Annotated in this window: 56 protein-coding genes and 1 pseudogene (2 of these 57 only partly in view); 18 read left to right on the top strand and 39 right to left on the bottom strand. The window is 72.9% G+C overall.

The window, feature by feature from the left end:
- Both GA0070608_RS25310 and GA0070608_RS25315 read left to right on the top strand, forming a co-directional pair.
- Positions 1-2: a 2-nt sliver of a DUF4158 domain-containing protein gene (locus GA0070608_RS25310; RefSeq protein WP_176733834.1), read on the top strand. Its footprint begins 460 nt before the window's first position; just 2 of its 462 coding nucleotides fall inside the window; the start codon falls outside the window, past its left edge; the stop codon is cut by the window's left edge — 2 of its three bases fall inside, at positions 1-2.
- Between the two features lie 17 nt (positions 3-19).
- On the top strand, positions 20-685 hold the full coding sequence (locus GA0070608_RS25315; protein ID WP_218107581.1) for a Tn3 family transposase: 666 nt from the start codon (positions 20-22) through the stop codon (positions 683-685).
- 92 nt (positions 686-777) lie between these two features.
- Here GA0070608_RS25315 and GA0070608_RS25320 read toward each other — a convergent pair whose 3' ends face one another.
- A complete protein-coding gene (locus GA0070608_RS25320; protein WP_091630967.1) occupies positions 778-1179 on the bottom strand; it encodes a MerR family transcriptional regulator in 402 nt (133 codons plus the stop codon).
- Positions 1180-1238: 59 nt separating this feature from the next.
- Here GA0070608_RS25320 and GA0070608_RS25325 point away from each other — a divergent pair, with 59 nt between their 5' ends.
- Complete coding sequence (locus tag GA0070608_RS25325; RefSeq protein ID WP_091630968.1) at positions 1239-2147, top strand: NAD(P)-dependent oxidoreductase; 909 nt, start codon at positions 1239-1241, stop codon at positions 2145-2147.
- A 352-nt stretch (positions 2148-2499) separates the two neighbouring features.
- On the opposite strand, the gene GA0070608_RS25335 is transcribed toward GA0070608_RS25325, so the two are convergent.
- On the bottom strand, positions 2500-2946 hold the full coding sequence (locus tag GA0070608_RS25335; protein ID WP_245715943.1) for an MFS transporter: 447 nt from the start codon (positions 2944-2946) through the stop codon (positions 2500-2502).
- Positions 2947-3156: 210 nt separating this feature from the next.
- Here GA0070608_RS25335 and GA0070608_RS25340 point away from each other — a divergent pair, with 210 nt between their 5' ends.
- The gene (locus tag GA0070608_RS25340; protein ID WP_091636146.1) at positions 3157-3498 is read left to right on the top strand and encodes an RNA polymerase-binding protein RbpA; all 342 of its coding nucleotides are present in this window, start codon (positions 3157-3159) and stop codon (positions 3496-3498) included.
- Positions 3499-3568: 70 nt separating this feature from the next.
- On the opposite strand, the gene GA0070608_RS25345 is transcribed toward GA0070608_RS25340, so the two are convergent.
- From GA0070608_RS25345 to kdd, 9 genes and pseudogenes are all read right to left on the bottom strand, one after another.
- Positions 3569-4093 carry an FxsA family protein gene (locus GA0070608_RS25345; RefSeq protein ID WP_091630969.1) on the bottom strand — a complete coding sequence of 175 codons (525 nt, stop codon included), beginning with the start codon at positions 4091-4093 and terminating at the stop codon, positions 3569-3571.
- 85 nt (positions 4094-4178) lie between these two features.
- Positions 4179-4985: a polyprenol monophosphomannose synthase gene (locus GA0070608_RS25350; protein WP_091630970.1), complete on the bottom strand. Its 807-nt coding sequence runs from the start codon at positions 4983-4985 to the stop codon at positions 4179-4181.
- 8 nt (positions 4986-4993) lie between these two features.
- Positions 4994-6684, bottom strand: a pseudogene (lnt, locus tag GA0070608_RS25355) (apolipoprotein N-acyltransferase); the annotation flags it as partial.
- Between the two features lie 577 nt (positions 6685-7261).
- Complete coding sequence (locus GA0070608_RS25360) at positions 7262-8599, bottom strand: glutamate mutase L (protein ID WP_091630972.1); 1338 nt, start codon at positions 8597-8599, stop codon at positions 7262-7264.
- The gene (gene kal / locus GA0070608_RS25365; RefSeq protein ID WP_091630973.1) at positions 8596-8988 is read right to left on the bottom strand and encodes a 3-aminobutyryl-CoA ammonia lyase; all 393 of its coding nucleotides are present in this window, start codon (positions 8986-8988) and stop codon (positions 8596-8598) included. Before kal ends, GA0070608_RS25360 begins: the two co-directional genes overlap by 4 nt.
- Positions 8985-9761 (bottom strand): lysine 5,6-aminomutase subunit beta, encoded by a 777-nt coding sequence (gene kamE / locus GA0070608_RS25370; protein ID WP_091630974.1) that lies wholly within the window; start codon positions 9759-9761, stop codon positions 8985-8987. Before kamE ends, kal begins: the two co-directional genes overlap by 4 nt.
- On the bottom strand, positions 9758-11344 hold the full coding sequence (gene kamD, locus GA0070608_RS25375) for a lysine 5,6-aminomutase subunit alpha (protein WP_091630975.1): 1587 nt from the start codon (positions 11342-11344) through the stop codon (positions 9758-9760). Before kamD ends, kamE begins: the two co-directional genes overlap by 4 nt.
- A gap of 67 nt (positions 11345-11411) precedes the next feature.
- Positions 11412-12980 (bottom strand): amidohydrolase, encoded by a 1569-nt coding sequence (locus GA0070608_RS25380; RefSeq protein ID WP_091636150.1) that lies wholly within the window; start codon positions 12978-12980, stop codon positions 11412-11414.
- Between the two features lie 5 nt (positions 12981-12985).
- A complete protein-coding gene (gene kdd, locus GA0070608_RS25385; RefSeq protein WP_091630976.1) occupies positions 12986-14047 on the bottom strand; it encodes an L-erythro-3,5-diaminohexanoate dehydrogenase in 1062 nt (353 codons plus the stop codon).
- Positions 14048-14190: 143 nt separating this feature from the next.
- Between kdd and GA0070608_RS25390 the strand changes: the two genes are divergently transcribed.
- Positions 14191-15597 (top strand): KamA family radical SAM protein, encoded by a 1407-nt coding sequence (locus GA0070608_RS25390; protein ID WP_091630977.1) that lies wholly within the window; start codon positions 14191-14193, stop codon positions 15595-15597.
- A gap of 124 nt (positions 15598-15721) precedes the next feature.
- Here GA0070608_RS25390 and GA0070608_RS25395 read toward each other — a convergent pair whose 3' ends face one another.
- Positions 15722-15916, bottom strand: a complete 195-nt coding sequence (locus tag GA0070608_RS25395; protein WP_091630978.1) for a CsbD family protein — start codon at positions 15914-15916, stop codon at positions 15722-15724.
- A 168-nt stretch (positions 15917-16084) separates the two neighbouring features.
- Here GA0070608_RS25395 and GA0070608_RS25400 point away from each other — a divergent pair, with 168 nt between their 5' ends.
- Positions 16085-16696, top strand: a complete 612-nt coding sequence (locus tag GA0070608_RS25400; RefSeq protein ID WP_091630979.1) for a histidine phosphatase family protein — start codon at positions 16085-16087, stop codon at positions 16694-16696.
- Here the strand turns inward: GA0070608_RS25400 and GA0070608_RS25405 are convergent.
- The 4 genes from GA0070608_RS25405 to GA0070608_RS25420 all read right to left on the bottom strand — a co-directional run bounded on the left by GA0070608_RS25405 (position 16626) and on the right by GA0070608_RS25420 (position 20673).
- Positions 16626-17132, bottom strand: a complete 507-nt coding sequence (locus tag GA0070608_RS25405; RefSeq protein WP_091630980.1) for an Lrp/AsnC family transcriptional regulator — start codon at positions 17130-17132, stop codon at positions 16626-16628. The genes GA0070608_RS25400 and GA0070608_RS25405 overlap by 71 nt on opposite strands.
- 94 nt (positions 17133-17226) lie before the next feature.
- Positions 17227-18369: an acyl-CoA dehydrogenase family protein gene (locus tag GA0070608_RS25410; RefSeq protein ID WP_091630981.1), complete on the bottom strand. Its 1143-nt coding sequence runs from the start codon at positions 18367-18369 to the stop codon at positions 17227-17229.
- Entirely contained in the window at positions 18366-19481 is a 1116-nt protein-coding gene (locus GA0070608_RS25415) for a M24 family metallopeptidase (RefSeq protein ID WP_091630982.1), read from the bottom strand. Before GA0070608_RS25415 ends, GA0070608_RS25410 begins: the two co-directional genes overlap by 4 nt.
- 103 nt (positions 19482-19584) lie before the next feature.
- Positions 19585-20673, bottom strand: a complete 1089-nt coding sequence (locus GA0070608_RS25420) for a DUF4037 domain-containing protein (protein WP_091630983.1) — start codon at positions 20671-20673, stop codon at positions 19585-19587.
- Positions 20674-20787: 114 nt separating this feature from the next.
- Between GA0070608_RS25420 and GA0070608_RS25425 the strand changes: the two genes are divergently transcribed.
- Positions 20788-21015, top strand: a complete 228-nt coding sequence (locus GA0070608_RS25425) for a hypothetical protein (protein ID WP_091630984.1) — start codon at positions 20788-20790, stop codon at positions 21013-21015.
- 71 nt (positions 21016-21086) lie between these two features.
- Positions 21087-21986: a 5'-3' exonuclease gene (locus tag GA0070608_RS25430; protein ID WP_176734004.1), complete on the top strand. Its 900-nt coding sequence runs from the start codon at positions 21087-21089 to the stop codon at positions 21984-21986.
- Between the two features lie 177 nt (positions 21987-22163).
- Here the strand turns inward: GA0070608_RS25430 and GA0070608_RS25435 are convergent, their stop codons facing one another.
- Positions 22164-23048: an MHYT domain-containing protein gene (locus GA0070608_RS25435; RefSeq protein ID WP_091630986.1), complete on the bottom strand. Its 885-nt coding sequence runs from the start codon at positions 23046-23048 to the stop codon at positions 22164-22166.
- 164 nt (positions 23049-23212) lie between these two features.
- On the bottom strand, positions 23213-26026 hold the full coding sequence (locus tag GA0070608_RS25440; RefSeq protein ID WP_091630987.1) for a DEAD/DEAH box helicase: 2814 nt from the start codon (positions 26024-26026) through the stop codon (positions 23213-23215).
- Between the two features lie 86 nt (positions 26027-26112).
- Between GA0070608_RS25440 and GA0070608_RS25445 the strand changes: the two genes are divergently transcribed.
- Both GA0070608_RS25445 and GA0070608_RS25450 read left to right on the top strand, forming a co-directional pair.
- Complete coding sequence (locus tag GA0070608_RS25445; RefSeq protein WP_091636154.1) at positions 26113-26886, top strand: HAD family hydrolase; 774 nt, start codon at positions 26113-26115, stop codon at positions 26884-26886.
- Positions 26887-26946: 60 nt separating this feature from the next.
- Positions 26947-27657 carry a TetR/AcrR family transcriptional regulator gene (locus GA0070608_RS25450; RefSeq protein ID WP_091630988.1) on the top strand — a complete coding sequence of 237 codons (711 nt, stop codon included), beginning with the start codon at positions 26947-26949 and terminating at the stop codon, positions 27655-27657.
- Between the two features lie 26 nt (positions 27658-27683).
- On the opposite strand, the gene GA0070608_RS25455 is transcribed toward GA0070608_RS25450, so the two are convergent.
- Positions 27684-28619 (bottom strand): diacylglycerol kinase, encoded by a 936-nt coding sequence (locus GA0070608_RS25455; RefSeq protein WP_245716146.1) that lies wholly within the window; start codon positions 28617-28619, stop codon positions 27684-27686.
- A gap of 224 nt (positions 28620-28843) precedes the next feature.
- Between GA0070608_RS25455 and lanKC the strand changes: the two genes are divergently transcribed.
- From lanKC to GA0070608_RS25480, 5 genes are all read left to right on the top strand, one after another.
- The gene (gene lanKC / locus GA0070608_RS25460; protein WP_245715944.1) at positions 28844-31432 is read left to right on the top strand and encodes a class III lanthionine synthetase LanKC; all 2589 of its coding nucleotides are present in this window, start codon (positions 28844-28846) and stop codon (positions 31430-31432) included.
- 6 nt (positions 31433-31438) lie between these two features.
- Positions 31439-31558, top strand: a complete 120-nt coding sequence (locus GA0070608_RS25465; RefSeq protein ID WP_089003486.1) for a SapB/AmfS family lanthipeptide — start codon at positions 31439-31441, stop codon at positions 31556-31558.
- Between the two features lie 38 nt (positions 31559-31596).
- Positions 31597-31716 carry a SapB/AmfS family lanthipeptide gene (locus GA0070608_RS25470; protein ID WP_089003486.1) on the top strand — a complete coding sequence of 40 codons (120 nt, stop codon included), beginning with the start codon at positions 31597-31599 and terminating at the stop codon, positions 31714-31716.
- 71 nt (positions 31717-31787) lie between these two features.
- Entirely contained in the window at positions 31788-33518 is a 1731-nt protein-coding gene (locus GA0070608_RS25475) for an ABC transporter ATP-binding protein (protein ID WP_091630991.1), read from the top strand.
- Positions 33515-35332, top strand: a complete 1818-nt coding sequence (locus GA0070608_RS25480; protein WP_091630992.1) for an ATP-binding cassette domain-containing protein — start codon at positions 33515-33517, stop codon at positions 35330-35332. Before GA0070608_RS25475 ends, GA0070608_RS25480 begins: the two co-directional genes overlap by 4 nt.
- Before the next feature lie 24 nt (positions 35333-35356).
- Here GA0070608_RS25480 and GA0070608_RS25485 read toward each other — a convergent pair whose 3' ends face one another.
- From GA0070608_RS25485 to GA0070608_RS25520, 8 genes are all read right to left on the bottom strand, one after another.
- A complete protein-coding gene (locus GA0070608_RS25485) occupies positions 35357-35935 on the bottom strand; it encodes a response regulator transcription factor (RefSeq protein ID WP_091630993.1) in 579 nt (192 codons plus the stop codon).
- 180 nt (positions 35936-36115) lie between these two features.
- Positions 36116-36721 (bottom strand): response regulator transcription factor, encoded by a 606-nt coding sequence (locus GA0070608_RS25490; protein ID WP_245715945.1) that lies wholly within the window; start codon positions 36719-36721, stop codon positions 36116-36118.
- A gap of 195 nt (positions 36722-36916) precedes the next feature.
- The gene (locus tag GA0070608_RS25495; RefSeq protein WP_141719544.1) at positions 36917-38035 is read right to left on the bottom strand and encodes a hypothetical protein; all 1119 of its coding nucleotides are present in this window, start codon (positions 38033-38035) and stop codon (positions 36917-36919) included.
- A gap of 354 nt (positions 38036-38389) precedes the next feature.
- The gene (gene tatC, locus GA0070608_RS25500) at positions 38390-39340 is read right to left on the bottom strand and encodes a twin-arginine translocase subunit TatC (RefSeq protein ID WP_091630996.1); all 951 of its coding nucleotides are present in this window, start codon (positions 39338-39340) and stop codon (positions 38390-38392) included.
- A gap of 18 nt (positions 39341-39358) precedes the next feature.
- Positions 39359-39685, bottom strand: a complete 327-nt coding sequence (tatA, locus tag GA0070608_RS25505) for a Sec-independent protein translocase subunit TatA (RefSeq protein ID WP_091630997.1) — start codon at positions 39683-39685, stop codon at positions 39359-39361.
- 208 nt (positions 39686-39893) lie between these two features.
- A complete protein-coding gene (locus tag GA0070608_RS25510; RefSeq protein WP_091630998.1) occupies positions 39894-40142 on the bottom strand; it encodes a hypothetical protein in 249 nt (82 codons plus the stop codon).
- Positions 40143-40152: 10 nt separating this feature from the next.
- On the bottom strand, positions 40153-41217 hold the full coding sequence (locus GA0070608_RS25515) for a helix-turn-helix transcriptional regulator (protein ID WP_091630999.1): 1065 nt from the start codon (positions 41215-41217) through the stop codon (positions 40153-40155).
- Positions 41214-42212, bottom strand: coding sequence for a helix-turn-helix transcriptional regulator (locus GA0070608_RS25520; RefSeq protein ID WP_091636158.1), 999 nt, complete (start codon positions 42210-42212; stop codon positions 41214-41216). The genes GA0070608_RS25515 and GA0070608_RS25520 overlap by 4 nt, the downstream gene beginning before the upstream one ends.
- A 126-nt stretch (positions 42213-42338) precedes the next feature.
- Between GA0070608_RS25520 and GA0070608_RS25525 the strand changes: the two genes are divergently transcribed.
- The gene (locus tag GA0070608_RS25525) at positions 42339-43316 is read left to right on the top strand and encodes a cation diffusion facilitator family transporter (RefSeq protein WP_091636162.1); all 978 of its coding nucleotides are present in this window, start codon (positions 42339-42341) and stop codon (positions 43314-43316) included.
- 63 nt (positions 43317-43379) lie between these two features.
- Entirely contained in the window at positions 43380-44465 is a 1086-nt protein-coding gene (locus GA0070608_RS25530; RefSeq protein WP_091631000.1) for a DUF3866 family protein, read from the top strand.
- 85 nt (positions 44466-44550) lie between these two features.
- Here the strand turns inward: GA0070608_RS25530 and GA0070608_RS25535 are convergent, their stop codons facing one another.
- The 9 genes from GA0070608_RS25535 to arc all read right to left on the bottom strand — a co-directional run bounded on the left by GA0070608_RS25535 (position 44551) and on the right by arc (position 53405).
- Positions 44551-45099 (bottom strand): carboxymuconolactone decarboxylase family protein, encoded by a 549-nt coding sequence (locus GA0070608_RS25535; protein WP_091631001.1) that lies wholly within the window; start codon positions 45097-45099, stop codon positions 44551-44553.
- Between the two features lie 189 nt (positions 45100-45288).
- Positions 45289-45474 (bottom strand): hypothetical protein, encoded by a 186-nt coding sequence (locus GA0070608_RS25540; protein WP_091631002.1) that lies wholly within the window; start codon positions 45472-45474, stop codon positions 45289-45291.
- Between the two features lie 69 nt (positions 45475-45543).
- Positions 45544-46902 (bottom strand): Pup--protein ligase, encoded by a 1359-nt coding sequence (pafA, locus tag GA0070608_RS25545; protein ID WP_091631003.1) that lies wholly within the window; start codon positions 46900-46902, stop codon positions 45544-45546.
- A 368-nt stretch (positions 46903-47270) separates the two neighbouring features.
- On the bottom strand, positions 47271-48092 hold the full coding sequence (gene prcA / locus GA0070608_RS25550; RefSeq protein ID WP_091631004.1) for a proteasome subunit alpha: 822 nt from the start codon (positions 48090-48092) through the stop codon (positions 47271-47273).
- Positions 48093-48153: 61 nt separating this feature from the next.
- Positions 48154-48993 (bottom strand): proteasome subunit beta, encoded by an 840-nt coding sequence (gene prcB / locus GA0070608_RS25555; RefSeq protein ID WP_176733835.1) that lies wholly within the window; start codon positions 48991-48993, stop codon positions 48154-48156.
- Positions 48912-49598 carry an endonuclease VII domain-containing protein gene (locus GA0070608_RS25560; protein ID WP_091631006.1) on the bottom strand — a complete coding sequence of 229 codons (687 nt, stop codon included), beginning with the start codon at positions 49596-49598 and terminating at the stop codon, positions 48912-48914. The genes prcB and GA0070608_RS25560 overlap by 82 nt, the downstream gene beginning before the upstream one ends.
- Before the next feature lie 21 nt (positions 49599-49619).
- On the bottom strand, positions 49620-49835 hold the full coding sequence (locus GA0070608_RS25565; RefSeq protein ID WP_091631007.1) for a ubiquitin-like protein Pup: 216 nt from the start codon (positions 49833-49835) through the stop codon (positions 49620-49622).
- Positions 49836-49940: 105 nt separating this feature from the next.
- The gene (gene dop, locus GA0070608_RS25570; RefSeq protein ID WP_091631008.1) at positions 49941-51458 is read right to left on the bottom strand and encodes a depupylase/deamidase Dop; all 1518 of its coding nucleotides are present in this window, start codon (positions 51456-51458) and stop codon (positions 49941-49943) included.
- A gap of 165 nt (positions 51459-51623) precedes the next feature.
- The gene (arc, locus tag GA0070608_RS25575; protein WP_091631009.1) at positions 51624-53405 is read right to left on the bottom strand and encodes a proteasome ATPase; all 1782 of its coding nucleotides are present in this window, start codon (positions 53403-53405) and stop codon (positions 51624-51626) included.
- 177 nt (positions 53406-53582) lie between these two features.
- Here arc and GA0070608_RS25580 point away from each other — a divergent pair, with 177 nt between their 5' ends.
- Positions 53583-53879, top strand: a complete 297-nt coding sequence (locus GA0070608_RS25580) for a ferredoxin (RefSeq protein ID WP_091631010.1) — start codon at positions 53583-53585, stop codon at positions 53877-53879.
- Positions 53880-54006: 127 nt separating this feature from the next.
- Here GA0070608_RS25580 and GA0070608_RS25585 read toward each other — a convergent pair whose 3' ends face one another.
- From GA0070608_RS25585 to GA0070608_RS25595, 3 genes are all read right to left on the bottom strand, one after another.
- Positions 54007-54579 carry a hypothetical protein gene (locus GA0070608_RS25585; protein ID WP_091631011.1) on the bottom strand — a complete coding sequence of 191 codons (573 nt, stop codon included), beginning with the start codon at positions 54577-54579 and terminating at the stop codon, positions 54007-54009.
- Positions 54580-54660: 81 nt separating this feature from the next.
- Positions 54661-55737: a tRNA (adenine-N1)-methyltransferase gene (locus GA0070608_RS25590; protein WP_411970735.1), complete on the bottom strand. Its 1077-nt coding sequence runs from the start codon at positions 55735-55737 to the stop codon at positions 54661-54663.
- Positions 55734-56765, bottom strand: the 3' portion of a protein-coding gene (locus GA0070608_RS25595; RefSeq protein WP_411970848.1) for a site-2 protease family protein. Its footprint extends 27 nt past the window's final position; the window shows 1032 of its 1059 coding nt (coding positions 28-1059); its start codon lies off the right edge, out of view — the gene reads right to left on this strand; its stop codon occupies positions 55734-55736. The genes GA0070608_RS25590 and GA0070608_RS25595 overlap by 4 nt, the downstream gene beginning before the upstream one ends.

Raw genomic sequence — 56765 nt, forward strand, 5'->3', positions numbered from 1 at the left:
GAGTGTTGGGCAGCGGGCGGTGCTGGACTCGCTCGCTACGCCTACGCCCCGCAGCTGGCCGACCTGCCCGACCAGAAGATGTGGCGGATCGACGCCCGCGCCGACTACGGCCCGTTCACCGACGCCGCCCGCGGGCCGCATCGACCCGGTCCGGATCGAACGGCACTGGGAGGACATCCTGCGGATCATCGGGTCGATCCACACCGGCGCGGTCCGCGCCTACGACGTGATCCGGATGCTGTCGCGCGACGGCCGCCCCACCCCGCTCGGCGATGCCATCGCCCACTGCGGCCGCATCGCCAAGACCCTGCACATCCTGCGGATGGCCGACGAGCCCGGCTACCGCCACCAGATCAAGGCCCAGGCCAACCTGCAGGAAGGCCGCCACGCGCTGGCCCGCAAGGTCTTCCACGGCAAGAACGGGCAGCTCTATCAGAACTACCACGAGGGCATGGAAGACCAGATCGGCGCGCTCGGCCTGGTGCTGAACGCGATCGTGCTGTTCAACACCCGCTACATGGACGCCGCCCTGACCCGGCTGCGCGCCGACGGCTTCGCCGTACGTGAGGAGGACGTGGCCCGGCTTTCGCCGTTCGTGCGGCACCACATCAACATGATGGGCCGCTACTCTTTCCAACTCCCCGAGCTGCCCGGCGGGCTGCGGCCGCTGAACCCCAAGCCGTGACGTTCGTTGACCGACGGCCTCACTGGCTGTGACGGGACCTTTCTTGCCGGGCTGCCTCGGTGCTACCGGGCGAGAAGACCCCCGAGACGCGCCTATCGGGGTGCGGTTACCGCCTCGCATTCCGACGGGTCGGCGGGATCGAGTTGTGAGGTGGTCTGGATGAGGAGGTCCAGCCGGTCGCGCGCGGCCAGGAGGTCGGCCGCGGCATTGCTGAGCCGATCCCGTTCGCGGTGCAGGTCGGGAAGCATCCCGGCGCAGGAGGGTGCCAGCGCCTGACCGTCATCGGTCATGCAGGGCAGCAGCTCGCTGATCGTGGCGGTGTTGAGGCCGGCGGCGAGCATGAGGCGGATGCCCCGCACTGTGGCCGCGTCCTGCTGCCGATACTCGCGGTAGCCGCTGGGGCGTCGTAGCGGCCGGAGCAGGCCCTGTTCCTCGTAGTAACGCAGCGAACGCACGCTGGCGCCGGTGAGCCGGGACAGTTCTCCGATCCGCATGGGACGACCGCCACTTCCAGTTGACTCTCACACCGACGTGAGGGTCCAACCTATCCGGCATGACAGATCAGCATTCATCCGCCCACGACACCTCGGTCACCGTCATCGGCCTGGGGCCGATGGGATCGGCGTTGGCACACACCCTTCTTGGCAAGGGCCGATCCCTGACGGTCTGGAACCGTACCCCCGGCAAGGCCGACGGCCTGGTAGCCGAGGGAGCGCACCGCGCGGCCACCGTCGCCGACGCCGTGGCCGCGAGCCCGGTCACGATCGTGTGCCTCAACGATTACGCGACCATGTACCAAGTCTTCGAATCCACTGGCGCGCTCAGCGGACACGCGCTGGTGAACCTCAACTCCGGAACCCCTGCGGAAGCCCGCACGGCCGCCGACTGGGCGGCCGAGCGCGACCTAGACTACCTCGATGGCGCGATCATGGTGCCGCCGTCCCTCATCGGGCACGACGGATCGGTCCTGCTGTACAGCGGAGCCCGCGACGTCCTGGACCGGCATCGGGAGACCCTGGCCGACCTGGGTGACCCCCGCCACCTCGGCGCCGACCCGGGCCTGGCGGTGCTGTTCAACACGGCACTGCTCGGCATGATGTACGCGACCCTCAACGGTTTCCTGCACGCCGCCGCCCTGGCCGGCTCGGCCAACGTGCCCGCGGCCGAGTTCGCCGAGATCGCGCTCGGCTGGTTCATGCCCGTGGTGTTGGACCCCGCCAGCCTCACCGAACAAGCACCGAACCTCGACAAGGGCGCCTACCCCGGCGACCAAGGGACCATGCAGATGAACTTGAACGCCCTGGAACACATCGCCCGCACCAGCGTCGAGCAGGGCGTCCACCCCGCCCAGCCGCAACTGATGAAGCAGCTCGCCGAACAAGCGATCGCCCAGGGGCACGGCACCGACAACTATTTCGCCCTGTTCGAGATTCTCAAGAACCCTCGCGCCGCGGCCTCCTGAGAGCCATGCAGCCGAACATCCGCAGCAGCTTGTAGGCCCTTACCTGATCGGTGACCAGGGAGCCACCACCCGCAGCATGTCCGGCCAGTGCATGAACCCTGACGCCGCACGCGGATCACGGTTCCCGCCGGTCTTCACCGGCGGTCGCCGGGCCCCAGCAAGCTGGTGAGCTCGGCGATCGCCTCCGGCGAAGGATGGAAGTATCGGCGCACGTTCTCGGTCTTCTTGTGCCGCGACTTGGCCATCAGCATCAGCAGGCTCGCACCACCCTCACCCAGGTGTATCAGTGCCGAATGCCGCATCTCGTGCAGGTCCCACCCTGTGCCAGGCCCGCCGAGGGCGGTGTGGGCGTTCAGCAGCGCGTGGGCCTGACCGTAGGACAGGCGAGCAAACCCGGTGTCAGGACAGACATCGCGCGCGGAGACCACGCCATGCCGGCGAACACGCTCCAGCGCACCGGGACCGCCATCACGTAGTGCCCGGCGGCGATGACGATCCCGCCCCACAGCACGCTGCGCCGCGCGCCGATGAGCCGGTCGGCGACCCAGCCACCGGGCAGCGCCATCAGGTACACCATGGCGTTGTAGGTGCCGTAGACCGCGCTGGCGCTGGACTCCCCCATCGCCTGCCCGCCGTCGGCCAGCGACGCGGTCAGATACAGCACCAGGATCGCCCGCATCCCGTAGAAGCTGAACCGCTCCCACATCTCGGTGAGAAAGAGCGTGGACAGGGCCCGCGGGTGGCCGAAGAACGTCCGCCCGGTGGGCGGCCGGGCACCGACCGGCGCGTCACTGGCCATCGCAACCTCCGCTGCACTGGGGCGGCTAACATCCCCGTTGGCAGCGGAAACACTCCACCCGTCCGGCCCGGCCCGGGGGCGACCCCACCGGCCGGCTGGCACGGCCGGCTACCCTGGTGCAGGCTCGTCCGGGTGCCGGGCGGGAATGGCCCGGCGGGAACGGACCGTTACACCAAGAAGACCAGCACCACGAACGAGGGGAAGTCGATCATGGGCGAGCGTATGCTGCGCGGAAGCCGTCTGGGCGCGGTCAGCTACGAATCCGACCGCAACACGGAGCTCGCGCCGCGTCAGACCCGCGAGTACCTCTGCGCCAAAGGCCACCAGTTCGAGGTTCCGTTCGCCGTCGACGCCGAGGTCCCCATGACCTGGGAGTGCAAGTTCGACGGCAGCGTGGCCCGACTGGTCGACGGCAACGAGCCGGAGCAGAAGAAGGCCAAGCCGCCGCGCACCCACTGGGACATGCTGCTGGAGCGGCGCTCCATCGCCGAGCTGGAGGACATCCTCGCCGAGCGGCTGCAGGAGGTCCGCACCCGCCGCGGCCGCGCCTGAGCCGCACCGGACGCCACGGCGCCCCCGGGAGCATCCGCTCCCGGGGGCGCCGTCGTGTCCGCCGGGTCAGTCAGTTCCGGCCGGGCTCGACGATCTCGCCCTCGATGGCCCGACCCCCGTCGACGACGGTCGGCTCGGCCACCGGCTGCGAATCCGCCGGCTGTGGCTCGCCCCGACGCACCCGCACCCGGCGGGGCCCGAACAGGTCACCGGCGACCATCGACGACACCCGCCGCTCCGCCGCCCGCTGCACCCCGTTACGGGCCAACCGGCGCACCGGCGGCACCAGCAGAAACAACCCCACCAGGCCGCTGAGCAGGCCCGGCGTCGCCAGCAGCAGCGCGCCGAACAGGCCGACGAGACCGTCGGTGACCTGCCGTCCCGGCGGCCGACCGGCCTGCGCCGAATCCCGGAAGCCCCGCCAGGCGCGCATCCCCTCCCGGCGCAGCAGCACCAGACCGAGCAGCGACACCGCGAACACCACCAGCAGCGTCGAGCCGAACCCGATCGCCCGCCCCACCGCGACGAACACCACCAGTTCCAGCAGCACCGCCGCCAACAGGGCCAACGGCACAAACCTCAGTCCTCGGCGCATCTCACCCCATTCGCCATCCGCGGCGCCTCCGGCGCGGTCACCCGCGCGGGCGCCAGCACCCCGTCCAGCATGACACGCCCCCCGCTCAGGGCCACCGCACCTGCCCGGTGGGGGTGCCGTGCAGGCCCCGCCGCACCGCCAGCCGCCGGTCCTGCACCCCCCACGTGGTGATCCGCCACAGCGCCTCCGCCACGATCAGCGGGCTCATCTTGCTGCTGCCCCGCTCCCGCTCGGCGAACGTGATCGGCACCTCCACGATGCGTGCCCCGGCCCGGTGCGCCAGCCGCGACAGCTCCACCTGGAACGAGTAGCCCTGCGACCGGACCGACGCCAGGTCGATCTCGTCCAGGGCCGACAGCCGGTACACCCGGTAGCCACCCGTGGCGTCGGACAGCGGCATCCCCAACGCCAGCCGCGCATACAGGTTGCCGCACCGCGACAGCAGCAGCCGCCGCAACGGCCAGTTCACCACCCGCGCGCCCCGGGTCCACCGGGAACCGATCACCACATCGGCGTCGCGGGCCGCCGACAGCAACGTGGGAAGGTCCTCCGGGGCGTGCGAGCCGTCAGCGTCCATCTCCACCACGGCGTCGAAGCCGCGCTCGCGCGCCCACGCGAACCCCGCCAGATATGCCGCGCCGAGGCCCTGCTTGCCCTCCCGGTGCAGCACGTGCACCCGCGGATCGGCACCGGCCAGCGCGTCGGCGACCGCGCCCGTGCCGTCCGGGCTGTTGTCGTCGGCCACGAGGATGTCCACCGCCGGCGCGGCACGACGCACCCGCGCCACGATCCGCGCCACATTGTCGGCCTCGTCGTAGGTCGGGATCACCACGAGCACCCGACCCACGCCCGGATGACCGGTTTCCGGTCGAGTGCCGGTCGTCTCGCCCACCGTCGCTCCCCCTCCGCCGGCGTACCGGCTGGTGTCACCCGGCGTGGTGCCGGCGGCGCAGCACGGCCGCGCCGACCAGGGCCGCCACAGCCAGGGTGGCCAACGCCACCTCCGGCCACAACCCGACCCGGGTGGCCAGGGTGCGCCCGTCGTCCAGCCGCAGCTGCCGCACCACGACCGCCCGGGTGTTGAATCCGGTGGCGTCGCTTACCCGCCCGTCCGGGGCAACGAACCCGGACACCCCGACCGTGGAGGCCATCAACGCCGGCCGGCCGTGCTCGATCGCCCGCAACCGCACCATGGCCAACTGCTGCCGGGCCTCGGCCACGTCGAAGGTGGCGTTGTTGGTCTGCACCACCAGCAACTGGGCCCCACCGGTGACGGTGTCCCGCACCACCTCGTCGTAGGCGACCTCGAAACAGATCACGTCGCCGAGCACCGCCGCCCCGGTATCCAGCACCCCCGGCTCGGTGCCGGGCACGAAATCGGCACGTACCCGGTCGACCTGCTTGCTGACCATCCGGGCTAGATCGCGCATCGGCACGTACTCGGCGAACGGCACCGGATGCCGCTTCGTGTACAACTGCTCCAGGTCCGGGCCGGTGCCGGGCCGCCACAGGATCCCGGCGTTGCGGACCTCACCGTCGCCGGGGCCACGCAGCACCGCACCCACCAGGATCGGGGCGCCCACCGCGTCGGCGGCCTGCGAGATGCGCGCCCCGGCGTCGGTGTCGCGCAGCGGGTCGATGTCGCTGGAGTTCTCCGGCCACACCACCAGGTCGGGGCGGGGCCGCGCACCGGCGGCCACCTGCCCGGCCAACTCGATGGTGGCGTCGACGTGGTTGTTCAGCACCGCCTGCCGCTGGGCGTTGAAGTCCAACCCGAGCCGAGGCACGTTGCCCTGCACGATCGCCACCGTGACCGCGTCACCGTTCCCCGAGGCGGCCACCGGCACCAGCAGCCCCACCACCGGCACCGCGACCGCCGCGGCGAGCAACCCGGCCATCGGCACCCACCGCCGCCGCCCGTCCCACAGCCGCCACAGCGCCGCGGCGAGCAGCCCGCCGGTGAGCGCCACCGCGAACGTCACCAGCGGTGCGCCACCCCACGCCGCCAGCCGCAGCAGCGGCGAGTCGTCCTGGCTGAACGCCAGCCGCCCCCACGGGAACCCGCCGAACGGGGTGCGGTCCCGCAGTGCCTCCTGCCCCACCCACAACACCCCGGTGACCGCCGGCCAACTCCACCGCAACCGGTCCACCAACGGGGAGGCGTACGCGCCCGCCGCACCCAGCAACGCCAGATAGCCGGCCTGCAACAGCGACAGCAACACCCACGGCAGGTAGCCGGTGTGCAGGTTCGTCCAGCTCAACAGCGGCGCGAACAACGCCACCCCGGTCAGGAAACCCAACCCGGCACCGGCCCGCATCCGACGGCGGTGCGTCGCCGCGGCCAGCAACGCCACACCCAGCGGCGCGAGCGGCCACAGCCCGTACGGGGGGAACGCCAGCAGCAACGCCAGCCCGGCCGCCACCGCCATCGGCACGGCCACCCACAACGGCAGGGCCCGTCCCGCCCCGTCGGGCGTACCCGCCCGCCCTGCCGACGTCCGGCTGCTGTCCCCGGCCGGCGCCGGCACGTCACCCACGATCACGGGCCGAAGGCTACCCGCCCACGCGGTTCCCGCCCCGCCCGGCGGCACGTCCCGTCCCGTTACGGCCCGTCCGGGCGGTTCCTCCCCGCCCCGCCGCTCGGCGAGGGATCCGCACGCCGTCCAGGTGCGAACCGACGTCGACACGGCCCAGGCAGGCAACCCGCTCACCCAGCCGTCCCGTGGGGGCCCCACGGCCGGCCCCAGGCTCACCGGGCCACACACCGAGGGCCCGCCGAACACAAATCGGGGCGCGGCCTAAGCCGCGCCCCGATGCTCCCAGGCCCTTCCCGGCCGGTGGGGCGAGAATGAGCTGCGCCGACCTTCGGACCGACCCGACGTGGACTGGCTGCCCCCGCCTGGCCGTTGTCTACTGGCCGTGCACCTCACCCTGCCCGTACACCGGTAACCGCGGCCGGTTCGCGCCGCCCCGCCGACCCCCGCCCGCTGGACCTGGCCGCCGCGACACACTGCTCAAATTGTCGCTCGGCCAGCGGACGAAGGGACGAAGCGAACAACAGCCGCTTCCCGTAGTAGGACTCAAAGACGGTACGGCGTGGACCCCCGCCGCTGTCAACCCACCCGGGCCTGTCGTGTGATGTACCACGGCGTGTCGCGTCGGCGAGTCTCAATCCGTTGCCAGGTGCCGACACAGCAACGCCCCCGCCGCCTCCGGATGCTCGGCGGCCAGCAGCCCACCCGCCGCCAACACGTAGTCGGAGTCGACGACCGGCCGGGCCGCACGTGGCAGCGGCCACCCACCGGCGTGATCGCCCAGCACCGCACCCAGCACCCCGGCCGCGTCCGCGGGCGCCGCGTGCCGCAACACCCCACCCGAGCCCACCAACAGCCGCACGTCGCGCAGATCCCGACCGGCCCGCTCACCGGTGGCCGCCCCACGGGCATGCCGCCGCAACGCCACCGTCGCCGCCAGAGCCGCGATCCGCGCGTCCACCGCCCGATCCACATCCCCGACGGGCAGGAACCCCGGATCCCCGGCACGCACCGCCGCCCCCGCCGCCAGATCGTCGCATTGCGCGTCGCTCAACAGCCGCTCCTCGACCGCCGCCCGCACCACCCCCGGCGCACTCCACCGCATGCCCAGGTCCCCCTCGACGGTGCGGGCCCGCCACAACGACCCCGCCACCTCCCGCCCCGGCCCGGTGGCCCGCTCATCCGGCGTCAACACCGAATACACGTCGGTGGTGGCGCCACCCACATCCACCACCACCAGATCACCACCCAGGGTGTCGGCCAGCACCTCCACGCCCGTCAACACCGCGTCCGGGGTGGCCGCCCGCACCAGCCGCGCGAACCGCGACCCCCGCGACAACCGCTTCCCACCGATCACGTGCCGCAGGAACACCTCCCGGATCGCCGCCCGTGCCGACGCCGGCGCCAGAACCCCGATCCGCGGCAGCACGTTGTCCGCCACCGTCACCGGCACCCCCGCACCCGCCAGCACGGCATGCAGGTCGTCGCGGACGTCGACGTTGCCGGCCAGCACCACCGGCACCCGCCAGCGGGCCCGCGCCAGCCGCGTCGCGTTGTGCGTCAACGTCTCGGCGTCACCACCGTCGGTGCCACCCACCAACAGCACCACGTCCGGGCGGGCCGCCCGCAACCCCGCCAGCTCCGCCGCACCGAGGCGACCCGCCGCCACGTGCACCACGTTCGCACCCGCCGACAGACCCACCCGCCGGCCGGCCTGCGCGGTCACCAGCTGCTCGTAGCCCACCACCGCCAGCCGCAACCCACCACCGGCCGACGAACACACGAACCAGGGGGCATCACCCACACCCAGGCCAGCGGTGGCCGCACCCACGGCGGCGTCCAGTCCGTGCAGCACATCCGTGCCCACCGTCGTCGGCGCCGACGACGCCGCCACCAACGCGCCGACGTCGAGATCCACCACCGCCACCTTCGTGTACGTGGACCCGACGTCGGCGCAGACCGCGTACCTCACGCCACCGGCGGCACGACCACCGTGCCGGTCGCGGTGACCGCCACGATCGGCTCGTCGAGCACCTCCGCCGCCGACTCACCCCGATCCGGACGACCCCGGCACACCACCTTCGCCACGAAGTCGATCGTGCGGCTACGGGTACCCACCCGGGTCACCGTCGCCGTCACCTCCAACACGTCCCCGGCCCGCATCGCGTCACGAAACTGCACATCCGAGTACGACGCGAACAGCCCCTCGTCACCGTCGGTGCGGATACACACCTCCGTGGCCACATCCCCGAACAACCCCAACGCGTACGCCCCGTCCACCAGGTTGCCCGCGTAGTGGGCGTGCGAGTACGGCACATACCGGCGGTGCACAACACTCAGACCCACCCGGGAATCACTCATGCCTTCGCCTTCTTCTCCGTGATCAACGCATGCACCAGGTAACTCGCCACCTCACCCGGAGTGGTCCCCCGGCCGAAGATCCGATCCACACCCAACTCCCCGGTCATCTTCTCGTCGAACCGCGGCCCACCCACGATCAGCAACGGCCGACGCCCCGCCGGCATCGCCTCCCGGAACGCCGCCGACATCTCCCGCGTGTTGTGCAGATGTGCGTCACGCTGCGTCACCACCTGCGACACCAGCACCGCGTCAGCCCGCTCCGCCCGGGCCGCCTCCACCAGCTCCGGCACACTCACCTGCGCACCCAGGTTCGTGACCTTCAACTCCCGGTAGTACTCCAGCCCCTTCTCCCCGGCGATGCCCTTGACGTTGAGGATCGCGTCGATGCCCACCGTGTGCGCGTCCGTGCCGATGCACGCCCCCACCACCGACAACTTGCGCCGCAACCGTCGCTTCACCACCGCGTTGACGTCCTTGGCCGACAGCAGCGGAAAATCACGCTCCACCACCTGCACCGCCGACAGGTCCACCAGATGGTTCACCCGCCCATACACCACGAAGAACGTGAACCCGTCGCTCATCGGCTTGGCGTGCACCAGCATCGCCGGGTCGATGCCCATCTTGTTCGCCAACTGCACCGCCGCGCCCTCGGCCCGCTTGTCGTGCGGCACCGGCAACGTGAACGACACCTGCACCATGCCGTCACCGGTGGTGTCCCCGTACGGCCGGACGATCTTCTTCCCGGCGCCCGCACCGGCCTCGACGACGCTCACGCCCGTGCCACCTCTCCACCCACGGCCGCCGGCGCCTCCAGGATCTCCGTCGCCGGATTGAAGTAGTCGGCCTCGTGCCCGGCCACCCCCGCCAACCCCTTACCCCGGTCCGCCGGCCGCTTCATGATCCCGAACGTGCCCTCGGCGATCGCCGTCAGCAACGACTGGTCCCCGATCCGCTCCAACAGGTCGATCGCCTCACCCAACACCCGGTTGGCCCGCTGCTGGATGAACCCGCCCGGCGCCGGCACGAAGTCCTCGCGCAACCCACCAGCAGCCCCCAGTACATACCGCACGTTCTGCAGGGCGATGTCCCGATCCGACAACCACGGCGTCACCACCGCCTCGGTCATCATCCCCACCAGCAGAATCCCCTGACCGGTCATCGTCCCCACCAGATTGAAGAACCCGTCCAGCAGATTCCCCCGGAACACGTCCCCGGTCATGTGCTTCGTCGGCGGCATCCACTTCAACGGCGCATCCGGAAACAACTCCCGCGCCAACAACGCGTGCGCCAACTCCAACCGGAACGACTCCGGCACATCAGGGTTGATCTCGAACGCGTGCCCCAGGCCCAACTGCCAGTCCGCCAACCCCGCCTCGTGCGCGAAGAACTCGTTGAGCAACTGCGACACCGTCACCGTGTGCGCCTCGTCCACCGCATCCGCCGTGGTCAGATAGTTGTCCTCACCGGTGTTGATGATGATCCCCGCCCGCGCGTGCACCTGACGGGAAAACCGCTGGTCCACGAACGTACGGATCGGATTGATGTCCCGGAACAGAATCCCGTACATCGAATCGTTCAACATCATGTCCAGACGTTCCAGCCCGGCCAGCGTCGCCATCTCCGGCATGCACAGACCCGACGCGTAGTTCGTCAGCCGCACGTACCGGCCCAACTCCTTCGACGACTGATCCAACGCCGCCCGCATCAACCGGAAGTTCTCCTGCGTCGCGTACGTGCCCGCGAACCCCTCCCGGGTCGCCCCCTCCGGCACATAGTCCAGCAACGACTGCCCCGTCGACCGGATCACCGCGATGACATCCGCACCCGCCCGCGCCGCCGCCTGCGCCTGCGGAATGTCCTCATAGATGTCGCCCGTCGCCACGATCAGATAGATCCACGGCCGCTGCGCCGGATCCCCGAACCGCTTCACCAGCCGGTCCCGCTCCGCACGCCGCCGATCGATCGACCGGACCCCCGCGCCGACCGCCCGCCGCGCCGCCTTCCGCGCCGCGGTGGCCGCCTTCCCGGTCGGCACCTCGAACCGCACCGAACCGGCCGCCGCCTTCTGTGCCAGCAACGTCACATCGGCAATCTGCTCCCGAACCAGGGCGTCGAACACCGGCATCGCCACCCCGTGCCCCAACCCCACGTCCGCGACCACCGCGTCCACCAGCCGGTTCACCCACGGAATGCCATCCGGGTCGGCACCGGTCACCCCGGCCAGCCGCAACACCGCCCGCTCCACCGACACCGTCGTGTGGCTGCGCGCCAGATCCACCACCGGCTGCCCGGCACGACGCGCCAACTCCCGCGCCCGCCTCACCAACCGCGGATCAAGATCAAGCTTGCCGGTCACACCATCACCCCGCCCCGCCCGACGACGGCGCCACGCGCCACCCGTGCCATACCGATGGTTCGCTCGCTCACGAAGACCCTTCCTCGTAGATCACGTCACCGCGCAACACCGTGCGCCGACACACCGGCAGCGGCGTCGGATCCCCCGGACCACGCGCCTCCGGATCCTGCGCCAACAACACCGGCAAACCCCGATCCACCCCCGCCGGCGTCGACCACACCGCGAACGTCGCCGGCGCCCCCAACGCCAACACACCCTCGTTGTCCAGGCGCACCGCCCGCCACCCACCACGGGTGTGCGCCGCGAACGCCGCCCGCACACTCATCCGCTGCGTCGGACTGTGGTGCCACACCGCCGCCCGCACCGAACCCCACGGATCCAGCGGCGTCACCGGCGAATCCGACCCGAACGCCAACGCCACCCCGACGCCGTGCATCGCCCCCATCGGATTCGACTCCAACGACCGGTCCAGGCCCAGCCGCGACTCGTACATCCGACCCGCGCCACCCCACAACCGGTCGAACGCCGGCTGCATACTCGCCACGATCCCGTACTCCACGAAACCAGCGATCAGCCGCTTGCTCATGATCTCCGCGTGCTCGATCCGATGCCGCGCCGCCCGCACCCGATCCGTGCCCAGCTTCTCCGCCGCCCCCGCGAAACCCTCCAGCACCGTCGAGATCGCCGCGTCACCGATCGCGTGGAACCCGCCCTGCATGCCGTGCGCCGCACAGTCCAACAGGTGATCACGCACCTGCTCCGCACTGACGTACCCGTGCCCGCAGCCCCCGTCCCCGTCCAGGTACTCCCGCGACACGTGCGCCGTACGCGACCCCAACGCCCCGTCGGCGAACAGATCACCCCCCGCCCCTACCGCACCCAACTCCCGGGCCCGCGCCGCACCCAGCAGCTCACCCCAGTAGCCGTACACCTCCGCCACGCCATCCCCCGACAGCGCCAACAGACCCGTGAAATCCTCCTCGCCGGAGATCTCCGGACCACCACACTCGTGCACCGCCGCGACACCCAGCGACGCCGCCCGCGCCAACGCCGCCCGCTGCACCGCCACCCGCTGCGCCCGCGACACCGACCCGAACGCCGCCGCCCGCACCACATGGTGCGCGTCCCGCCGCAACCACCCCGACGCGTCATACCCCGACGCCGACACCACCTCCGGACACGCCGCCAGCAACGCCGCCGACACCAACGCCGAATGGATCGACGCCTGCGAAAGATAGAGCCGCCGCGCCCCGGCCACCCGATCCAACGTCACCGCGTCCGGCAACTCCGGCACCGGCCAGCCCGACTCGTCCCAGCCGTGCCCCAACACCACCGCATCCGACGGCAACCCCGCCGCGAACCCCGCCACCGCGTCCAGCAACTCCGCCGCCGACCGCACCGCCGACAGATCCAGCCCCGACAACGCCAACCCCGTGTCGGTGGCGTGCACGTGCGAGTCCACGAACGCCGGCGTCACCAACGCCCCGCCAAGATCCACCACCCGGTCGGCAGCCGGCGCGTCCGCGTCCACCCCCAGCCAGGTGATCCTGCCACCGCTCACCAGCAGAGCCGTCGCACTCGGATCGGCCGGGCAGTGCAGCGTCCCGCCGCGGTACAGAGTCGAGGGGTTCGTCATGACCATCAGTCTGCCGCCAACCGCGCCTCGAACAACGCCCGCACCCCCGACTCCGACCGCAGCAGACCCAGCGCGAACTCCGCGTGCCCCGGCACATAACCGTTGCCGACCAGCATCGTCACGTCCGCCGCCAGACCCTCCGCCCCCAACGCCGCCGCCGCGAAACTCGTCGCCATCGAAAAGAAGACCACCGTGCCACCATCGGCCGTCGCCAACACCGCACCGTGCTCGCAGCCCGGCACGTCCACGCAGACCACCGTCACGTCCGCCGGCGCCCCCAACGCCGTAGTCACCGCCGTCGACAACGCCACCGGATCCCGGGCATCGGCCAACGCCACCGCGTCCGCCACCCCCACCGCCACCAGCGCGTCGCGCTCCGCGACCACCGGCACCACCCCGACCGTACGGGCGGCACCCGAACGCCGCGCCGCGGCCAGCGACAGCGACCCGCTCTTGCCCGCGCCACCGATCACCGCCACCCGCACCGGCGTCGGATCCCCCGCCCGCTCCCGCTCCGCCACGTACCGCGACACCACCCGCGCCGTCAACGCAGGCGCGCCACACACGTCCAGCACCGCCAGCGACAACTGCGGATCCAGATCCGCCGGCAGCACCGCCGCGATCGACCGCGCGAACAGGATCGCGTACCCGTCGCACGGCACCTGCTCGCTGCGCCCGTCCCAGCGGGCCAACCCGTCGAGGATCGTCAGCGGCGTCAACGTCAGCGACACCAGGGTCGCCACCCGGTCCCCCGCCTTCAGCCCCAGCGGGGAACGCCGCCCCGCCTCGTCCACCGTGCCGATCAGCATCCCGCCCGACCCGGTCACCGGGTTTTGCATCTTCCCCCGGGTGGACACGATCTCCAGCACCTCGGCGCGCACCGCGTCGCCGTCCCCGCCGTGCTTCTCCCACAGCTGTCGGAAGCTCGCCGCGTCCAGGTTCAACCGCTCCACCCGGATCCGCACCTCGTTCGGCGCGATCTCCGGACGCGCGTCCAGCCGCCACGCCGCCTGCGGCAGCACCCCCGCCGGTTCGACAACGCGGTGCAGACCCACCGGTGACGTCACGCCGACCTCCCCCTGTCATGCCGCTCGAAGCCCCGGCCAGGACTCGCGTAGCGGGAAAACTTACGGCAGACTAATTTCTTCGCCGGATATTTTCCAGTAGCCTTCGGGGCCGCTGATCAAATCGCACACTTCGAGGAGGGGCCGTGACCCAGACCCAACCGGTGGAGACCATGCCTGCGCCCCGCCCCGCGCCGGTCGCGGTCCCCACCACCGGACAGCCCTACGAATACCGCCGCGCGCCCCTCGTCGAACCCGACTGGACCCGCTTCCCCGGCTGGCGCCACATCACCCGCGAGCAGTGGGAAAACGCACAGTGGCAGCGCGTCAACTGCGTCAAGAACATCAAGCAGCTGCGCACCGTCCTCGGCGACGGGGTGGACGAGTCCTTCTACGCCGACCTTGAGGCCGACCAGAAGGCCCTGGCCACCATGTCGATGCTGGTGCCGCCGCAGATGATCAACACCATGGTCCCGTCCGCGCTGATGACCACCGAGGCGTTTCTCGCCGACCCGATCCGGCGCTACATGATCCCCGTCGCCTCCGACCGGCGCACCGACTGGCCCTCCCACCCGTACGCCAGCCGCGACTCCCTGCACGAACACGACATGTGGGTCGCCGAGGGCCTCACCCACCGCTACCCCACCAAGGTCCTCGCCGAGCTGCTCTCCACCTGCCCGCAGTACTGCGGGCACTGCACCCGCATGGACCTCGTCGGCAACTCCACCCCCGCTGTCGACAAGCTCAAACTGACCCTCAAGCCCGTCGACCGCTACGACGCCCACATCGGCTACCTCAAGGCCCACCCCGGCGTCCGTGACGTCGTCGTCTCCGGCGGCGACGTGGCGAACGTCCCGTGGAAGAACCTCGAGTCCTACCTGATGCGGCTGCTGGAGATCGAGACCATCCGCGACATCCGGCTCGCCACCAAGGCCCTCATGGGCCTGCCCCAGCACTGGCTCCAGCCCGACGTCGTCGAGGGTCTCGAACGGGTCGCCCGCACCGCCGCCCGCCGCGGCGTCAACCTTGCCATCCACACCCACGTCAACCACGCCCAGTCGATCACTCCGCTGGTCGCCAGGGCCGCACAGACCGCCCTCGACGTCGGCGTCCGCGACGTACGCAACCAGGGCGTGCTCATGCGTGGCGTGAACGCCACCACCCCCGATCTGCTCGACCTCTGCTTCGCCCTCCAGGGCGAGGCGGGCATCCTGCCGTACTACTTCTACATGTGCGACATGATCCCCAACGCCGAGCACTGGCGGGTTCCGGTCTGGCACGCCCAGCAGCTCCAGCACGACATCATGGGCTACCTGCCCGGCTACGCCACCCCGCGCATCGTCTGCGACGTCCCGTTCGTCGGCAAGCGCTGGGTGCACATGCTCACCGAGTACGACCGCGACCGCGGCATCTCGTACTGGACGAAGAACTACCGCACCTCGATCGAGTCCGCCGACGCGGAAGCGCTGAACAAGCGTCACGCCTACTACGACCCGATCGACACCCTGCCCGAGACCGGCCAGCAGTGGTGGGCCGCGCACCGCAACGACTGATCGACCCGTACTCCCGTCAACCCCGCAGCCGGCGGATCGGCTGCGGGGTTGACGCTTTCCGGGACCCCACCCGGCGCTGTGGCGGCCCCTTCAGCCGAACCCGGGCCGCCACAGCGCACCTGAGTCACTTCTTGAAGGCGTCCTTCACGTCGCGGCCGGCGTCCTTGACGTGCTCGCCGGCCTGCCGGGCCCGGGCGTCGCCCTGCTGCGTCGCGCCCTCGCCGCGCATCCGCTCGTTGTCGGTGGCTTCGCCGATCCGTTCCTTGGCGGCACCGGCAAGCTGCTCAGCCTTGTTCTTCGCCTTGTCGGTGAAGCTCATGTCGCCTCCTCCGCGTCGGGCCGGGACTCCCCCGGCCCCTGGCTGATCGGGTGCCCGGGGTCGGCTGCCGGAAACGTCGTTGCGTCGTCATGATGGGGCGCACACCCGCTACGGCATCCTAGGACACTAGGGGAACGGTGGGTGGGGAGCGTCTGATTGACTGGACGAATGGGAGAGATCCTGCTGATCCGGCACGGCGAGACCACCTGGAGTGCCAGCCGCCGGCACACCTCGTACACCGACCTCCAGCTCACCCCCGACGGCGAACGGCAGGCCCGCGCCGTCGGACGGTTCCTCGCCGGCCGGCGCCTGGCCGCGGTCCTGACCAGCCCCCGCGCCCGGGCGCTGCGCACCGCGCGGCTCGCCGGCCTCACGGTCACCGGCACGGTCGACGACCTGGCCGAGTGGAACTACGGCGAGTACGAGGGGCGCACCACCGCCGACATCCGCGACGACCATCCGAGCTGGTCCATCTGGACCGACGGCTGCCCCGGCGGGGAGTCGCCCAACCAGGTCGGCGAGCGTCTCGACCGGGTGCTCGCCCGGGTCCACCCGCTGCTCGACCGGGGCACCGTCGCCCTCGTCGGGCACGCGCACAGCCTGCGCGTGCTCGGCGCCCGCTGGGTCGGCCTACCGCCGTCCGCCGGCGGGCTGCTGCGGCTCGACACCGCCACCCTCAGCGTGCTCGGCCACGAGCACGGCCGACGGGTCATCCTGCGGTGGAACCAGCCGATTCCCCCGACGCCCGGGAACGCACCCGAACCTGGAGCTCGGCACTGATCTTCGGCGGCCGGGTCTCGTACGGCGTCGACAGCACCACCGTCGTGCGGGTGGTCACGTTCGCCGCCGTCCGGATCTCCTGGAGCAGCCGCTCCAGGTCAGCCGGGCTGGCCACCCGCACCAGCAGGAGATAGAAGTCCTCCCCCGCCACCGAGTAGCACGAGTCGATCTCGGGCAGGTGGGCCAGCCGCTCCGGAGCGTCGTCAGGCTGCGACGGGTCGAACGGACGGATCGCCACGAACGCGGTCAGCGGCAGGTCGAGAGCCTCGAAGGAGACCCGGGCGGCATACCCCTTGATCACGCCGCGCTGCTCCAGGCGGCGCACCCGCTGGTGCACGGCGGAGACCGACAGGCCCACCTTCTCCGCCAGATCCGTGTACGACAGCCGACCGTCAGCGGTCAGCGCGGCGATGATGGCGCGGTCGATCTCCTCCACGGCGTGCAACCTACCGGGAAAACCGCTTCGCGGCGACGACGTGGCCCGCCGGCGCGACGCGGCACACATGCCGCGCCGGCCGGATGTCGCCCCGTCAGCCCTTCGCGAGCGCCCGGAAGATGACCAGTCGCTGGATCTGGTTGGTGCCCTCGACGATCTGGAGCACCTTGGCCTCGCGCATGTACCGCTCCACCGGGTGGTCGGCCACGTAGCCGGCTCCGCCGAGCACCTGCACCGCGTCGGTGGTCACCCGCATCGCCATGTCGGTCGCGAAGAGCTTCGCCTTCGCCGCCTCGATCGAGTACGGCCGGCCGGCGTCGCGCAGCCGGGCCGCGGCCAGCATCAACGCCCGGGCCGCGGAGATCTGGGTGGCCGAGTCGGCGAGCATGAAGCCCAGCCCCTGGAAGTCGATGATCGCCTTGCCGAACTGCTGCCGCTCCCGGGCGTAGCCGACCGCGTAGTCCAGCGCCGCCTGGGCCAACCCGACCGCGCAGGCGGCGATGCCGAGGCGCCCCGAGTCGAGGGCGGACATGGCGATGGTGAAGCCCGCGCCCTCGCCGCCGATCAACCGCTCGGCCGGCACCCGGGCCGAGTCGAAGGCGATCTGCGCCACCGGGGAGGCGCGCAGCCCCATCGTCCGTTCCGCCGCCTGCGGCACGATGCCGGGCGTGGTGCGGTCGGCCAGCAGGCATGAGATGCCCTTCGGGCCGGGGCCGCCGGTGCGGCAGAAGATGTCGTAGAAGTCCGCCGTCCGGGCGTGGGTGATCCACGCCTTGGTGCCGTCGACCACGTAGGAGTCGCCGTCGCGTACGGCCTTCGTGGTCAACGCGGCGGCGTCCGACCCGCCCTGCGGCTCCGAGAGGCAGTACGCCCCGAGCAGCTCCCCGCCGATCATGTCGGGCAGCAGCTTGCGTTGCTCGTTCGTGCCGAACTGGGCCAGGGGGTAGCAGGACAGGGTGTGCACGCTGACCGCCTCGGCGACCGCAAGCCATCGGCTGGCCAGGATCTCCAGCACCTGGAGGTAGACCTCGTAGGGCTGGGCGGCGCCGCCGTGCTCCTCGGCGTAGGGCAGGCCGAGCAGGCCGGCCCGGCCCAGGGTGCGCAGCACCTCGCGGGGGAACTCGGCGCGCTCCTCGAACGCGACGGCCTGGGGCGCGAGCTCCCGGTCGGCGAGTTCGGTGGCGAGGTCGAGCAGGTCGTGGGCCTCGTCGGTGGGGAGGATCCGGTCGACAGTCATAGCGCGATGAGCTCCGTGGGGGTGGTGTTGAGCCGTTGCACGCCGTCCGTGGTGCAGACGACGATGTCCTCGATGCGGGCGCCGTGCCGGCCCGCCAGGTAGATGCCCGGTTCGACGGAGAACGCCATCCCCGCCGCCAGAGCGCGGGCGTTGCCGGCCACCACGTAGGGCTCCTCATGGCCGTCCAGACCGATGCCGTGACCGGTGCGGTGCAGGAACGCCGCGCCGAAGCCAGCGGCGGCGATCGGCTCCCGGGCCGCGGCGTCGACGGCCTCGGCGGTCACCCCGGGGCGGACCGCGGCGACCGCGGCCCGCTGGGCGGCGTGCAGCACCGCGTAGTAGTCGACGAACTCGGCGGGCGCCGGGGCGCCGGCGACGTACGTGCGGGTGCAGTCGGAGCGGTAGCCCGAGGGCATGGTGCCGCCGATGTCGACCACGACTGGTTCGCCGGCGCCGATCGGCCGGTCGGAGGTGCCGTGGTGCGGGCTGGCGCCGTTCGGACCGGCGGCGACGATCACGAAGTCCACGGTGACGTGGCCGGCGGCCCGGATCGCCGCGGCGATGTCGGCGCCCACCTCCGCCTCGGTGCGTCCCGGGCGCAGCCACTCCCCCATCCGCCGGTGCACGGCGTCGATCGCCGCGCCCGCCTCGGCAAGCGCCGCGACCTCGGCCGGGGACTTACGCACGCGCATCTCGCGCAGCACCTCGGAGGCCAGCCGCTGGGCGGCGCCGGGCAGCGCCGCGCGCAGGGCGAGGACCTGCTCGGCCCACATCCGTTCGGCCAGCCCGACGGCCGTCACCGGCCCGCCGAGCGCGGCGACGAGCAGCGGGTACGGGTCGGAGCCGTCGGCATGGTCGACGATTCGTACGCCGGTGGCCGGCGCCGGGGACGCCTCGGCGGCCGGCCGTTCCAGGGTGGGCACGATCAGGGTCGGCTCGCCCTCGGCCGGCAGCACCAGGCAGGTCAGCCGCTCCCCCTCATGCGCGTCGTAGCCGGTCAGATAGCGCAGGTCTGAGCCGGGGCTGAGCAGCAGCGCGTCCAGGCCCGCGGCGACGGTGGCGCGCCGGGCATCGGCCAGCCGCCGTGGCGGATATAGCTCGTCGGATCCCACCCGGTCAGCTTAACGGTCGTTCGGGCACGGGCGCAGCCGCCCGACGCCTCGGGAAACGCTCTCCAATGGACCGGCGATGTCAACGCGGTGCAGTACGCCAAGGTCAGTTCGACCCGTCCGCCGCGACCGGCAGCGCGGCGGCGACCCGACGAACCCGGCGCGCATGGGTCAGTACGTCCACGCTGCCGACGTACTGGTCCACCGCGCCGACGGGCGGTCGCTCCCGCAGCGCCGGGTCGGTGATGGCGGCACACAGCGCGGAGGCGATCCGACCAGCGTCCAGGACCAGGAACGGCCGCCGGTGGAACGGCCGGGGCCGGGCGCGCACCGGGGCCGCCAGCCGGGTGTCGTCGGTCCAGGCGGCGAGCGCCTCCAGCGCCCGGACCAGGCCGTCCTCCCGGCTCGGCCAGTCGCCCGGGCCGAGCGCGTCGGCCAGGGACGCGACCAGGGGCGCCGCGCCGGGCAACCGGGCGAACAGCGTCCCCAGCCACTTGTCGTACGGCGGCCAGTGGCGGTGCAGCAGCAGGCCGAGTCGCATCAGGTCCCGGGCCAGCCCGGCGGTGACCACCCGACTGCCGAGGTCGTCGCCGGTCTCGGCACAGCGGCCGGGCAGGTGTTCGGCCTGGGCGACGCGAGTCCACGCGGCGGCGAGCACGTGCCGCCACACGTCGTCCGGATACCATGCCAGCGTCGCCCGCGCTCCGCTCAGCGCGCCGCCGAGGCCGTCGTGGAAGACCTCGCCGCCGGTCACCTCGGCCAGCCGCTGGGTCGGCGTGGCCAACCAGTCCGCCGTGCTGACGCCGGCGGCGGGGTCGAAGCCCAGCCGGTCACGCCACCAGCCGCCCAGCTCGTGGATCGTGACGCCGTGGCGACTACCCGCCCGGTCGGCGACGCCCAGCCTGCCCTCCCCGGTGAACCGGGCCGGCCAGCCGAGGAACTCCGCCGGCAGGTCGGCGTCCAGCACCGCGCGCAGGTGCGGGATCCACGCCGCGTCGGACGCGGCGACGAAGAGCTGCCCGCGCGGCCCCCAGTCGTGATCCGTGGAGCGCGAGGTGTCCAGGCCGAGCAGCTCGGAGCCGCCGTCGAGCAACCCGGCCGCGTACCGCAGGCCGGGAAGGCGGCGGCGCAGGATCGGGGCGAGCGCCTCGTCGTGGAACCGGCGGGCGAGCGTCAGGCCCGCAACGAACGTCACACCGGCAAGTCTGCGGCCGGAGGCAGCGGGCTCGCAGCCCGGTTCCGCCGCCGGCGGCCGTACGCGTCGATAGGCTGGGCGCGGACGGGTCGCCGACGGGAAGGACCGACCACCGTGGCACCGACGGACCGGGAACGCGTCGCGGCCCGACGCCGTCGGCTGCTCTGGGCGGGGATCCTCGCCGTGGCGGGCCTGGTGCTGCTGGCCGTCGGCCTGACCGTCGCGGACGGCACGGCGGCCTGGCTCGAGGTGGCGGTCGCGATCGTGCTGCTGCTCGCCAGCTACGGCCTGCAGTACGTGGCCCGTCGCGAAACGCTCCACGGCGACGACGACCGCCCCTGACCGGCCGCGCCGTACCCCGATTGTCGGTGGGGTGTGCCAGGCTGTCGGGCGTGGCACAGCGACCCCCGATCATGCTCATCGACGCGCCCAGCCTCTACTTCCGGGCCTACTTCGGCATTCCCGAGTCCGCGGCCCGGGCCGCCGACGGCAGCCCCGTCAACGCGGTGCGCGGCTTCCTCGACATGTTGGCGACCCTGATCCGCACCCGCCGGCCCGACCGGATGGTCTGCGCGATGGACCACGACTGGCGGCCCGAGTGGCGGGTGGCGCTGCTGCCGTCCTACAAGGCGCACCGGGTGGCCACCGAGGGCGGCGAGGTGGTGCCCGACACGCTCAGCCCGCAGGTGCCGCTCATCCTCGAGGTGCTCGACGCCGTCGGCATCGCCCACGTCGGCGCGACCGGCTATGAGGCCGACGACGTGCTCGGCACCCTCTCGGTGACCCAGCCGGCGCCGGTCGAGGTGGTCTCCGGCGACCGCGACCTGTTCCAGCTCGTCGACGACGCCCGCCCGGTGCGGCTGCTCTACGTCGGGCGGGGCGTGGCCAAGCTGGACGACTGCGACGATGCCGCTGTGCGCGCCCGCTACGGGGTGCCGGCGGACCGCTACGCCGACTTCGCCGCCCTGCGGGGCGACCCCAGTGACGGGCTGCCCGGGGTGGCGGGCGTGGGCGAGAAGACGGCCGCCCGGCTGGTCGAGCGGTACGGCGACATAGCGGGCATCCTGGCCGCCCTGGACGAGCCGGACTCCGGCTTCGCCCCCGGGCTGCGCACCAAGCTCGTCGCCGCGCGGGACTACCTGGCCGTCGCGCCGAAGGTGGTCCGGGTCGCCCTCGACGTGCCGCTGCCCGCGCTGGCCACCGAGCTGCCGACCGCCCCGGCCGACCCTGACCGGCTGCTGGAGTTGGCCGGCGAGTGGAACCTGGCCGGTTCGGCCCGCCGCCTCGTCGACGCCCTCGCCCAGCGGGCCTGACCGACACGCGGCCGACCGCCGGGCCCGAAGCCGCCAATGGCCGGCCCGGCACGGCGGCCGGTCCAGCTCGACGACCAGACCGTCCCGCTCCCCCGCTGGGCGGGCCCGAGATCGAACGGGCCCGAGACCGAGGGCGAGACCCGGCCGAGCCCGTGCCCGGTGGGACGGGACCGGGGTTCAGCGCGGCGGGTTGTCCCGGCGGGACGGGAACGGGGTGCCCGGCCGGCCGAGCGTGGACCGGGCCCGCAGCCCCACCGGGTCCGGTGCCACCACCGGCGGCGCCTCGGCCGGCGCCGGTCCCCGCAGGGTGTCGAAGTACGCCGCAGCCGCCCGGTCCTCGGCGGTGGGGGCGGCGAGCAGCGCGTAGACCAGCCCGACGACGCCGAACACCACCGCGAGGATGATCGGCACCAGCAGGGTGCTGACGCCGGCCCCGGCCACGTCGCCCTGCCCGGCGTGCCTGTGCACCGACATGGCGCTCATGCCGGTGAAGTGCATGCCGTTGACCGCGACGCCCATCACCAACGCCGAGCCGACGATCGCCAGCCCCCGGCGGACGGTCATGGCCAGCCAGAGCGCCACGGTGGCCGCGCCCACCGCGATCGCGACCGACAGCACGACCCGGGTGGTGTCGTACTCGATCCGGCCGCTGAGCCGCATGGCCGCCATGCCGGTGTAGTGCATCGCGGCGACCCCCGCGCCGGTGAACAGGCCCCCGGCGATCAGCCGCACCACGGAGAACCGCCCGGTGCCGACGATGGCCAGGCCGATGCCGACCGCGATCACCGCGATCACCGCGCTGGCCATGGTGACCGGCACGTCGTACCGGATCCGGGTGCCCTCGACGGCGAAGCCGAGCATCGCCATGAAGTGCATGGTCCAGATGGCGGTGCCGCCGATGGCCCAGGCCGCCAGGGTTCCCCACCAGGCGCGCTGACCCGCGCTGCCCGCAGTGCGGATCCGACCCGCGCAGATCAGGCCCAGGGCCGAGCCCAGCACCGAGAGCGCGTAGCTGAGCGCGGGAGTGATCCACCCGTACTCAAAGTGATTGATCTCCGCCACGGTGGCCTTCTCCCAGATCGGTTACCGGCGTGTAATTCCGCGCCGCAGCAATGATCAGGGATGCGTTCACCAGGCACAACGGCACCCCCCGGACAATTCGGGGGGTGCCGTTGTGATGACTTTGCGATGCGTCGATTTCGATAGCCGGTTACCGGCAGTGACGGTCAGGCCGGTGCGTGGTAGGCCAGCACACCCCGGTTCACGGCGCCCATCGCCTGCCGGGCGGTGGACCGGAGCTCGGCCGAGGCGCCGCCGGAGTCGGCGAGTTGACCGAGCAGGTCGACCACCTGCCGGGCCCACCGGACGAAGTCGCCGGCCGGCATCTCGCCGTCGATCTCGTGGCCGCTGCCGAGCACCTTCGCCAGCGCCTCGCCCCGCGCCCACCGGTAGATCGGCCAGGCGAAGCCGAGGTCAGGCTCACGGGTGACGGCGAGGCCACGGGCCGCCTCGTCGGCCTCGATCTCGCTCCACAGCTCGAGCGTCTCGTCGACCGCCTCGGCCACCGGGCCGCGCGGCAGCGACGCCCGCTCGTCGACGTCACGGCGGGCCTCGAAGACCACCACGGAGACCGCCGAGGCCAGTTCGGCCGGGGAGAGCCCGTCCCACACCCCGCGCCGGAGGCACTCGGCGACCAGCAGGTCCGCCTCGGTCCAGATCCGGCCGAGCATCCGGCCCGCGTCGGTCACCGCGCCGTCGGGCGCGAGGTAGCCCCGGGCCGTGAGCAACGCGACGATCAGGTCGAAGGTGCGGGCCAGCGAGCCGGTCCGGCCGGTCACCCGCTGCCGTAGTTCCTCGGTGTCCTTCTCCAGGCGGCGGCGCCGCTCCGCCCAGCGGGCGTGCTCCTCGCGGTCCGGGCAGGCGTGGCAGGGATGCCGGCGCAGCTCGGTGCGGAACTGGCTGAGCCGGTGGTCCTCGCCGGCCGCCTGCCGGGACCGGCCGCCCCGGCGACCGCCGTGCCGGTCCAGCCCGGTGCCGCTGACCTCGGCGGCCAGGTCGCGCCGGGCCGCCGGCGAGCGGTGGTTGAAGTGCTTCGGCACCCGGATGCGCGCCAGCACCTCGGCGGGGGTGTTGAAGTCCCCCGGGCTGACCCGTCCCGCCCAACGGTCCTGGGTGAGCACCAGCGGTCGCGGCTCACCGAAGCCGCCGGTGGCCGGGTCGAGCACGACGGCCAGGCCGGCCCGACGGCCCGACGGCACCCGGATCACGTCGCCGACCCGCAGCCGCTCCAGCGACTCCACCGCAGCGGCCTTGCGCTGGCTCTGCCCCTGTCGGGCGATGGCCCGCTCCCGGTCGGCGATCGCCACCCGCAGCGCGAAGTACTCGTCGAAGTCGCCGTGGTGGCAGGCCGCCTCCGCGCCGTACGCCTCGATGGTCTCGGTGTTGCGCTGGACCTGGCGGGCCAGGCCGACCACCGACCGGTCCGCCTGGAACTGGGCGAACGAGGACTCCAGCAGCGCCCGGGCCGGCTCGGCGCCGACCGTGCCGACCAGGTTGACCGCCATGTTGTACGACGGCCGGAAGCTGGACCGCAGCGGGTAGGTGCGGGTGGAGGCGAGCCCGGCCACGTGCCGAGGGTCCGTCTCCGGTGACCAGACGACGACGGCGTGCCCCTCGACGTCGATGCCGCGTCGGCCGGCGCGGCCGGTGAGCTGGGTGTACTCCCCCGGCGTCAGGTCGACGTGCGCCTCGCCGTTGTATTTCACCAGGCGCTCCAGCACGACGCAGCGGGCCGGCATGTTGATGCCCAGGGCGAGCGTCTCGGTGGCGAAGACCGCCTTGACCAGGCCCCGGACGAAGAGTTCCTCGACGACCTCCTTGAACACCGGCAGCATGCCGGCGTGATGGGCGGCCAGGCCACGCTCCAGGCCGTCGAGCCACTCCCAGTAGCCGAGGACGGTCAGGTCCTCGCCGGGGATGGCGGTGACCCGCGACTCGACGACGCGGCGGATCTCCGCCCGCTCCTCGGGGGAGGTGAGCCGCAGTCCCGCGGCGAGGCACTGCTGCACGGCGGCGGCGCAGCCGGCACGGCTGAAGATGAACAGGATCGCCGGCAGCAGCCCCTCCCGGTCGAGCCGGTCGACGATGTCGGGGCGCATCGGGCCGCGCCAGCGTGGCCCACGCCGGCCGCCGCCGGGGCCGGCGCTGCGGCCCTCGCCGAGTTCCATCCGGCGCATCGTGTCGCGGGTGTAGCGCAGCAGCTCGGGGTGCACGTCGTGCTTGCGGGCGGCGTCGGCGTCGTGGAACAGGTCGAACATCCGCTTGCCGACCAGCATGTGCTGCCACAGCGGCACCGGGCGGTGCTCGCTGACCACCACGGCCGTCTCGCCGCGCACGGTGACCAGCCAGTCGGCGAACTCCTCGGCGTTGGAGACGGTGGCTGACAGGGAGACCAGGGTGACCGAGGCGGGCAGGTGGATGATCACCTCTTCCCACACCCCGCCACGGAACCGGTCGGCGAGGTAGTGCACCTCGTCCATCACCACGTACGCCAGGCCCTCGAGGGTGCTCGAGCCGGCGTAGAGCATGTTGCGCAGCACCTCGGTGGTCATCACCACCACGGGGGCGTCGCCGTTGATGGCGTTGTCGCCGGTGAGCAACCCGACCTGCTCGGCGCCGTAGCGGTCGACCAGGTCGTGGTACTTCTGGTTGGAAAGGGCCTTGATCGGGGTGGTGTAGAAGCACTTGCGCCGCCGGGGCGGGGCGGCTTCGCCGCCGGTCGCGGGCACCGCCGCGTCGCCGGCCGCCGGGCTGCCCCGCAGCGCCAGGTGCACGGCGAACTCGCCGACCGCGGTCTTGCCGGCGCCGGTCGGGGCGCACACCAGCACGCCGCTGCCCCGTTCCAGCGCCTGACACGCCTCCCGCTGGAAGTCGTCGAGATCGAACCCCAGATCAAGGGCGAACTCGTCCAGCGCCGGGAACTGTGAGGCCTGCGCGGCCCGGCGGCGCGCCGCGACGTACCGCTCGGCGGGGCTCGACATGTCCCCAAGATTAATGCGTGCCGCCGACAGCCACCGGACAAGGCCAACCGGCGGCGGGGTCGGGGGCGGTCGGTAGGGTGCACGACGTGCCGGAGCATGCCGAACCGCCCCACGTCCCGCGCGGCGCCGACGACGCCGTCCGCCCGGGTCCGTCCCGCCGGCCGGTGGAGGCGGTCCTGCTCGACTTCCACGGCACCCTGGCCCAGGTGGAGGAGCCCCGCGAGTGGGTGCTCGCCGCCGCGGCCTCCTGCGGGGTGACCCTGGAGCGGATGCGGGCCACCTCGCTGGCCGACCGGCTGCTGACCGCCGGCCGGGCGGGCGGGCCGCCACCGACCCGGGTGCCGCCCCGGCTGAGCGAGCTGTACGCCGACCGGGATCTCTACCCGCACGCCCACCGGGGCGCCTACACGGGGCTCGCCGAGACGGTGGACGCGGGCATCGAGGGCTTCGCCGAGGCGCTCTACGAGCGGCTCCTGGTGCCCGAGGGCTGGGTGCCGTACCCGGACACCGCCCCGACCCTGGCCGCGCTGCGCGACGGTGGCGTCCGGGTGGGCGTGGTCAGCAACATCGGCTTCGACATCCGGCCGCACTTCGAGGCGTGGGGGCTGGCCGGGCTGGTCGACGCGTTCGTGCTGTCGTACGAGGTGGGGCGCTGCAAGCCGGACCCGGGGATCTTCCTGCGCGCCTGCGGGATGCTCGGCGTCGACCCGGAGCGGGCGCTGATGGTGGGCGACACCCCGGCCGACGCGGGGGCCGTCGCGGCCGGGTGCGCGGTGCTGGTGCTGCCGGCCGCCGAGGCGGGGCGGGCCAACGGCCTGGGCGCCGTGCTGGACCTGGCCGGGGTCGACCAGCAGCGCTAACGGCACGTCGACAGCACTGTTAGCGCGCGCCGCTAACGCGAGAGCGTTATCGTCGCTGTCATGATCACCGAGACGTCGCCCCGGGACCGGATCGTCCGGGCCGCCGCCACCCTGCTCGCCGAGGGCGGCCGGGAGGCGGTCTCCACCCGCGCGGTCAGCCGGGCGGCAGGGGTGCAGGCGCCGACGATCTACCGCCAGTTCGGCGACATGCGCGGCCTGCTGGACGCGGCGGCCAGCTACGGGTTCGCCGCGTACCTGCACGCCCAGGCGGCCGGGGATCTCGCCGGCGACCCGGTGGACGACCTGCGCCGGGGCTGGGACCTGCACGTCGGCTTCGGGGTGGCCAACCCCGCGTTCCACGCCCTCGTTTACGGCGACCCGCGCCCCGGCGAGACACCGACGGCGGCCCGGGTCGCGGCCGACATCCTGCGCCAGCTCGTACACCGGGTGGCCGAGACGGGCCGGCTGCGCACGGGCGTCGACGAGGCCACCGAGATGCTGCACGCCACCGGATGCGGGATCACCCTCACCCTGATCCGGACCCCGCCGGCGCAGCGCGACCCGGCCCTGTCGGCCCGGGCCCGGGAGGCCGTGCTCGCCGCCCTGGTCACCGACTCCGCCGCCGCCCGGGCGACGTCCCGCGCCGACCGCCCGGTCCGGCACGCGGTGGCGCTGCGCGCCGCCCTCGACACCCTGACCACCGACCTCACCACCGCCGAACGCGCCCTGCTCGCCGAGTGGCTCGACCGTATCGCCCGCACGGCCGCCTGACCCACGCCGCGCGGACGAACGCCGCGTCAGCGCAGGAGGCGCAGGGCGGCCGGGGCGGCGGTGACGGTCAGCGGGAGGTCCAGGGCGCGCTCGCCGTCGGCGTACGTGGTGATGCCCTCGGCACTCAACTCGACCGTGCGGGCCCGGTAGCTGCTCACCAGCGGGTGTGTCACGTGGGTGCCCCGGTAGATGCGCGGCTTGACCCGCATCAGCGTGCGCCGGTCGAACCGGCCACCCACCACCACGTCGAGCAGGCCGTCGGTCGGGTCCGCGTCCGGGCAGACCCGCATGCCGCCGCCATAGCTGGCGCAGTTGCCCACGGCCACCAGCACGGCGTCCACCTCGTGCGCCACCCCGTCGAGCCGCAGCGTGTAGCGGCGCGGGCGCAGCCGGGCCAGCTCCACCAGGATCGCCAGGTCGTAGCGGCGCGGACCGCTCGGCCAGCGCATCCGGTTGGCACGCTCGTTGACGATCGCGTCGAAGCCGGCCGCGAGCACCGCCGCGTACCAGCGGCTCGTGCCGTCGGCTGCCGTCATCCGCGCCAGGTCCACCGGGCGGGTCCGGCCGTCGCGCAACGCCGCCGCGATGACGTCGGCGGCGGCCAGCGGGTCGACCGGGAAGCCGGTGTCGGCGGCGAAGTCGTTGCCGGTGCCGGCGGGCACCGCGCCGAACGGCACCGCCGTCCCGGCGACCGCCTGCACCGCTCGGTGCACGGTCCCGTCGCCGCCGATCGCGACCAGGGCCGACGCGCCGTCAGCCACCGCCGCGTGGCAGGCCGCCTCGGCCTCCTCGGCGGTGTGTGCGTGCAGCGGGCGCACCGGCCGGCCGGCAGCCGCGAGCCGGTGCAGGACCTGCGGCAACAGCCCTCGGTTCCGTCCCCGGCCCGCAGTCGGGTTGGCCAGCACGGCGACGGGCCCGCCGGGGGCCACGGAGGGGTGATCGTCTGCGGTCACGGCGAGCACCGTACCGCCACCGGCCCGGCAGGGCGTACCGCCGGCCCGCTGGCCGAACGTCCGGGGCCGGGGCCCATCCGGCCCGGGCGCACCTGACATTTGTCACGGCCAACCGTGCGGCACGCATTCGTCGTCATGACTGAACACACTGGAACCGCCATAGCCCGAACGGACAGACTCGTATCCATCAGCAGGACGAAGGCATCGACCAAACAGCGGAGGGGGTGGTCACGGTGGACGAGCGCTACGACAGCTACTGCGCCGCCGATCGACTGTTCTACGACTCACTCGGCAGTGCGGTCGAACAGCCCACCTTCGCCGCGGCGCGGCGGCCCGTCCCCGACGGCTGGCGGTCCGAGCCGCTCGACGACTGGCTGATCTACGCCCCGGAGGGCGGCACGCTGCCCCAGCAGGGCTGGAAGATCCACGTGTCGGCGACGCTGGCCAACGCGGAGCGGGTGCTGGACACCATCTGGGACTACTGCGTCCCGCGTGGACTGTCCTTCAAGTTCCTCCGCGGCCCGCGCACCCTGCTGCTGCGCAACTCCAAGTACGCCTCCCGGGCGGCCAGCGGCAAGTTCGTCACCGTCTACCCCCGTGACGACGCGGAGCTGGAGCTGGTCTGCAAGGAGCTCGACGAACTGCTCGCCGGCGAGTCCGGCCCGTACATCCTCAGCGACCTGCGCCACGGCGTCGGCCCGGTGCACGTACGCTACGGCGGCTTCGCCGCGCGCTACTGCCACTCCCCCGACGGCCAGGTGGTCCCGGCGATCGAGGACGACACCGGCACGCTGGTGCCCGACCGCCGCGATCCCGTTTTCCACGTACCGTCCTGGGTGACGCTGCCCGCCTTCCTCGGCCCGCACCTGGCCGCCCGCAACGCCACCAGCACAAACGAGGTGCCGTACCGGATCGAGAAGGTCATCCACTTCTCCAACGGCGGCGGCCTCTACGTCGGCCGGGACGTGCGGACCGACACCCAGGTGGTGCTGAAGGAGGCCCGGCCGCACGCCGGACTCGACGCCGACGGCGCCGACGCGGTCACCCGGCTGACCCGGGAGGCCGACGCGCTCCGCCGGCTGGCGGATCTGCCGCAGGTGCCCCGGGTGCACGACGAGTTCCCCCTCGGCGAGCACCGGTTCCTCGCGCTGGAGTTCATCGAGGGCCGCTCGCTCAACAAGGTGCTCGTCGAGCGGTACCCGCTGATCGACGCCGACGCCACAGACGCCGACCGCGCCGACTACACCCGGTGGGCGCTGGACGTGCACCGGCAGGTCGAACAGGTCGTCACGGCCATCCACGACCGCGGCCTGGTCTACGGCGACCTGCACCTGTTCAACATCATGGTCCGCCCCGACGACCGGATCGCGCTGGTCGACTTCGAGGTCGCCGCGCCGATCGACGGCCACCGCCGGCCGGGCCTGCGCAACCAGGGCTTCGCCGCACCCCGGGACCGCACCGGTCCCGCCGTCGACCGGTACGCCCTGGCCTGCCTGCGGCTGGCGCTGTTCCTGCCGCTGACCCAGCTGGTCCGGCTGGGCCCGGCCAAGGCCGCGCACCTCGCCGACGTGATCGCCGCCCACTTCCCGGTGCCGAGGGACCTCCTCGACGACGCCGTACGGGAGATCACCGGCGTCGCCGAGGCGGCACCGGAGCTCACCGTCGACGTCGGGCCGGCGCAGCGGGACCGGCTCAGCCGGGCGATCCTCGCCAGCGCGACACCCCAGCGGGACGACCGGCTCTTCCCCGGCGACATCGAGCAGTTCCGCAGCGGCGGGCTCAACCTCGCCCACGGCGCCGCCGGCGTCCTGTACGCCCTGCACGTCAGCGGCGCCGGGCGCTGGCCAGAACACGAACAGTGGCTGGTCCGTCGGGCCACCGCACCCCCCTCCGGCACCCGGTGCGGCTTCTACGACGGCCTGCACGGCGTCGCGTACGCCCTGGAGCTGCTCGGTCGCCGGCAGGACGCCCTCGACGTGCTCGACATCTGCCTGCGCCAACCGCTGGACGGGCTGGACCACAGCCTCGCGGGCGGCCTGTCCGGGATCGCGCTCAACCTGACCGAGCTGGCCGGGCGCACCGGAGAGACCACCCTGCGCGACGCCGCCTGGCGGGCCGCCGAGCGGATCGTCGACCAACTCGCCGACGACCCGGGGCCTGACATCAGCGGCGGGCGGCATCCGTACGCCGGGCTGCTGCGCGGCCGGACCGGGCCGGCGCTGCTGCTGGTGCGGCTGCACGAGCTGACCGGCGAGCAGGCGCTGCTGGACCATGCCGCCACGGCGCTGCGGCAGGACCTGCGCCGCTGCGTGGTGCGCCCCGACGGCGCGCTGGAGGTCAACGAGGGCTGGCGCACCATGCCCTACCTCGGGCAGGGCAGCATCGGGATCGGGCTCGTGCTCGACCAGTACCTGCGCCACCACGCCGACGAGCGGTTCGCCGAGGCCAGCGCAGGTGTGCGCCGCGCCGCCCGGTCGCCGTTCTACGCGCAGTCGGGCCTCTTCGCCGGACGAGCTGGCATCGTGGCCTACCTCGCGGCGTACCCCGACGATCCGCAGCGGTGCCGCGAACGGGACGCCCAGGTGGCCCGGCTGGCGTGGCACGCGCTGCCCTACCGGGACGGGACGGCCTTCCCGGGCGAGCAACTGCTGCGGCTCTCCATGGACCTCGGCACCGGCACCGCCGGCGTGCTGCTGGCACTGGCCGCCGCGCGGCCCGACGCCCCGGTGAGCCTGCCGTTCCTCGCGCCCCTGACGGGCGCCCCCGACTCCCTCGCCTCGGCGAGGGTGACCGAATCGACCGACCAGCACGGAAGGAGGTGACACGACATGGCGCTTCTCGACCTCCAGGGCATGGAGATGGCCCCCGCCGACCGCACCGGCGGTGGCAGCCGGGCGAGCCTGCTGCTCTGCGGCGACAGCTCGCTGTCCGTCACGACCTGCAACTGATCCGACCATCCGACCAGTACAGAAGGAGATGACTCGACATGGCGCTTCTCGACCTCCAGGGCATGGAGATGGCCCCCGCCGACCGCACCGGCGGTGGCAGCCGGGCGAGCCTGCTGCTCTGCGGCGACAGCTCGCTGTCCGTCACGACCTGCAACTGATCAGATCGTCTCGCGAGGCCCTGGGCGGATGGAAGTGTCCGCCCAGGGCCGCACGTCTTTGTGGAGGACCGATGCGGACGCCGACCGGCTCCGACCGGCTGCTGCGGCGGGTGGTCCGCGACGGCGGCGGGTGGACGGTCCTGCTCGTCGCGGTCGCGCTCACCGGCGCAGCCGCCGAACTCTCCCTGCCCGCCGTGCTCGGGCTGGCGGTCGACGCCGCCGTCGGCGGCGACGGCTCCGTCCGGTGGCCGGCCGCGGCCTGCGGCCTGGTCGCCGTCCTGATGGTCACCGACATCCTCACCGACGTGGCCGGCGGGTACGGCGCGGCCCGGGCCACCGCACGGCTGCGTCGGCGCCTACTGCGCCACCTGTTCGCCTGCGACGTGCGCACCGTCCGCCGCTATCCGGTGGGCGACCTGGTCGGTCGGCTCGTCGGGCAGGCCGCCGACGCCGGGCAGGCCGGCACGGCCGTGGTGCTGGGCGTCGTCGCGCTGCTCCCCCCGGTCGGCAGCGTCGTGGCGCTCACCCTGCTCGAACCGCTGCTCGGCGTCACCCTCCTCGGCGGGCTGGCCCTGCTCGCGGTGCTCATGCGGGCCTTCGTCACCGACGCCTCCGCCGCCGTCGCCGGCTACCAGCGGGTGCTGGGGGTCGTCGCGGGCCGGCTGCTGGAGGCCCTCGGTGGCGCCCGCACCATCGCCGCCGCCGCGACCGTCGAGCGGGAACGCGACCGGGTGCTGGCGGCCCTGCCGGAGCTGCGCGGGTACGGCCAGCTCGGCTGGCGACTGCTGGCCCGGGCGAGCGCCCGCACGGCCGCCGTGGGGCCGCTGCTCCAGGTGGCCGTCGTGGCCGTCGGCGGGTACGCGCTGACCGTCGGCTGGCTCACCCCCGGCCAACTCGTCGCCGCCGTGCAGTACGCGGCCCTCGGCGCCGGACTGGGCGCGGTGCTGGCCACGCTGAACCGGCTGGTCCGCAGCCGCGCGGCGGCCGGCCGGATCGCCGAGCCGCTGGCCCACCCGGTGCGCCCCGACGGCACCGAACCGCTGCCGCCCGGTCGGGGGGAACTGCGGCTGCGCGGGGTCGGCGTCCGCGCCGAGGACGGGCGGCCGGTCCTCGACGGGATCGACCTGACCGTCCCGGCGGGCGCCACGGTGGCCGTCGTCGGGCGCTCCGGCGCCGGCAAGTCGACCCTCGCCGCGGTGGCCGGGCGGCTGCACGACCCGGACACCGGCGAGGTGCTGCTGGACGGGGTGCCGTTGCCTCGGCTCAGCCCGCCCGCGCTGCGCCGGGCCGTCGGTCACGCCTTCGACCGGCCCGTCCTGGTCGGCGAGACGGTGCACGACGCGATCGGGCTCGGGCTGCCCGCCGAATCGGCGCGACCGCCCGCCGGAACTGCCCCGGCCACCCCGGCGGTGCTGACCGCGGCGCGGGCGGCCCAGGTCGCCGACGTCGTCGCCCGGCTGCCCGAGGGCTTCCGCACCCGGCTGGCAGACGCGCCGTTCTCCGGCGGCGAGGCGCAGCGTCTCGGGCTGGCCCGCGCGTTCCCCGCCGGGCGGCTGCTCGTGCTCGACGACGCCACATCCAGCCTGGACACCGCCACCGAACACCGGATCGTCCGGGCCGTGGCGGCCGGCGCCCGCGGGCGTACCCGGCTCGTGGTGACCCACCGCGCGACGACAGCGGCAGCGGCCGACCTGGTGGCGTGGCTCGACGGCGGGCGGCTGCGGGCAGTGGCGCCGCACCAGCGGCTCTGGGCCGACCCGGACTACCGGGCGGTCTTCGCCCCGGACGGGGAAACCCGATGAGCGGCCCCGGCGTGCGCCGCACCACCTGGGCGGCGCTGCGCGCCCGCCGCCGGGCACTGGGCCGGCTGGCGGGTTGGTCTGCGGTCGAGGCCCTGCCGGCGCTGCTCGGCGGGATGCTCGTGGCCCGCGCCGTCGACCGGGGCTTCCTGGCCGGCCAGTTCGACACCGGCCTGGCCTGGCTGGGTGGGCTCGCCGCGGCCGTGCTGGTCGGCGCGGCGGCCACCGGGCAGGTGTACCGCAGCCTCGGGGCAGTGGTGGAGCCGTTCCGCGACGAGTTGGCCGCCCGCGTGGTGCACGGCGCGCTGCGCGAGGCCACCCGGGCCGGCGGCCGGGCGGACAGCGCCGCCGTGGCCCGGCTGACCTACCAGGTCGAGGTGGTCCGGGACACCTTCGGCGGCCTGGTGCTGGTGGTGCGCGGATTCCTGTTCACCGCCGGCGCCGCGCTGCTCGGCCTGTTCGCCCTGGCCCCGCCGCTGGCGGCCGCGGTGGCCGCCCCCCTGGTGGTGGGGCTGGCCGTGTTCGCGGCGTCGCTGCCGGCCATGGTGGCGCACCAGCGGGCCCAGGTGACCGCCGGCGAGCGGCTCGGCCGCTCGGCGGCGTCCGCGCTGGCCGGTCATCGCGACGTCGTCGCCTGCGGCGCACGCGAGCGCGTGGTGTCCGACGTGGGCCGGCGGGTCACGACGCAGGCCGACGCCGAGCGGACCCTGGCCCGGATGGCCGCGCTGCGCAGCCTCAGCCTCGGGGTGGGCGGCTGGCTGCCCGTGCTGGTGCTGCTGCTGGCCGCGCCGTGGCTGGTGCGGCAGGGGCTGAGCGCCGGGGCCGTGCTGGGCGCGCTGGTCTACGTGACCACCGGGCTGCAACCCGCCCTGCACGCCGTCGTGCAGGGCGTCGGCGGTGGGGGCCTGCGCTACGCCGTCACCCTGGGCCGGATCCTGCGCACGAGCCCGCCCCCAGGGCCCGACGACCACTCACCGCCGGCGTCCCCGGTCGCCGTCGCCCCGGCGGACCCGCCACCGGCCGGCACCGGCGTGGCGCCGCATGCCGCCGCTCCCGTCGGCGGCGCCGGGTCGCGGGCGGTCGAGCTGCGCGCACTGAGCTTCCGGTACGGCCCGCACGCCCGGCCCGTCCTGGCGGACCTCACCCTGACGGTGGCTGCCGGCGAGCACCTGGCCGTGGTGGGGCCGAGCGGAGCCGGCAAGTCCACCCTGGCCGCGCTGGTCGCCGGGCTGGTGCCGCCGGACTCGGGCTCGGTCCACCTGGCCGGCGTGCCGGTCGCCGGCACGCCGCCGGACGCGCTGGCCCGGCTGCGGGTGCTGGTGCCACAGGAGGCGTACGTGCGCACCGGCTCCCTCGGCGACAACCTCCGCTACCTGTGCCCCGACGCAGACGACGCGACCGTCCTGGCCGCTGCGCACGCCCTCGGCGCCGGTGCCCTGGTAACCCGCCTCGGTGGCCTCGACGCCGAACTCGACCCGGCCACCCTCTCCGCCGGGGAACGCCAGCTCGTCGCCGCGGTGCGGGCCTACCTCGCCCCGGCGTCGCTGGTGATCCTCGACGAGGCGACGTGTCACCTGGACCCGCCCCTGGAGGCGACCGTCGAGCATGCCTTCGCCCGCCGAGGCGGCACCCTGGTGGTGATCGCGCACCGGATCAGCTCGGCGGCCCGGGCCCGCCGGGTGCTGGTGTTCGACGGTGACCGACCGCTCGCCGGCACCCACGACGACCTGTTGGCCCGCTCGTCCACCTACCGCGAACTGGTCGGGCACTGGGAGGACGTGACACCGCCGACCCGCGTGCCGCTCGGCCGGGCGTGACCACCCGCAGGGTGGGCGCGGCAGTCAGATCCAGCCGGCCTCGCGGGCGACCCGCACCGCCTCCACCCTCGTCCGCGCGCCCGCCTTGCGGGTGATCCGGCCGAGGTGGTTGCGCACGGTCCCCGGCGCGAGCCCGAGCGCCCGGGCGACCTCCACGACCGGGGCCCCGGCAGCGGTCAGGTCGAGGATCTCCGTCTCCCGTGAGGTCAGCGGGCTGTCCCGGGTCAGCGCTGCCATCACCAGGTCGGCATCGACCACCGACTCGTGCCGGGCCAGCCGCCGGATGCCGTCCAGCACCCGGTGCGGGGAGACGTCGCTGCCGAGGATCCCGACGGGGCGTCCCGGCACGAAGACCCGGTGCAGGCTGCGCGCCCGGCGCCGGTCGGCGAGCACCAGCAACGGGCACTGCCCCGCCACACCCGCCTCGCCGATGAGGTCGAGGTCGACGACCGCGACGTCGGGGCGCTGTGCGCGGACCGCCGGCGGGAGTGCGTCACCCCGGTCCAGTTCCGCCACCACGCTGATGTCCACCTCGGCGGCGAGGACGAGCGACAGGGCGCCACGGACCAGGGCACCATCCAGGGCGAGCAGGGTACGGATCACCGTTGACCCTCCGGAGCGTCGTCAGACAGATCACGGATCGTCAGCATTCAAACACGTCCCGGCTGGTTCCGCTCGGTGAGCGACCCCCCACCGTCCACCCTGGCTCAACGCCGGACGACGCCGGCACGCCCCGGGGTACGAGCCGAGCCGGGCAGGCACACCCGGCTCGTACCCGGACAGTTACATCCAGCCGTCGCGTCGAGCGCGCCACACCGCCTCCATGCGGTTACGGGCGCCGGTCTTGCGCATGATCGCCGACAGATGGTTGCGTACCGTTCCGTGCGCCAGGTAGAGCCGGCGGGCGATCTCCTTGAGCGGCAGGCCCTCCGCGGCCACCCGTAGCACCTCCACCTCCCGGCGCGTCAACGGGCTCGACGTGGGGCGCAGCGCCGTCACGGCGGCGGCGGCGTCGATGACCCTCCCTCCGGCGGCGAGTTCCCGGACGGCTCCGACCAGCGCCTCCAGGGACGCGTCCTTGCCGACCAGGCCCCGTACGCCCGCGTCCAGCAACTCCCCGACCACCCGCCGGCTCCACCGGCGGCCCATGGCCAGCACGGCCGTGTCGGGCACCGCTCCGGTGATCTCGGCGACGGCCTCGACCGGATGCGGGGCGTCCGGCGCCAGGTCGACCAGCACCACGTCCGGCCGGTGCCGACGCAGCACGGCCGGCAACTCCGTCACCTCGGTCACCTCGGCGACGACCTCGATGTCCTCCTCGCTCGACAACGCCGCGCACAGCGCGGTGCGCAGCAGACCCATCTCCTCAACAACGACGACGCGGATCAACGCGTGGCTCCGATCTCGGGGTGCGCGGGCGGCGAGCGGGTCCCGTTGACGGGACCACGCAGGCCGGCTGCGCGAAACGACTGGGTCCTGGCCCGCGACACGTCGACGACCCGACGGTCAGGGGCAACCGTGTGGCCAGGCGCCGGGCGATGCGGCCGGACGTACCGGACGACCGCGCGGGCGGGCCCCAGGGACTCAGCCGGGGCGGGCACTCACCCCGGGGAACCGGTCTCCCGGGGCCTGCGGTGCGGGTGGCGAGCCGCCGTCGGCCCCGGTCGGACGGTCCGCGTCGGCCGACGGCCCGACCATCGCCGGGGCGCCGCCGTCCGTGGTGGCCGCGACGTCGTCCTCGCCCGGCACGACGGGGCGGATCGGCAGACCGGCCGAACCCGGCGCGGCTGCGACGGCGGCCCCGCCGCCCCGACCGGGACGCCAGTCGGATCCACCACCAGATGACGAGGTGATCGCGAACCGTGCCCCGATGGTCTGTGGTGGGGCGTTCGCCGCGCCCGGCAACGCCACGACCGGCGGCACTGCCGTATCCGGCGGCACCACTGCCGCATCCGGCGGCGACAGGCCCGGTCCGCCGACAGGAGGCGACGACGGGTCACCCGGCACGACCGGCGACCCGGGCGGCGCCGGGGAGAGCACACAGGGCAACCCGATCACGCGCGACACCACGGAGCCCGTGGTGGACAGGGCCGCGCGAACCACCGGCGTCACGACGGACGACGCGGTGCCGGCGAGACGGGGAACCAGGAACGCCCCGGCAGACGCCGCTGGCCGTGCGACGACCGCGGCCGTCCCGGCGAGACGGGGAACCAGGGACCTCCCGGCCGAGTTCGGTGGCCGGGTGTGGGACGAGGCCGGGGCGGTGACGCGGCGTACGGGCGGGGACGTGCCATCGTCCGGCACGGCGGGGACCGGCACGGCGGGGACCGGCACGGCAGGTGCTGCGGGGACCGGCACGGCAGGGGCGGCGGGGACCAGTGGCCGGTGCCGCTCGTCGTCCCGGCGGCGGTCCCGGTCCGGGGTGGCGGCCGCCACCCGCCGGCCCACCTCGGCCACCAGGTCGCCGACCGGCGTCACCAGGCCGGTACGCGCGCGCGGCCGGTCACGCTGCCCGGTGCGGGGCAAGGATCGGGCATGCCCGGCCACGGCCGGACCGCCGTCGCTGAGCGCCGGAGCGGAGCGGGAACCTGGTGGACCCGAGGCGTCGGTGAGGCCGCTCTGCCCCACCACGGCGAGGCCGGCGCGGTCCCCGGCGGCGGCCGGGTCACCGGACAGCGCGGCACCCAGGACACCGACCCCCACGGCGGCTCCCAACAGCACGGCGAACCGCGCGACGGGCATCCTGCGCCGTCGCGGCGGAGCAGTTGGCGCCGGCACGGCGACGGGTGGACGACGAAACGTCGGGCGACGCACTGGACAGCGACCTCCCTCGTCGGGCACGTCGACACATCGTAAAGATCTGCTTACCCGATCGCAGCTCGTGAACAGCTGGTGACGGATTGCCGACTGGGCGCTGACGGCTGACGGGCGGTGCGTTAGGGAAGCCGCCCGTGGTGCGACGCCCTCCCGGGTCGGCAGCAGCACCCGCACCCGGCCGTCAACGGAACAAGCCCCCCGGTGAAGGAGGGCTTGTTCCGTTCGTCATGGGGCGGGCGGTCAGGTCATGTCGTCGTAGCGGCGGTCGATCGGGGCCGGCGCGGTGACCGGCTCCGGGGCGGTGACGGGCGCGCTGGCGTCCACCCGCTTCCCGGCCTCCACCGGCTCAGGATCGAACTCGAGCGGCGACACCTCGTCGTCGTCGACACCCGCGTAGATCTCCTTGCCGCGTCCCTTCCGCCTGTCGTTGAGGAACGCCACCCCGACGGCGACGAAGTAGAGCAGCGACAGGCAGAGCGCCAGCAGCGTCATGCCGAACGGCCCGGGGTCGGGGGTGGCCACCGCCGCGAACGCGAAGCAGACGAAGACCACGACCCGCCACCAGCTGAGCAGCCGGCGGGCGCTCACCACCCCGGTGAAGTTGAGCATCAGCAGGGTGAGGGGGAACTCGAACGCCACCCCGAAGAGCAGGATCATGTTGGTGACGAACGAGATGTACCGGGTCACCTCCAACTGGGTGCCGGTGCCGGTGACGCCAGCCTCCAGCAGGAAGGCCAGGCCCTTGTCCACCACGAAGTAGGCCAGCACCGCGCCGGCGGCGAACAGGGGCGCCGCGATCGCGACGAAGACGTACGCCCACTTGCGCTCGTTGCGGTGCAGGCCCGGCGCGATGAACGCCCACAGCTGGTAGAGCCAGACCGGGGCACCGATGATCAGGCCGATCCAGAGCGCCAGCTTCAGCTTGAGGATGAACCCGTCCGCGGGGGCGAGCAGCAGGAAGTTCTGGCACTCACCGTCGACGATCATGCCGGGAAGCCGGCAGTACGGCTGTCTGAGCAGATCGAACGCCGGCTGGGCGAGCAGGAAGCCGCCGATCAGCCCCACCGCGATCGCCAGCGAGGCGCGGAACAACCGGGTACGCAGCTCACGGAAGTGCTCCATGAGCGTCATCGAGCCGTCGGCAGCCCGCGCGAAATTGCTCGGACCGCGCTTCTTGAGGGCGAAGGCCACGGGTCTCGGGCCCTTCGGTCAGTTGTCGCGGACGCGCTGCACCGGGTCGCTGACCGGAGGTGCGTACGGCTGCTGCTGCGGGGCGGCGTGTGGCTGCTGCCCGGCGTGCGGCGGCGCGTACGGCTGCCCCTGAACGGTCTGCGGCGGGAGCGGCTGGTAGGCGGACTGCGCGTCGGCCTTCTCGGCGAGGTCGCGGTCGTCGTCCTGCAGGCTCTTGGTCTCGGCCTTGATGATCCGCAGCGAACGGCCCAGCGAACGGGCCGCGTCGGGAAGCCGCTTCGCACCGAAGAGCAGGATCAGCACGACCACGAGTACGGCGATGTGCCACGGCTTGAGGGCACCCATGGGAAGCTCCAGTCGCTCTGTGTCGTCGTAAGGGGTGTACCGCAGCCCATCGTACGTGCGCCGATGGGCGTTGACACCCGCCGGGTGGTGGTGGTTTGTCCCGGCCGGTGAAGTGTTGACCAACGCGGGACGTCCCGTCAACCATCTGCCGAAGGATCGTTCCTGCGCGGAACCTGCCCGGTTCGCGCAGGAACCGGACACCGATCGCTCAGCCGCCCCGCCGGGCCCTGATCACGGCCATCCGCCGCTGGGTCGTGTCGAGCTGCTCCTGGAGAGTCTCCGCCCGCGCCTGGAGGGTCTCGGCGGTCTCCCGCAGCGCCTCCGCCTCGGTCGCGCGACGTTGCAGGGCCACGGCCGCGCGACGCAGCCGGGGCAGCCGCGCCAGCACCGGCCGCAAGGCCAGGGCGAACACGACGAGCGCGAACAGCACCACCGCGAGCACGATCCACTTCACCACGGCGGCCAGCCTACTGCGTGCCCGCGGTCACCGCCGGGTCGGCCGGCGACACCGCCCGCCGCGGGTCCGACCCGTCCGTCGATCCGAGGGACGCGGCCGGCGTCGGCGACGCGTACGCGTCGAGGGCGGCGACTGCCGCGGCCCGGACCTGATCGGCCAGCTCGACCGGCGCCACCACGGTCACGTTCGAGCCCAGTCCCAGCACGAACCGGCGGGCCCAGCCCAGGTCGGTGACCCGCAGCGAGACCAGCCAGTGGTCGCCGCCGCCGGCCTCGACCCGCTCGCACGGGTAGTACTCGGTGATCCACCGCTCGCCCCGACCGATCCGCAGGGTGATCAGCGGCAGGTCCGGCGAGGGCCGGAACACACCCTCGGTGAGGTCGTGCGGGCGGGCCTGCGGCGGCACCACGGCCCGCTCGTCCAGCTCGGTGACCGCGTCGATGCGGTCGGCCCGGAACAGCCGCACCGCCTCCACCCGGCGGCACCACGCCTCCACGTACGCCCGCCCGCCGACCATCAGCATCCGCAGCGGGTCGACGACGCGCTCGGTGGTCTCGTCCCGCGCCGCCGTGTAGTAGGTGATGCGCAGTGCCCGGCCGCTCTCGACGGCCGTCCGCAGCTCCTCCACCCGTCGGGTGTCGGCGGGCAGCCGAACCTCGACCGGCGCCGCCACCAGGTCACCGGCCGCGTGCTCGATCTTGGCGAGGGCCCGTTCGACAGCCTCCCGGTTGGTCACCCCGGGCGTCTCGGCGAGCATCCGCAGCGCCACCACCAACGCGAGGGCCTCGTCCGGAGTGAGCCGCAGCGGCCGGTCGATGCCAGCGTCGTAGGTGATCGTCACCCGGTCGCCGTCGAAGGCCATGTCGATCAGGTCACCCGGGCCGTAGCCGGGCAGACCGCACACCCACAGCAGCTCCAGGTCCTCGCGCAGCTGCCGCTCGGTGACGCCCAGGTCACCGGCCGCCTCGGCGAGCTCGATGCCGGGCCGGGCCAGCAGGTAGGGCACCAGGTTCAGCAGCCGGGCCAGCCGGTCGGCCGACGCGCGGGAACCGCCCCGGGCGGACGGCCGGGTCACCGGACACCCCCGGCGACCGCCAGGTCGTCGTGCCGGACGGCGATCTCCTTCAGCCGCTGGATCACCGCGTCGCGCACCTCCGGCGGATCGAGCACCCGCACGTCCGGGCCGTAGCCGACGAGCTGGCCGGCGAGCGCGTCCGCGTCGGCGTACGGCAGGACGAGCCGGTCACCGTCGGGCCCGGCGGTGACGCCGACCGCCCAGCGGCGCAGCCCGGCCGCGCGTCCGGCCGCGGCCAGCACGGTGGCCCGCCCGGTGCGCTCCACCGGCCCCGACCAGCGGGCCACGTGGCTGATCAGGTCGACTCCGGCCGGCGGCTGGTAGCCCCCGGCAACGCCGGTCGCCCGTACCGTGCCGACCACCCGGGACAGCCGGAAGCAGCGGGTCGCCCCGCGGTCGAGGTCGTGCCCGACCACGTACCAGCGGCCCCGCCAGCAGACCACGCCCCACGGTTGCAGGCGGCGGCGGGTGGGGTCGTCGCGGTCCGGCACCCGGTAGTCGAAGCTGACCTCGCGCCGGTCCCGGGCGGCGGCGGTGAGCGGCGCGAACGCCGGGTCCACCGTCACCATCGGCTCCAGGCCCAGCGTGGCCTGCGGGTCCACGTCCACGCCGGCGGCGCGCAGCTTCGCCAGCCCCGAGGAGGCGGCGGCGGCCAGGCCGGCGTGCTGCCACAGCCGGGCGGCGATGCCGATCGCGGCGGCCTCGTCCGGTTCGAGAGGGATGTCGGGCAGCGCATACTCCCGGTGGGCGATCCGGTAGCCGGGCTCCGCGTCGAAGACGCTCGCCGTCCCGGTCTCCAGCGGTACGCCCAACTCACGCAGCTCGGCCTTGTCCCGCTCGAACTTGCGCTGGAACGCCTCGTGGTCACGCGCGTCGTCCGGATCGTGCTCGTAACCGGGCACGGTCGCGGCGATCTGCGCGGCGGTCAGGAACCGTCGCGTGGACAGTAGGCAGATCACCAGGTTGACCAGGCGTTCGGTGCGGGTCCGCGACACTCGGTAGACGCTAGCAGCCCACCCGCCGAGCCCGTGCACCCACGCGGGCACGACGTGCGCCGCGTCGCGACCGGCCTGTTCACCGGTCACCGGGTACCCCACCGCCGACGACCATACAGTGACGTGGTGACCCAGCCGGAGGTCAGGACCGACAGCGTCGGCACCGTCGTGGTGGCGGGGGCCGCCAACCTCGCCATCGCGGTCGCCAAGCTGATCGCCGGAGTGCTCTCCGGGTCGGCGGCGATGCTCTCCGAGGCCGTGCACTCCGTCGCCGACACCACCACCGAGGTGCTTCTCTACCTCGCGCTGCGCAGAGGGGCGCGGCCCGCCGACGCCCGGCACCCGTTCGGGTACGGCAAGGAGAGCTACGTCTGGGCGTTCCTGGCGGCGCTGTTCACCTTCGTCGCCGGCGCCGGCTTCGCGATCACCCACGGTGTCACCACCATCCTGGTGCACGAGCACAGTGGCGACTACCTGGCCTCCTACGTCGTGCTGGCCGTGTCCTTCGCCCTCGAATCGATCTCCCTGGCCCGCGCCGTGCGCCAGGTCCGTGCCGAGTCCCGACGCTGGCGTACCACCCCACGCCGGTTCCTTCGGCTGACCTCCGACACCGCCGTCAAGGCCGTCTTCTTCGAGGACAGCGCAGCCCTGATCGGGCTGGTGCTGGCCGCCGCCGGGGTGGCCCTGTCCCAGCTCACCGGGGACGAACTGTGGGACGGCATCGCCTCCGTCCTGATCGGCGTGCTGCTGCTCGTGGTGGCCACCGTCCTGGCCCACAGCAACATCTCGCTGCTGGTCGGCCGGGCGGTGCCCGAGCGGCTGCGCGACGAGATCGCCGACGAAATCGCCGGCCTGCCCGCCGTACGGCGGATCCACACACTGCTGACCATGCAGCTCGGACCGAGCGACGTCCTGGTCGCCGCGAAGGTCGACTTCGACGACGAGGCCAGCGGCGCGACCATCGAGGCCGCCGCCGACCAGGCCGAGCGGCGGCTCACCGCCCGTCACCCACACATCCGGTACGTCTTCCTCGACCCGACCCGCACCGACCGCCCCGGCGACGACCCGCAGCCCGGCGGCCCCGGCGGCACTCCCGCCGGCTGACCGCCGTCCGGGCGCACCGCCCCGGGCGCGGCCGACCCGGGCGGCGACGCTAGCGTGCCGGGCATGGTGCGATGGCGGTCGGGGACGGTGACGGCGCTGCGGCGGCAGTGGACCGGGGCGGTGGAAGTGGACGTCGACCTGCCCGACGGCGGCGCCGTGCGCGCCCTGGCCTATCCCGCGCTAGTCGGCCGGCCCGAGCCCGGCGACCGGGTACTGCTCAACGCCGGCGCACTGCTGATGGGCCTCGGCACCGGCGGATACGCCCTGGTCGTGGCGCTGCCCGACCGGCTACCGCCGGACCCGCCGCAGGCCCTCGACAGCCGCGACGCCGGCCACCTCGTCAAGGCCCGGTACACCCCGTTGCAGCCGATCCTGCTCGGCGTCGACGAGGACGCCTCCCCGCACCGGGAGGTCATGGCCGCCGCCGACGACCTGACCGGCCTGCCGGTGGTCACCGCCGACCTGCACTCCGCGCTGCCGGCGATCCTGGCCGGCATCCACGCCGACGCCCCCGACACCCGGGTCGCGTACCTGCTGACCGACGGCGGGGCACTGCCGGCCTGGTTCTCCCGCACCCTCGCCGGGCTGCACGACCACCTCGTCGGCACGGTCAGCGTCGGCCAGGCCTTCGGCGGCGACCTGGAGGCGAGCACCCTGCACAGCGGGCTGCTGGCCGCCCGGCACGTGCTGCGCGCCGACGTGGCGATCGTCGCCCAGGGACCGGGCAACCTGGGCACCGGCACCCGGTGGGGCTTCTCCGGAGTGGCCGTCGGCGAGGCCGTCAACGCCGTCGCCACGCTGGGCGGGCGCCCGGTCGGATCGCTGCGGATCTCCGACGCCGATCCGCGACCCCGCCACCGGGGCGTGTCGCACCACAGCCTCACCGCGTACGGCCGGGTGGCCCTCGCCCCCGCAGAGCTGGTCGTGCCCGACGGCCTGGCCCCGGCGCTGGCCGACGAGGTGGACGCGGCGTTGGCGCCGCTGGCGGCGCGACACACCGTCGTCCGGGTTCCGACCGACGGGCTCGACGCCGCGCTGCGGGCCACGCCGGTGCCCCTGTCCACCATGGGCCGGGGTATCGACGCCGACCACGCCTACTTCCTGGCCGCCGCCGCGGCCGGCCGGCACGCCGCGCACCTGCTGGCCTGACCCGCGCTGACGCCGCCGCGTCGACGCGGCGCCCGTCGACGCGGCGGTGCGGACGTCCGCGGCGCCCGCGCCCGCCGACGGGCGGTCAGCTCGCGCCGTAGCCGTACCGCACGATGTGCTCGGCGGCCTTCTCGTACCCCACCGGATCCTCCGGAGCCAGCGTGCCCAGCCCGTCCACGTACCGGTTGAACATGCAGAACGCCGCCGCGATCAGCACCGTGTCGTGGATCTCCAGGTCCGTCGCGCCCGCCACCCGGGCAACCTTGACCAGGTCCGCCGTCACCTCACGGCCACTGCGCTGCACGGCACCGGCGATCTCCAGCAGCGCCCGCAGCTTGTCGCTGATCTCGGCGGTCACCGGGTCGGCACGGACCTGGTCGACCAGCCGCATGCCCGAGGGAAGCTGCGCCGCCGCGAACGCCGAGTGCGAGGCGCAGCAGAACCGGCACTCGTTCAGCCCCGACACGTACGCCGCGATCAGTTCCCGCTCACCCGGGGTCAACGTCGGGTGCGGGGCACGCAACAACGTCTCCGCCAGCTCGTTGAGCGGCCTGGCCGTCTCGGGGCGGAACCGCATCGGGCCGTTGATGCCCGGATGCGCCCGCTCGTCGAGACCGAGGTCGATGTGTGCCATACGGTCACCCTCCTGCCACGGCCGCGCGTACGCGGTCGAATCGCCGACAACGCCGAACGGGCATGACGTTCCCAGGTTCGCCGGAACCGGCACAACTTCTAGATTGCGGTGTAGTCGGACCGGCAGGACTACCGCCGGCGGCCCGGTGGCCGAGGCCGGCCGTAGGAAAGGCGACGGCGTCAGGGGTGGCTAGACCAGGAAGATCAGGGCGAGCCAGGCGCCCACGATCAGCGCCAGCGCGAGCCCCAGCACCCAGGTGGGCACCGTGTACTCGCCGCGCCGGTTACGTTCGATCTCGGCACGGATCTTCTCGCGGCGGCGCTCGGCCCAGTTCTGTCGCTGGCGGCCGCTGTCGGGAGGTTCAGAAGTCGTCATGGCGCGGTCAGCCTACCGGGCCGGCCGGCCCGGACGGCGGTCAGCACCGCACCGGGCCGGCCGTCACCGTCACATGCTGGCGATCAACCGCTCCACCCGCTCGTCGTACGCCCGGAACGGGTCCTTGCAGAGCACGGTGCGCTGCGCCTGGTCGTTGAGCTTGAGGTGCACCCAGTCGACGGTGAAGTCGCGCCGCTTCTCCTGCGCATGCCGGATGAACTCGCCGCGCAGCCGGGCCCGGGTCGTCTGCGGCGGGGTCTCCTTGGCCTCGAAGATCTCCGGGTCGGTCGTCACCCGGTCCACCTCGCCACGCCGCTCCAGCAGCCCGTAGAGGCCCCGACCCCGGCGCACGTCGTGGTAGGCGAGGTCCATCTGGGCCACTCGCGGGTGCGACAGCGGCAGGTCGTGCTTGCGCTGGTAGCGCTCGATGAGCCGCAACTTGGTCACCCAGTCGATCTCCCGGGACACCGGCTCCAGGTCACCGGTCTCCACCGCGCTCAACACCCGGCCCCACAGCTCCACCACCCGCTTGGCGGTCTGGTCGCCGCCGCGGCGCTCCACGAACTCCGTCGCCTTGGCCAGGTATTCCTGCTGGATCTCCAGCGCGCTGACCTCCTTTCCGGAGGAGAGCCGCACCTTGCGCCGGCCGGTGATGTCGTGCGACACCTCGCGGATCGCCCGGATCGGGTTCTCCAGCGTCAGGTCACGCATCACCACCCCGGCCTCGATCATCCGCAGCACGATGTCGGCGGTGCCGACCTTGAGCAGCGTGGTGACCTCGTTCATGTTGGAGTCGCCGACGATGACGTGCAGCCGGCGGTAGCGCTCCGCGTCCGCGTGCGGCTCGTCCCGGGTGTTGATGATCGGCCGACTCCGGGTCGTCGCCGACGAGACACCCTCCCAGATGTGCTCGGCCCGCTGGGAGAGACAGTAGACCGCCCCGCGCGGCGTCTGCAGCACCTTGCCCGCCCCGCAGATCAACTGCCGGGTGACCAGGAACGGAATCAGCACGTCGGCCAGCCGACCGAACTCCCCGTGCCGGGACACCAGATAGTTCTCGTGGCAGCCGTACGAGTTGCCGGCCGAATCGGTGTTGTTCTTGAACAGGTAGATCTCGCCCGCGATGCCTTCGTCGTGCAACCGCTTCTCCGCGTCGACGAGCAGACCCTCCAGGATCCGCTCACCGGCCCGGTCGTGCGCCACCAGGTCCACCACCGAGTCGCACTCCGGCGTGGCGTACTCCGGGTGCGAGCCGACGTCCAGATAGAGCCGGGCGCCGTTGCGTAGGAACACGTTGCTCGACCGGCCCCACGACACCACGCGGCGGAAGAGGTACCGGGCGACCTCGTCGGGGGACAGCCGCCGCTGCCCACGGTAGGTGCAGGTGACGCCGTACTCGGTCTCGATGCCGAAGATTCGCCGCTCCATGATGAGACACTAGCCGCCCGAAGCCCCAGATGGGCAGCGCACACCGTGCCCCTCTCACCCGGACGCCCCAGCAGCCCCTGGCCTCCGGCCGCGCGGGCCGGTGAACACGCGAGTCGGCTGCCACGGACGGCATGCCCCGGTCCGCCCTCGCGTCCCAGGTGGACGCCCGCTGCGCCGTGCGGTAGGCGACCACGGTCACCGGCGTGGCCCGCAGCCGCTCTCCCGGGGACGCCAGGACCGGCGGATGTCACGTGAGCCGGCCCGCGACGGACTCTCGGCACGTCCAGGACCGGCGGACGTGGACACGGGCCCCGGACGGACGGCCCGGCAGTCAACGCTCCGGACCGCCCGCGCCGGGGCGTGGTCCGCTACGCCTCGGGGGTCTCCTGGCCCTCCAGGTCCGCCGAGCCAGCCGACGTGGTGGGCTTCTTGGCCTCCTCGGTCGGCGAGGACGGCGTCTCCGGGCGGGCCGGCACCGGCTGCTCGGCCTTGTCTCCGTCCAGCAGCGCGGTCAACGCGGCACCGGTGACACGACGGAACGTCCGCCCGACCCGGCGCCGGTCCAGGACCGCCACCTCCAACTGGTTGGCGGCGATGGCCCGGGAGGCGCCGCCCTCTCCCCCGACGCTGCCCAGCGCCCGCACCGCGACGCGCACCGCCTCGCCCAGCGACATGTCCGGACGGTGGTCGGACTTCAGCACGCCGGTGATCGCCTCGGCCTGCCCGCCCATCGCCATCCGGCCCGGCTCGTCGTTGACCGAACCGTCGTAGGTGAGCCGGTAGAGCTCGTCGTCCTCGGCGGTGGTGCCGACCTCGGCCACGCAGATCTCCACCTCGAACGGCTTCGACTGCTCGGTGAAGATGGCGCCCAGGGTCTGCGCGAACGCGTTCGCCAGAGCCCGGCCGGTGACGTCACGCCGGTCGTAGCTCAGGCCGTTCAGGTCGGCCATCCGCACCCCGGCCCGACGCAGGTTCTCGAACTCGTTGTAGCGGCCGACGGCCGCGAAGCCGATCCGGTCGTAGATCTCACTGACCTTGTGCAGGGCGCTGGACAAGTTCTCGGCGACGAAGAGCACCCCGCCCTCGTAGCTCAGGACCACCGCGCTGCGGCCCCGGGCGATGCCCTTGCGAGCCAACTCGGAACGGTCGCGCATGATCTGCTCGGGCGAAGCGTAGAACTGCATGGCCACGGCGGCGGTTCTCCTTAGGGCGCTGTGCTGACGGCTGCTGACTGGTGCGGGCGGGAGCGGATCAACCGCCCGGATTCTCCATCCGACCGGAGACCACGCTCTCGGCGATCACCGACATCTCCTCTTCGGTGAGCCGGTGGGTGCCCTCCGCCGTCGCCGTCATCACCACCGGGTAGATCCGCCGGATCAGGTCCGGGCCGCCGGTCGCGGTGTCGTCGTCGGCCGCGTCGTAGAGCGCCTCGACCGCGAGCCGGACCGCCTCATCGATGGAGATCCCCGGCTGGAAACGCTTCTTCAGCGCCGACCGGGCGAAGATCGAGCCGGAGCCGATCGCGTCGTAGCCGGTCTCCTCGTAGGGGCCGCCCGTGACGTCGAAACTGAAGATGCGCCCGGCCCGCGCCGGGTCCTTCGCGGCCAGGTCGTAGCCGGCGAAGAGCGGGATCACCGCGAGACCCTGCATCGCGGCGCCCAGGTTGCCGCGGATCATCGAGGCGAGCCGGTTGGCCTTGCCGTCGAGTGAGAGCATCGCGCCCTCGATCTTCTCGTAGTGCTCCAGCTCCACCTGGAACAGTCGCATCAGCTCGATGCCGATACCGGCCGTGCCGGCGATGCCGACCAGGGAGTGCGCGTCGGCCGGGTGCACCTTCTCGATGTCGCGCTGGGCGATCAGGTTGCCCATGGTGGCCCGCCGGTCGCCGGCCATCACGACACCGCCGGCGGCCGAGATGGCCACGATGGTCGTCGCGTGCGGCGCCATGTCGGCGGCCATACCCGGCGGCAGCGGCCGGCGGCCGGGCAGCATCTCGGGGGCCACCTTGCTCAGGAACGAGGTGAAGGAGGACGTCCCCGCGTTGGTGAACACATCTGGTAGACGCCCGGATGGATCAAAACCCGCTGCCACGTGGTTCCTCTCAGATATGTGATCGCCCCGGCCAGCCGCGACTGATCGTCACGGAACTGGCCAAGACCACCGTTGCAGTTGAAGCACAATATCCCGCGCACCCATCCGGTGCGATGATCGTGGTCCAGATGTTGGGGGTCCGCGCCGCCACAGATCGCGCAGACCCCGCCCTGTTCGGCCAGGAGCTCGTCGAACTCCTTCTCCCCGATGCCGTAGCGCTGCCGCAGGTGGTATTCGCGGTTTCCGCCGTACAGGCGCTGCTTGGTCTCCCGGGTCCTGGCGTTGTGGCAGGGCTTACAGTAGGTGGCATAGCCGGTGCTGTCCGACCGGTTACGAGGAAAGTCGCTGACGGGTTTCACCGACCCGCAGTCGGCACAGAATCGGTGCCCCTCCGGAAGCTCCCGCGCCGGCTTGACGCTCCGGCCGTGCGTCTCCCCCACCCGCTTGGCGTAGCTGGCCTTGGATCGCTGGTTGAAGCACGATTTGCAGTAGCTGCCGCGACGACTGGGTCGCTTGCTGCTCGAACAGAAATCGTCGAGCAGCTTCCATTCCCCACAGTCGCGGCAGCGACGCCGCCCGTCCCGGTCGTCAGAAGGAATTGACATGTCCGGTTCGCCCCGGTTTAGTCACTGTCCTCCCTTTTGCACGTAACCACGCACGAATTCCTCGGCGTTCTCCTCGAGGACCGAGTCGATCTCGTCGAGCAGGTCGTCGACGTCCTCGGTGATCTCGGCGTGCCGCTCGGCGACCTCCGGGTTCGCCTCCGTGGTGACGTCCTCGACTTCCTCGCCCTGACGCGACTTGCCCGACTGCGACTGCCCGCCGCTGTCACGAGTGGCCATTGCTGCCTCCTCCACGATCGCCCTGCGATCAACTTACCTCGCGGAGGCGACGAAAAGCCCGCCGCGCGCCGGCTTCGGCACGCGGCGGGGATCCGTCGACGACGGTCAGCCTCCGGTGAGGGTCTCCAACAGGTCCTTGGCGCTGGAGCAGCGGTCGAAGAGCGCGCCAACGTGCGTGCGGGTGCCGCGCTCCGGCTCCATCATCGGCACCCGGACCAGCGACTCCCGCCCGACGTCGAAGATGACCGAGTCCCAGCTGGCCGCGACGACCTCGGAGGCGTACTGGGCCAGGCAGCGGCCACGGAAGTAGGCCCGGGTGTCCTCCGGCGGTTCGGTCATCGCGGTACGGGTCTGCTCGGCGTCGAGCAGCGTCTTCATCGCGCCCCGGGAGACCAGCCGGTTGTAGAGGCCCTTCTCCGGACGGACGTCGGAGTACTGGAGGTCGACCAGTTGGAGCTTGTGCGAGCCCCAGCCGAGCTGCTCCCGCTCCCGGTAGCCCTCCAGCAGCCGCAGCTTGGCCACCCAGTCCAACTCGTCGGCACAGAGCATGACGTCGCGGCCCAGCCGGTCCAGCACGCCCTCCCAGCGGTCGAGCACGTCGAGGGTCTGCGCGTCGGCGTCGGTGCCGTAGCGGTCATCCACGAAGGACCGGACCCGCTCGTAGTAGGCCCACTGGAGATCCAGGGCGGTCAGCCGCCGCCCGTCGCGCAGCCGCATCCGGTACGTCAGGGACGGGTCATGGCTGACAGCACGCAACTCGCTGACCGGATCGGCGATGCCGAGGTCGGCACCGAGCGCCTTCTCCTCGATCATCGTGAGGATCAGCGCCGTGGTGCCGACCTTCAGGTACGTGGAGATCTCCGACAGGTTCGCGTCGCCGATGATGACGTGCAGCCGGCGGTACTTGTCGGCGTCGGCGTGCGGCTCGTCGCGGGTGTTGATGATCGGCCGCTTGAGGGTGGTCTCCAGGCCGACCTCGACCTCGAAGAAGTCCGCGCGCTGGGAGATCTGGAAGCCGTTCTGCCCGCCGTCCTGGCCGATGCCGACCCGGCCGGCGCCGCAGACGATCTGCCGGGTCACGAAGAACGGCGTGAGGTACGCGACGATGTCGGCGAACGGCGTCTGGCGGCGCATCAGGTAGTTCTCGTGGGAGCCGTAGCTGGCGCCCTTGTTGTCGGTGTTGTTCTTGTAGAGGTGGATCGGCTGGGTGCCGGGGATGGTGGCGGCACGGCGGGCCGCCTCGGCCATCACCCGCTCCCCCGCCTTGTCCCAACGCACCAGGTCCAGCGGGTTGGTCACCTCGGGTGTGGAGTATTCCGGGTGGGCGTGATCGACGTAGAGCCGCGCCCCGTTGGTGAGTATCACGTTGGCGAGCCCGAGGTCCTCGTCGGCGAGCGCCTCGGCCGGGTCGTACGCGGCGCCCGAGTAGGTGAAGCCGCGTGCGTCGCGCAGCGGCGACTCCTCCTCGTAGTCCCAGCGGGCACGGCCGCCCCGGTTGAGTTCCGGGCGCGCCCCGTAGGCGTTGACCACCTGGGAAGAGGTGACCATGGGGTTGGCCCCGGCCTGGCCGGGAACGGAGATGCCGTACTCGACCTCGGTGCCCATGATCCGTCTTACGCTCATCGACCTACCCGCTTCGCTCGCCCGACCGGTCCCCCGTCACATCGAGCGTAGTCGGCTGCGCGGCGGAAGGGGGCACGCCGGACCGGGGCGACGGCGGCTGCGGGCGAGGTGCGGACGGGACGGGGCCCGTGACGCGTCGCGTCACGGGCCCCGTGCGGGTGTCCGTCAGAGGTACTGGCCGGTGTTGCTGGCGGTCTCGATGGACCGACCGGCCTCCGCGCCCTTGCCGCCGGAGACGAGCGTGCGGATGTAGACGATCCGCTCGCCCTTCTTGCCGGAGATGCGGGCCCAGTCGTCGGGGTTGGTGGTGTTGGGCAGGTCCTCGTTCTCCCGGAACTCGTCGACGCAGGCGTCGAGGAGGTGCTGCAGGCGCAGGCCCTTGCGTCCGGAGGTGAGGAATTCCTTGATGGCCATCTTCTTGCCCCGGTCGACGATGTTCTGGATCATCGCTCCCGAGTTGAAGTCCTTGAAGTAGAGGACTTCCTTGTCGCCGTTGGCGTAGGTGACCTCGAGGAAGCGGTTCTCCTCGGTCTCCGAATACATCCGCAGCACGACCGCGTCGATCATCGCCGCGACGGTGGCCCGGGGGTCGCCGCCGTGCTCGGCCAGATCGTCCGGGTGCAGCGGCAGCCCGGAGAGGATGTACTTGGAGAAGATGTCCTTGGCCGCCTCGGCGTCCGGCCGCTCGATCTTGATTTTCACGTCGAGCCGGCCGGGGCGCAGGATCGCCGGGTCGATCATGTCTTCCCGGTTGGAGGCGCCGATGACGATGACGTTCTCCAGCCCCTCCACACCGTCGATCTCGCTGAGCAGCTGCGGAACGATGGTGTTCTCCACGTCGGAGGAGACGCCGGAGCCGCGGGTCCGGAAGATCGAGTCCATCTCGTCGAAGAACACGATGACCGGGGTGCCTTCGCCAGCCTTCTCGCGGGCCCGCTGGAAGATCAGCCGGATGTGCCGCTCGGTCTCGCCGACGTACTTGTTGAGCAGCTCCGGACCCTTGATGTTGAGGAAGAAGCTGGTGTGCTTCTCCTTGCCCGCCCGCTCGGCGATCTTCTTCGCCAGCGAGTTGGCCACCGCCTTGGCGATCAACGTCTTGCCGCAGCCGGGCGGGCCGTAGAGCAGGATGCCCTTCGGCGGACGGAGCTGGTGCTCGCGGAACAGGTCGGCGTGCAGGAAGGGCAGCTCCACCGCGTCGCGGATCTGCTCGATCTGCGAGTGGAGGCCACCGATGTCGGTGTAGCCGACGTCGGGCACCTCCTCCAGGACGAGTTCCTCGACCTCGCTCTTCGGGATCCGCTCGTACGCGTACGCCGAACGGGGCTCGATCATGAGCGAGTCGCCGGCCCGGATCGGCGCGCCGATCAGGGTTTCGGCGAGGTGCACGATGCGCTCCTCGTCGGAGTGCGAGACCACCAGTGCCCGGTCGCCCGGGCTGTCGTCGGGACCCGCGAGGATCTCCTTGAGCATCACCACCTCGCCGACCCGCTCGTAGCCGAACGCGTCGACGATGTTGAGCGCGTCGTTGAGCAGGACCTCCTGGCCTCGCCGCAGCTCGGCGACGTCCAGCGAGGGCGAGACGGAGACACGGAGCTTGCGTCCGCCGGTGAAGACGTCCACCGTGCCGTCGTCGTGCCGCGCGAGGAAGACGCCGTAACCACTCGGCGGTTGCGCGAGGCGGTCGATCTCCTCCTTGAGCGTCACGATCTGCGTGCGAGCCTCCTTGAGGGTGCTCACGAGCCGGTCGTTGTTCTCTGTCAGCCGCGCCAACTGTGCCTGGGTGGCCGCCAGCCGCTCTTCGAGCTGCCGGACGTGTCGGGGGCTTTCGGTCAACTTGCGCCGCACCAGAGCGAGTTCCTCTTGAAGGAACGCGACCTGCGTGGAGAGATCGTGGGCCTCCTTCTCCCACCGTGCGGCGCGCGAGTCCGCGTCGTCGCTGCGTGCCACGTCCCACCTCCCCGGGGGGCTTGAACGTTCTGCCCTAACACTAGCCGCTATGAGGCCGATTCGGTCCCACGCAACGCGCTCGTCACCGAACCTTGATCGCGAAGGGTGGCCCCGGGGGCCGGTCCGGTCGTTCGGGTACCGTCGGGGCGTGGGACGGGAGAACATGGGGGGAACACCGTGGCAGAGGTCGTGACGGACCAACTGCAGGTCTGGGTTGACCAGGATCTCTGCACGGGCGACGGGCTCTGCGTGCAGTACGCGCCTGACGTCTTCGAATTCGACGTCGACGGGCTCGCGTACGTCAAGGGACCCGACGGTGAGCTGCGGATGGCGCCCGGCAGCCGGGTCGACGTGCCGGAGCACCTGCGCCTCGAGGTGATCGACTCGGCGAAGGAGTGCCCGGGCGACTGCATCCACGTCGTGCGCGGCAGCGACGGCGTCGAGGTGGCCGGCCCGGAGGCCGAGGAGGACTGACGGTCCCGTCCTTCCGCGCCGGGCGGCGCGGAAGGACGGCCCGACCGCACGCCCGGCCTGACGGCAGGCCGGCCTGTGGACCCACCGGAGCGCCCGGGACGGGACACGGCCGGCCCGGGCGTACGGCTCAGAGCATCGGGCGGCCGACCACCGAGGCGACCAGGCGGGCGAACTCCTCCAGGCGGGCGATCTGCCCGGCGCCGCCGTCGTCGAGGGTCTTGCCGAAGCGCAGCGCGTCGTGTCGGGGCGCGCCCACCGCCTCGTCACTGGGCGGCGCCTCGTCCAGCGAGGTGAGCAGCAGGTAGACGTCGATGCTGTCGACCCGGATCCCGCCGTCGTCGTCGCGGGTCAGCCGGCGCCGGCAGCCGACCTCGGTCACCGTGGAGACCGGCACCACCCGCAGCGACGAGGTCATCGATCCCGGTGGCCCCTCCTCCGGTGGAACGTCCTCACCGTGCCAGAGGACGAGCCGACTGCCGTCGCAGACCACGACCTCCTGCCACACCCCGTTCACCTCGTTGACGAAGCGTTCCAGGGTGAAGCCGAGCACCGATGCCCCGCGCAGTACCCCGCCGAGCGCCTCCAGCGCGACGTCGGGGTCCCGCAGGTACGCCCGGGCCGCCGATTCGAGGTCCTGGTAGGGCGACCAGTCCGGGAACACCGCCGGCAGGTCACCCCCGCCGAAACCCGGCCGGCTCATGCCACCTCCCCGTGCCCGGCCTGCCGGCGCGCGCCGGCAGGCGGGATCCGTCCGTTCACTCCTCGTCGCCCCGCCGTGCCGTCACGGCCGTTCCATGTCCCCGGCCGCTGCGACCTGCTGCGCCCCGGTCACCGCCGGCCGGGCCTCGACGACCGCCGCCTGCTGGGCCTCGGCTGCCGCTGCCTGCCTGGCTGCCGCCGCCTGCCTGGCGGCCTCGACCTCGCGCAGCGCCTGGCGGCGTTCGGCGTACGCCTCGGCGCCCTTGCTGGGCTTGCGGCGTCGCGGCGGTGCGGTGACGCCGGGGGCGAGCTTACGCGCGGAGACCAGGAACGCGGTGTGCGCGATCATGCGGTGGTCCGGTCGCACGGCCAGGCCCTCGGCGTGCCAGTCGCGGACCAGCGACTCCCAGGCCCGCGGCTCGGTCCAGCCGCCGCGCTCGCGCAGCGCCTCGACCAGCTCGGACAGCTGCGGGGTGGTGGCGACGTAGCCGATGAACACGCCGCCGGGCACGAGAGCCCGCTCGACCATGTCGAGGGTCTCCCACGGGGTGAGCATGTCGAGGATGATCCGGTCGAAGCCGGTCTCGGTGCACCCGGCGACGTCGCCGACGTGCAGGTGCCACGCCGGGTGCGGCCCGTTGAAGAACGCCTCGACGTTGCGCCGGGCGATCTGGGCGAAGTCGTCGCGCATCTCGAACGAGTGCAGCTCGCCCTCGGTGCCGACGGCGCGCAGCAGGGAGCAGGACAGCGCGCCGGAGCCGGCCCCGGCCTCCAGGACCTTGGCGCCGGGGAAGATGTCGCCCATGGCGACGATCTGGGCGGAGTCCTTCGGGTAGATCACCTGGGCGCCGCGAGGCATCGAGAGCACGTAGTCCGACAGCAACGGACGCAGGGCCAGGAACGCGGTGCCGCCGCCGGAGGTGGTGACCACGCTGCCGTCGGGCAGGCCGATCAGCGCCTCGTGCTCCAGGATGCCGCGGTGGGTGTGGAACGCCTTGCCCGGCTCCAGGGTGACCGTGTGCATCCGCCCCTTGGGGTCGGTCAGCTGCACCCGGTCGCCGGGCCGGAACGGGCCGCGGTGCACGGGGGGCAGCGCCGGGGTGTCGGCGGGCACCGGGGTGCCCGGGTCGGCCTGGGCGGCGGGGGGAGTTGCGGTCACGTGTTCATCTTCCGTTGAGGTTCGAGGAGCTGAGCCAGATCCGCGATGTGCAGAATGCCGACGACATCTTCGCCTGAGGTCACCACGTACTGCGCGCCCGGGTGGCTCTGCACGGTCTCCATCACGCGTTCCCCGTCGAGCCCGACCGGCATCGCGGGCAGGCCGGACAGCGAACGGGCGACCGCGTCGACGGCCAGCCACGGACGGCGTTCCACGGGCACGGCCTCCGCCGCCGCCGGGTCGACCAGGGCGACCGGCCGACCGGCGGTGTCGGTGACCACGAGCGCGGCGCCCGGGGTGCTCCCGTCGGCGCGCCGACGGTGCGCCTCGGCCAGCGGCGTGCCGGTGGGCACGGCGAGCACCGGCCGGGCCAGCCGGGACAGGTCGATCAGCGGGAAGCGGCGGCTGATCCGGGCCAGCCGGATCGACTGCCCGGCACCGCGCCACAGGGTGAACGCGACGAGCAACATCAACGGCAGCGCCAGTGGCGCCAGGTCCCGGGTGAGGGTGAGCAGGGCGACCAGCGCGGCGGTGCCGACGGCGACGGCGCGTCCCACCCAGCCGGCGACCTCGGTGCCGCGGTGCCGGTCGCGGGTGACCGCCCAGACCGCCGCCCGTAGCGCCCGGCCGCCGTCGAGCGGCAGCCCGGGCAACATGTTGAACAGCGCGACGATGACGTTGCTCACCGCCAGCTGGAACGCGAGCTGGTTGGCCAGCGTGCGGTCGGGCAGGGCGAGGGTGGCGGCGACCGCGAGCACGCCGAGCACGGCGGAGACGGCCGGGCCGGCCAGTGACACCAGCAGGTCGATGCGGGGCGTGGGGGCGTCCCGGTCCATCTCGGTGTAGCCGCCGAGCAGTTCCAGGGTGATCCCACGCACACCGATGCCGTAGCGGCGGGCGGTGAGGGCGTGGCCCAGCTCGTGCAGGAGGACCGAGCCGAGCAGGGAGACCACGAAGCCGAAACCGATCAGGTAGCCGGCGAGCTGGGACAGGTCGAGCTGGCGGCGGGCGAACTCGGCGTACAGCAC

The sequence above is a fragment of the Micromonospora peucetia genome, from assembly GCF_900091625.1.
GTDB classification, from domain to species: domain Bacteria; phylum Actinomycetota; class Actinomycetes; order Mycobacteriales; family Micromonosporaceae; genus Micromonospora; species Micromonospora peucetia.

Bases quoted from the DNA above. Each gene is read 5' to 3' on its own strand.
- GA0070608_RS25530 (WP_091631000.1), top strand. From the start codon at position 43,380: ATGGTGCGATGGCGGTCGGGGACGGTGACGGCGCTGCGGCGGCAGTGG.
- GA0070608_RS25325 (WP_091630968.1), top strand. From the start codon at position 1,239: ATGACAGATCAGCATTCATCCGCCCACGACACCTCGGTCACCGTCATC.
- GA0070608_RS25560 (WP_091631006.1), bottom strand. From the start codon at position 49,598: ATGTCAATTCCTTCTGACGACCGGGACGGGCGGCGTCGCTGCCGCGAC.
- GA0070608_RS25335 (WP_245715943.1), bottom strand. From the start codon at position 2,946: ATGGCCAGTGACGCGCCGGTCGGTGCCCGGCCGCCCACCGGGCGGACG.
- GA0070608_RS25400 (WP_091630979.1), top strand. From the start codon at position 16,085: ATGGGAGAGATCCTGCTGATCCGGCACGGCGAGACCACCTGGAGTGCC.
- GA0070608_RS25480 (WP_091630992.1), top strand. From the start codon at position 33,515: ATGAGCGGCCCCGGCGTGCGCCGCACCACCTGGGCGGCGCTGCGCGCC.
- GA0070608_RS25535 (WP_091631001.1), bottom strand. From the start codon at position 45,099: ATGGCACACATCGACCTCGGTCTCGACGAGCGGGCGCATCCGGGCATC.
- GA0070608_RS25340 (WP_091636146.1), top strand. From the start codon at position 3,157: ATGGGCGAGCGTATGCTGCGCGGAAGCCGTCTGGGCGCGGTCAGCTAC.
- kal (WP_091630973.1), bottom strand. From the start codon at position 8,988: ATGAGTGATTCCCGGGTGGGTCTGAGTGTTGTGCACCGCCGGTATGTG.
- GA0070608_RS25440 (WP_091630987.1), bottom strand. From the start codon at position 26,026: ATGTCGAGCCCCGCCGAGCGGTACGTCGCGGCGCGCCGCCGGGCCGCG.
- GA0070608_RS25585 (WP_091631011.1), bottom strand. From the start codon at position 54,579: ATGAGCCGGCCGGGTTTCGGCGGGGGTGACCTGCCGGCGGTGTTCCCG.
- pafA (WP_091631003.1), bottom strand. From the start codon at position 46,902: ATGGAGCGGCGAATCTTCGGCATCGAGACCGAGTACGGCGTCACCTGC.
- GA0070608_RS25410 (WP_091630981.1), bottom strand. From the start codon at position 18,369: ATGACTGTCGACCGGATCCTCCCCACCGACGAGGCCCACGACCTGCTC.
- GA0070608_RS25395 (WP_091630978.1), bottom strand. From the start codon at position 15,916: ATGAGCTTCACCGACAAGGCGAAGAACAAGGCTGAGCAGCTTGCCGGT.
- GA0070608_RS25320 (WP_091630967.1), bottom strand. From the start codon at position 1,179: ATGCGGATCGGAGAACTGTCCCGGCTCACCGGCGCCAGCGTGCGTTCG.
- tatA (WP_091630997.1), bottom strand. From the start codon at position 39,685: ATGGGTGCCCTCAAGCCGTGGCACATCGCCGTACTCGTGGTCGTGCTG.
- GA0070608_RS25380 (WP_091636150.1), bottom strand. From the start codon at position 12,980: ATGACGAACCCCTCGACTCTGTACCGCGGCGGGACGCTGCACTGCCCG.
- GA0070608_RS25430 (WP_176734004.1), top strand. From the start codon at position 21,087: ATGCTCATCGACGCGCCCAGCCTCTACTTCCGGGCCTACTTCGGCATT.
- GA0070608_RS25540 (WP_091631002.1), bottom strand. From the start codon at position 45,474: ATGACGACTTCTGAACCTCCCGACAGCGGCCGCCAGCGACAGAACTGG.
- dop (WP_091631008.1), bottom strand. From the start codon at position 51,458: ATGAGCGTAAGACGGATCATGGGCACCGAGGTCGAGTACGGCATCTCC.
- GA0070608_RS25470 (WP_089003486.1), top strand. From the start codon at position 31,597: ATGGCGCTTCTCGACCTCCAGGGCATGGAGATGGCCCCCGCCGACCGC.
- GA0070608_RS25345 (WP_091630969.1), bottom strand. From the start codon at position 4,093: ATGCGCCGAGGACTGAGGTTTGTGCCGTTGGCCCTGTTGGCGGCGGTG.
- GA0070608_RS25465 (WP_089003486.1), top strand. From the start codon at position 31,439: ATGGCGCTTCTCGACCTCCAGGGCATGGAGATGGCCCCCGCCGACCGC.
- GA0070608_RS25450 (WP_091630988.1), top strand. From the start codon at position 26,947: ATGATCACCGAGACGTCGCCCCGGGACCGGATCGTCCGGGCCGCCGCC.
- GA0070608_RS25475 (WP_091630991.1), top strand. From the start codon at position 31,788: ATGCGGACGCCGACCGGCTCCGACCGGCTGCTGCGGCGGGTGGTCCGC.
- GA0070608_RS25565 (WP_091631007.1), bottom strand. From the start codon at position 49,835: ATGGCCACTCGTGACAGCGGCGGGCAGTCGCAGTCGGGCAAGTCGCGT.